The sequence below is a fragment of the Heliomarina baculiformis genome, from assembly GCF_019966545.1.
GTDB lineage: Bacteria > Pseudomonadota > Alphaproteobacteria > Rhodobacterales > Rhodobacteraceae > Heliomarina > Heliomarina baculiformis.
Window position 1 is genome coordinate 56,562 of the sequence record NZ_JAIMIC010000013.1, and the last position, 42,786, is coordinate 99,347.

48 protein-coding genes (1 of these 48 cut by a window edge) are annotated in these 42,786 nt (G+C 60.4%); 20 read left to right on the forward strand and 28 right to left on the reverse strand.

Going from position 1 to position 42,786, the window contains the following annotated elements; translation table 11 throughout:
- Window positions 1-370, forward strand: the final stretch of a protein-coding gene (locus tag MF268_RS22020) for a type II glyceraldehyde-3-phosphate dehydrogenase (protein ID WP_198133620.1). The gene continues 665 nt to the left of window position 1, outside the view; only the last 370 of its 1,035 coding nucleotides appear in the window; its start codon lies beyond the left edge, outside the window; it ends in the stop codon at window positions 368-370.
- A gap of 45 nt (window positions 371-415) precedes the next feature.
- Here the strand turns inward: MF268_RS22020 and MF268_RS22025 are convergent, their stop codons facing one another.
- From MF268_RS22025 to MF268_RS22050, 6 genes are read right to left on the reverse strand one after another with little or no spacing between them, the layout of a single operon-like run.
- Window positions 416-1,186: an SDR family NAD(P)-dependent oxidoreductase gene (locus MF268_RS22025; RefSeq protein WP_088635787.1), complete on the reverse strand. Its 771-nt coding sequence runs from the start codon at window positions 1,184-1,186 to the stop codon at window positions 416-418.
- Between the two features lie 18 nt (window positions 1,187-1,204).
- Window positions 1,205-2,116: a carbamate kinase gene (arcC, locus tag MF268_RS22030; protein WP_088635786.1), complete on the reverse strand. Its 912-nt coding sequence runs from the start codon at window positions 2,114-2,116 to the stop codon at window positions 1,205-1,207.
- A 2-nt stretch (window positions 2,117-2,118) separates the two neighbouring features.
- Window positions 2,119-3,120, reverse strand: a complete 1,002-nt coding sequence (gene argF / locus MF268_RS22035) for an ornithine carbamoyltransferase (RefSeq protein ID WP_008282902.1) — start codon at window positions 3,118-3,120, stop codon at window positions 2,119-2,121.
- 23 nt (window positions 3,121-3,143) lie between these two features.
- Window positions 3,144-4,373: an arginine deiminase gene (locus MF268_RS22040; protein ID WP_088635785.1), complete on the reverse strand. Its 1,230-nt coding sequence runs from the start codon at window positions 4,371-4,373 to the stop codon at window positions 3,144-3,146.
- A gap of 23 nt (window positions 4,374-4,396) precedes the next feature.
- Complete coding sequence (locus MF268_RS22045) at window positions 4,397-5,845, reverse strand: YfcC family protein (RefSeq protein ID WP_037275431.1); 1,449 nt, start codon at window positions 5,843-5,845, stop codon at window positions 4,397-4,399.
- A 16-nt stretch (window positions 5,846-5,861) separates the two neighbouring features.
- The gene (locus MF268_RS22050; protein WP_008282905.1) at window positions 5,862-8,228 is read right to left on the reverse strand and encodes a heavy metal translocating P-type ATPase; all 2,367 of its coding nucleotides are present in this window, start codon (window positions 8,226-8,228) and stop codon (window positions 5,862-5,864) included.
- 358 nt (window positions 8,229-8,586) lie between these two features.
- Here MF268_RS22050 and MF268_RS22055 point away from each other — a divergent pair, with 358 nt between their 5' ends.
- On the forward strand, window positions 8,587-9,273 hold the full coding sequence (locus tag MF268_RS22055; RefSeq protein ID WP_037275433.1) for a DUF6629 family protein: 687 nt from the start codon (window positions 8,587-8,589) through the stop codon (window positions 9,271-9,273).
- A 46-nt stretch (window positions 9,274-9,319) separates the two neighbouring features.
- Here the strand turns inward: MF268_RS22055 and MF268_RS22060 are convergent, their stop codons facing one another.
- From MF268_RS22060 to MF268_RS22080, 5 genes are all read right to left on the reverse strand, one after another.
- Window positions 9,320-9,883, reverse strand: a complete 564-nt coding sequence (locus MF268_RS22060) for an RNA polymerase sigma factor (protein ID WP_088635784.1) — start codon at window positions 9,881-9,883, stop codon at window positions 9,320-9,322.
- A 31-nt stretch (window positions 9,884-9,914) separates the two neighbouring features.
- Window positions 9,915-10,838 (reverse strand): prolipoprotein diacylglyceryl transferase, encoded by a 924-nt coding sequence (gene lgt / locus MF268_RS22065; RefSeq protein ID WP_037275436.1) that lies wholly within the window; start codon window positions 10,836-10,838, stop codon window positions 9,915-9,917.
- Window positions 10,839-10,934: 96 nt separating this feature from the next.
- The gene (locus MF268_RS22070) at window positions 10,935-11,621 is read right to left on the reverse strand and encodes a TVP38/TMEM64 family protein (RefSeq protein ID WP_099911740.1); all 687 of its coding nucleotides are present in this window, start codon (window positions 11,619-11,621) and stop codon (window positions 10,935-10,937) included.
- Window positions 11,622-11,659: 38 nt separating this feature from the next.
- Entirely contained in the window at window positions 11,660-12,046 is a 387-nt protein-coding gene (locus MF268_RS22075) for a DUF302 domain-containing protein (RefSeq protein ID WP_037275483.1), read from the reverse strand.
- 145 nt (window positions 12,047-12,191) lie between these two features.
- Window positions 12,192-12,776: an EF-hand domain-containing protein gene (locus tag MF268_RS22080; protein ID WP_233145758.1), complete on the reverse strand. Its 585-nt coding sequence runs from the start codon at window positions 12,774-12,776 to the stop codon at window positions 12,192-12,194.
- Between the two features lie 171 nt (window positions 12,777-12,947).
- Here MF268_RS22080 and MF268_RS22085 point away from each other — a divergent pair, with 171 nt between their 5' ends.
- From MF268_RS22085 to MF268_RS22115, 7 genes are all read left to right on the forward strand, one after another.
- Complete coding sequence (locus MF268_RS22085) at window positions 12,948-13,670, forward strand: response regulator (protein ID WP_037275440.1); 723 nt, start codon at window positions 12,948-12,950, stop codon at window positions 13,668-13,670.
- Complete coding sequence (locus MF268_RS22090; protein WP_037275442.1) at window positions 13,670-15,079, forward strand: ATP-binding protein; 1,410 nt, start codon at window positions 13,670-13,672, stop codon at window positions 15,077-15,079. Before MF268_RS22085 ends, MF268_RS22090 begins: the two co-directional genes overlap by 1 nt.
- On the forward strand, window positions 15,076-15,396 hold the full coding sequence (locus MF268_RS22095; RefSeq protein WP_075571760.1) for an SHOCT domain-containing protein: 321 nt from the start codon (window positions 15,076-15,078) through the stop codon (window positions 15,394-15,396). Before MF268_RS22090 ends, MF268_RS22095 begins: the two co-directional genes overlap by 4 nt.
- 451 nt (window positions 15,397-15,847) lie before the next feature.
- Window positions 15,848-16,426 (forward strand): L,D-transpeptidase, encoded by a 579-nt coding sequence (locus MF268_RS22100; RefSeq protein WP_238372974.1) that lies wholly within the window; start codon window positions 15,848-15,850, stop codon window positions 16,424-16,426.
- Between the two features lie 32 nt (window positions 16,427-16,458).
- Complete coding sequence (locus MF268_RS22105) at window positions 16,459-16,917, forward strand: c-type cytochrome (protein ID WP_238372975.1); 459 nt, start codon at window positions 16,459-16,461, stop codon at window positions 16,915-16,917.
- A gap of 347 nt (window positions 16,918-17,264) precedes the next feature.
- The gene (locus MF268_RS22110; RefSeq protein WP_273545141.1) at window positions 17,265-18,653 is read left to right on the forward strand and encodes a multicopper oxidase family protein; all 1,389 of its coding nucleotides are present in this window, start codon (window positions 17,265-17,267) and stop codon (window positions 18,651-18,653) included.
- 14 nt (window positions 18,654-18,667) lie between these two features.
- On the forward strand, window positions 18,668-19,129 hold the full coding sequence (locus MF268_RS22115; RefSeq protein WP_238372977.1) for a c-type cytochrome: 462 nt from the start codon (window positions 18,668-18,670) through the stop codon (window positions 19,127-19,129).
- Window positions 19,130-19,332: 203 nt separating this feature from the next.
- Here MF268_RS22115 and MF268_RS22120 read toward each other — a convergent pair whose 3' ends face one another.
- Entirely contained in the window at window positions 19,333-19,539 is a 207-nt protein-coding gene (locus MF268_RS22120) for a heavy-metal-associated domain-containing protein (protein WP_238372978.1), read from the reverse strand.
- A gap of 135 nt (window positions 19,540-19,674) precedes the next feature.
- Between MF268_RS22120 and MF268_RS22125 the strand changes: the two genes are divergently transcribed.
- The 6 genes from MF268_RS22125 (at window position 19,675) to MF268_RS22150 (ending at window position 25,999) form a co-directional block, all read left to right on the forward strand.
- Window positions 19,675-22,194 carry a heavy metal translocating P-type ATPase gene (locus MF268_RS22125; protein ID WP_238372979.1) on the forward strand — a complete coding sequence of 840 codons (2,520 nt, stop codon included), beginning with the start codon at window positions 19,675-19,677 and terminating at the stop codon, window positions 22,192-22,194.
- Window positions 22,195-22,207: 13 nt separating this feature from the next.
- A complete protein-coding gene (cueR, locus tag MF268_RS22130; protein WP_238372980.1) occupies window positions 22,208-22,630 on the forward strand; it encodes a Cu(I)-responsive transcriptional regulator in 423 nt (140 codons plus the stop codon).
- 11 nt (window positions 22,631-22,641) lie between these two features.
- Window positions 22,642-23,058, forward strand: a complete 417-nt coding sequence (locus tag MF268_RS22135; RefSeq protein ID WP_009820196.1) for an ion channel — start codon at window positions 22,642-22,644, stop codon at window positions 23,056-23,058.
- Between the two features lie 99 nt (window positions 23,059-23,157).
- The gene (locus tag MF268_RS22140; protein WP_114276288.1) at window positions 23,158-24,027 is read left to right on the forward strand and encodes a DUF305 domain-containing protein; all 870 of its coding nucleotides are present in this window, start codon (window positions 23,158-23,160) and stop codon (window positions 24,025-24,027) included.
- Between the two features lies 1 nt (window position 24,028).
- Entirely contained in the window at window positions 24,029-24,802 is a 774-nt protein-coding gene (locus MF268_RS22145; RefSeq protein ID WP_337926831.1) for a glutaredoxin, read from the forward strand.
- 87 nt (window positions 24,803-24,889) lie between these two features.
- On the forward strand, window positions 24,890-25,999 hold the full coding sequence (locus MF268_RS22150; protein ID WP_238372981.1) for a permease: 1,110 nt from the start codon (window positions 24,890-24,892) through the stop codon (window positions 25,997-25,999).
- Here the strand turns inward: MF268_RS22150 and MF268_RS22155 are convergent.
- The 13 genes from MF268_RS22155 to MF268_RS22210 form a co-directional block, all read right to left on the reverse strand.
- The gene (locus MF268_RS22155) at window positions 25,996-26,736 is read right to left on the reverse strand and encodes a cytochrome c biogenesis CcdA family protein (protein WP_238372982.1); all 741 of its coding nucleotides are present in this window, start codon (window positions 26,734-26,736) and stop codon (window positions 25,996-25,998) included. The genes MF268_RS22150 and MF268_RS22155 overlap by 4 nt on opposite strands.
- Window positions 26,733-27,224, reverse strand: a complete 492-nt coding sequence (locus tag MF268_RS22160; RefSeq protein WP_238372983.1) for a hypothetical protein — start codon at window positions 27,222-27,224, stop codon at window positions 26,733-26,735. Before MF268_RS22160 ends, MF268_RS22155 begins: the two co-directional genes overlap by 4 nt.
- Window positions 27,221-27,925 (reverse strand): SCO family protein, encoded by a 705-nt coding sequence (locus MF268_RS22165; RefSeq protein WP_238372984.1) that lies wholly within the window; start codon window positions 27,923-27,925, stop codon window positions 27,221-27,223. Before MF268_RS22165 ends, MF268_RS22160 begins: the two co-directional genes overlap by 4 nt.
- Window positions 27,925-28,215, reverse strand: coding sequence for a hypothetical protein (locus tag MF268_RS22170; RefSeq protein WP_037929519.1), 291 nt, complete (start codon window positions 28,213-28,215; stop codon window positions 27,925-27,927). Before MF268_RS22170 ends, MF268_RS22165 begins: the two co-directional genes overlap by 1 nt.
- Before the next feature lie 82 nt (window positions 28,216-28,297).
- Window positions 28,298-28,810, reverse strand: coding sequence for a TlpA family protein disulfide reductase (locus MF268_RS22175; protein WP_037929516.1), 513 nt, complete (start codon window positions 28,808-28,810; stop codon window positions 28,298-28,300).
- Window positions 28,807-29,403, reverse strand: coding sequence for a DsbE family thiol:disulfide interchange protein (locus tag MF268_RS22180; protein WP_037929514.1), 597 nt, complete (start codon window positions 29,401-29,403; stop codon window positions 28,807-28,809). The genes MF268_RS22175 and MF268_RS22180 overlap by 4 nt, the downstream gene beginning before the upstream one ends.
- Entirely contained in the window at window positions 29,400-29,825 is a 426-nt protein-coding gene (locus MF268_RS22185) for a c-type cytochrome (protein WP_238372985.1), read from the reverse strand. The genes MF268_RS22180 and MF268_RS22185 overlap by 4 nt, the downstream gene beginning before the upstream one ends.
- A gap of 149 nt (window positions 29,826-29,974) precedes the next feature.
- Entirely contained in the window at window positions 29,975-30,109 is a 135-nt protein-coding gene (locus MF268_RS25315; protein ID WP_007121580.1) for a hypothetical protein, read from the reverse strand.
- A gap of 66 nt (window positions 30,110-30,175) precedes the next feature.
- Window positions 30,176-30,631 carry a DUF411 domain-containing protein gene (locus MF268_RS22190; protein WP_037929510.1) on the reverse strand — a complete coding sequence of 152 codons (456 nt, stop codon included), beginning with the start codon at window positions 30,629-30,631 and terminating at the stop codon, window positions 30,176-30,178.
- Between the two features lie 40 nt (window positions 30,632-30,671).
- Complete coding sequence (locus MF268_RS22195; protein ID WP_082899302.1) at window positions 30,672-32,111, reverse strand: multicopper oxidase family protein; 1,440 nt, start codon at window positions 32,109-32,111, stop codon at window positions 30,672-30,674.
- A gap of 90 nt (window positions 32,112-32,201) precedes the next feature.
- Complete coding sequence (locus tag MF268_RS22200; protein WP_037929506.1) at window positions 32,202-32,555, reverse strand: hypothetical protein; 354 nt, start codon at window positions 32,553-32,555, stop codon at window positions 32,202-32,204.
- Between the two features lie 211 nt (window positions 32,556-32,766).
- Window positions 32,767-33,390: a hypothetical protein gene (locus tag MF268_RS22205; protein WP_037929504.1), complete on the reverse strand. Its 624-nt coding sequence runs from the start codon at window positions 33,388-33,390 to the stop codon at window positions 32,767-32,769.
- A gap of 17 nt (window positions 33,391-33,407) precedes the next feature.
- On the reverse strand, window positions 33,408-34,136 hold the full coding sequence (locus tag MF268_RS22210) for a HupE/UreJ family protein (RefSeq protein ID WP_238372986.1): 729 nt from the start codon (window positions 34,134-34,136) through the stop codon (window positions 33,408-33,410).
- A 501-nt stretch (window positions 34,137-34,637) separates the two neighbouring features.
- On the opposite strand from MF268_RS22210, the gene MF268_RS22215 reads away from it, so the two are divergent.
- Together MF268_RS22215 and MF268_RS22220 are read left to right on the forward strand one after the other, a co-directional pair.
- The gene (locus MF268_RS22215) at window positions 34,638-34,898 is read left to right on the forward strand and encodes a metal-sensing transcriptional repressor (RefSeq protein ID WP_007120627.1); all 261 of its coding nucleotides are present in this window, start codon (window positions 34,638-34,640) and stop codon (window positions 34,896-34,898) included.
- A gap of 8 nt (window positions 34,899-34,906) precedes the next feature.
- Window positions 34,907-36,220 (forward strand): MFS transporter, encoded by a 1,314-nt coding sequence (locus MF268_RS22220; protein ID WP_238372987.1) that lies wholly within the window; start codon window positions 34,907-34,909, stop codon window positions 36,218-36,220.
- Between the two features lie 173 nt (window positions 36,221-36,393).
- On the opposite strand, the gene MF268_RS22225 is transcribed toward MF268_RS22220, so the two are convergent.
- Window positions 36,394-37,410: a hypothetical protein gene (locus MF268_RS22225; RefSeq protein WP_238372988.1), complete on the reverse strand. Its 1,017-nt coding sequence runs from the start codon at window positions 37,408-37,410 to the stop codon at window positions 36,394-36,396.
- Between the two features lie 423 nt (window positions 37,411-37,833).
- On the opposite strand from MF268_RS22225, the gene MF268_RS22230 reads away from it, so the two are divergent.
- Genes MF268_RS22230 through MF268_RS22240 form a run of 3 tightly spaced genes read left to right on the forward strand, consistent with a single transcriptional unit; the run spans window position 37,834 to window position 41,103 of the window.
- Window positions 37,834-39,189, forward strand: a complete 1,356-nt coding sequence (locus MF268_RS22230) for a Mu transposase C-terminal domain-containing protein (RefSeq protein ID WP_238372989.1) — start codon at window positions 37,834-37,836, stop codon at window positions 39,187-39,189.
- A gap of 1 nt (window position 39,190) precedes the next feature.
- Window positions 39,191-40,072 (forward strand): TniB family NTP-binding protein, encoded by an 882-nt coding sequence (locus MF268_RS22235; RefSeq protein ID WP_054540544.1) that lies wholly within the window; start codon window positions 39,191-39,193, stop codon window positions 40,070-40,072.
- Window positions 40,069-41,103, forward strand: coding sequence for a TniQ family protein (locus tag MF268_RS22240; RefSeq protein WP_238372990.1), 1,035 nt, complete (start codon window positions 40,069-40,071; stop codon window positions 41,101-41,103). Before MF268_RS22235 ends, MF268_RS22240 begins: the two co-directional genes overlap by 4 nt.
- Here MF268_RS22240 and scpB read toward each other — a convergent pair.
- Together scpB and MF268_RS22250 are read right to left on the reverse strand one after the other, a co-directional pair.
- Window positions 41,087-41,686 carry an SMC-Scp complex subunit ScpB gene (gene scpB / locus MF268_RS22245; protein WP_054540543.1) on the reverse strand — a complete coding sequence of 200 codons (600 nt, stop codon included), beginning with the start codon at window positions 41,684-41,686 and terminating at the stop codon, window positions 41,087-41,089. The two genes, MF268_RS22240 and scpB, sit on opposite strands and share 17 nt — an antisense overlap.
- A gap of 2 nt (window positions 41,687-41,688) precedes the next feature.
- Window positions 41,689-42,579: a DUF1403 family protein gene (locus MF268_RS22250; RefSeq protein WP_238372991.1), complete on the reverse strand. Its 891-nt coding sequence runs from the start codon at window positions 42,577-42,579 to the stop codon at window positions 41,689-41,691.
- Window positions 42,580-42,786: the final 207 nt, after the last annotated feature.

Here is a 42,786-nt window from a genome sequence, read left to right on the forward strand (position 1 = left end):
TCTGCATTATTGGTCGGTCAGGATGCCGCGCAAGGCGTCCAAAGACGAGGTACTCGAAGCGTTCCGCGCCTCCTCCCGCATCGCGTTGATCCGGATGGCGGACGGGCTGGGCGCACTTAACGCGGTCAAGGAGATGATGGCCGATTTCGGGCGTCCCAACGACAGCCTCTATGAGGTGGCTCTGTGGGAGGACATGCTCAAGGTCGAGGGCGACGAATTGTACTATGCCTACATGGTCGACAACCAAGCCATCGTGATCCCCGAAACCATCGACGCGATCCGCGCCCTGACGGAAGCCGAGCGAGACGGATCGGCGTCGATTGCGCGTACGAACGCGGCGCTTGGGGTCGGGACATTTACGGCGACCTGACAGCCCCCTAGCAACAGGTTCCAAACCCATAGGGCAGAGACCCGATCAGCCCGCCGACATGCCCCCGTCGATGGGATACTGCGCTCCCGTGATGAAGGCGGACTCGTCGGAGGCGAGGAACAGGACCAGATTGGCGATTTCTATGCTTTCACCATAGCGACCCAGCGGAATCGTGCCGGCAAGCTGTTGCTTCACTTCGTCGCCGTGGCCGGGATTGAACCCTTCCTCCAGCGACCGCATCATCCGCGTGTTGACCGGCGAGGGATGCACCGAGTTGACACGCACGTTGTGGCCTGCGACCTCTATCGCGGCGGCGCGCGTCAAACCGACAACGGCATGTTTCGACGTGATATAGGGCGCGACGTTCGGGCTGCCCTTGAGGCCCGCGATCGACGACATGTTGATCACGCTGCCCGATTGCTGCCCAGTCATCACGGGCAAGACATGCTGCAACCCAAGGAAAGCGCCGCGCACATTAACCGCCATCACGCGGTCAAAATCCTCGATCTTCTGATCGACCAGCGGCGCGACCATGCCTTCGACTTCGGCGTTGTTGAAGAACACGTCGATGCGCCCGAACTTCTCGACGGTCTGCGCGACGTATCTTTTGCAATCTTCGACCGATGAGACGTCGGCGGCGATTGTCAGCAGGTCGTCCGGATTGCCCAGATCCCCCGCAGCATCCGACAGGTCGTCAACGTGGAGGTCCACAAGCGCAACCTTGGCCCCCTCACTCAAGAAAAGCCGGGCGGTTTCCAGACCGATGCCTGCCGCTCCTCCAGTGATCAGGGTGACTTTTTCTGCCAGACGTTTCATCGAATATGCTCCTTGGGTTCAGTTGTTTACGATCATCGTGCCCGCCTTGCCATCTAGCAGGGCAAGCGCATCCTCCAGGCGACCCACGGAGGCGAAACGCGCACGATCGGATACGAAAGTCGCGGCGGCGGCCACCTTCGGCGCCATCGAGCCGTCGGGCAAGTCCAGACGCACTGCGTCCTCCGGCGACACCTGCCTAATAGCCGATTGCGTTTCGGTGCCGAAGTCGCGGAACACGGCCTCGACGTCAGTCAGCAGCAACAGCGCGTCGGCGTTCAGCTTGTGTGCCAGAAGCGCCGTCGCGTGATCCTTGTCGATCACCGCCTCGACCCCGATCAGCGAACCGTCGGCACGCCGGACGACCGGAATGCCACCGCCGCCTGCGCAGATCAGCGTCACGTCCTGCTCGAGCAGCAGTTCCAGCACTTTCAGGTCGGGAATGCCACTCGGCATCGGCGACGGCACCACGCGGCGCCAATGCGCGCCATCCGCAGCAATGCTCCACCCCCGCGCCTGCGCGAGCCGTTCGGCTTCCGCCTTGTCATAGACCGGGCCGATGAACTTGGTGGGTTTGGCGAAGGCCGGGTCTTTGGGATCGACCTCGATCTGGGTCAGCAGGGTCGCGACCGGGCGGTCATGGCCCAGGGCGTTTTCAAGCGCCTGCTCGATCATGTAACCGATCATGCCATCGGTTTCCGCCCCCAGCACATCCAGCGGGAACACTGCATCGGGTTTGTAGGCCGCACCCTGCAATGCAAGCAGGCCGATTTGCGGCCCGTTGCCGTGGGTGACGACCAGCCGGTGTCCGGCCTTGATGATCTGCGCCAGCGCGGTAGCCGCGGTGGCGACGTTCTCGCGCTGCGCCTTGGCGGTCAGCGGCTCGCCACGGCGCAACAATGCATTGCCCCCCAATGCGGCGACAACCAGCACCGCTAGTTGCCCAGCGTGGCGACGAGCACCGCCTTAATCGTGTGCAGCCGGTTCTCGGCCTGATCGAACACGATGGAGGCCGGGCTTTCGAACACCTCTTCGGTGACTTCCATCGCCGTGATGCCGAATTCCTCTTCGATATCGGCGCCGACTTCGGTCTCGGCATTGTGGAAGGCGGGCAGGCAATGCATGAACTTGGCCCTCGGATTGCCGGTTTTGGCCATCACATCGGAATTCACCTGATAGGGCGTCAGCAGCTCGATCCGTTCCGCCCATTTTTCCTTGGGCTCACCCATCGACACCCAGACATCGGTATAGACGAAATCGACGTCTTTCACCGCGGCGTCCACATCCTCGGTGATCGTGATCCGCGCGCCGGTCTGCACGGCGACGTCATCGGCCTCGTCGCGGATCGCCTGGCCCGGCCACAGGCTTTCGGGCGCGCACAGGCGCACATCCATGCCCATCTTCGCCCCGCCGATCAGCAGGCTGTCACCCATGTTGTTGCCCGCATCGCCCATGAAGCAATAGGCGATCTCGCGCAGCGGCTTGTCGGAATGTTCCTGCATGGTCAGGAAATCGGCAAGGATCTGCGTCGGGTGGAATTCGTCCGTCAGCCCGTTATAGACGGGCACGCCAGCGTATTGCGCCAGCGTCTCGACGATAGGGTGACCAAATCCGCGATATTCGATCGCGTCATAGACCCGGCCTAGCACGCGCGCGGTGTCCTTGACGGTTTCCTTCTTGCCCAGATGCGACCCCGAGGGGCCAAGATAGGTCACATGCGCGCCCTGATCGTGGGCCGCCACCTCAAAGCCGACGCGGGTGCGGGTGCTGTCCTTCTCGAAGATCAGGGCGATTTCCTTGCCGGTCAGGCGCGGAACTTCAGTGCCGGCGTATTTCGCCGCCTTCAGGTCGGCGGAGAGTTTCAGCAAGAAGCTGATTTCCTGCGGCGTGAAGTCGCGCAGGGCCAGGAAATGGCGGTTTCTCAGATTGTAGGACATGGGATTTCCTTATCGTCGGTGGTTCAGATTGCGTCGCGGATCGTCGGGCAACTCATGCAGTGGCTGCCGCCCCTGCCCCGGCCGAGTTCGGCACCGGGGATGGCCAGCACCTCGATCCCGGCCTCCTTCAGTGCGGCGTTGGTGTCGTCGTTGCGGTCATAGCCGATGACGACGCCGGGGCGCAGCGCCAGCACGTTGTTGCCATCATTCCACTGTTCGCGCGATTGCTCCGCGGCGTCGGCCCCGCCGGTGGGCACTAGATGCAGTTTCTTGTGGCCCAGAATTTCAGCGGTGATCTCGAATATGTGGCGCGCATCCCGGCGGATATCGAGCGCGGCCTTGCCCTGACCGGGGCGCAGGTCATAGCAGGTGATCGCATCCGCCACCTCCTTGAAAGTGGTCACCACATCGCCCCCGCAATGGGTGAAAACGGTGTCCAGATGCATCGCCGCGCGCGAACTGGGCATCTGGCAGGCGATCACCCGCGTCACGTCGCCACCCTCGAACAGCGCCTCGGCCAGTTGGCCCACCGCCTGCGGGGTCGATCGTTCGCCCATGCCGACCATGACGACACCGTGCCCGATTGGCATGATGTCGCCGCCTTCCAGCGTGGCCGTCCCGAATTCCCGCGTCGGATCGCCGAACCAGACCCGCACTCGATCCGCGAATGTCGGATAAAACCGGTAGACTGCTGCCATCAGCAGCGTTTCGGGCCGCCGTGCCGCGAAATGCATCGGGTTCAGGCTCACGCCGCCATAAACCCAGGCTGAATTGTCGCGGGTAAAGATGAAATTTGGCAGCGGCGGCAGCACGAAACCGTGGGGGCCAAGGTAGCTGCCGAACATGCCGGAGGGCGTGAAAGGCAGATCGTCCACCCGGATGCCGCCGACCAGCAAACGGGCCAGTTCCGTGCCGGGCAGACCCTCCATCCAGGCACGCAAGTCGTCCCGCATCCCCACGCCGACGTCATTGCGGGTGATGCGGTGGTCGAGAACCCAGGCGCGCGCGTCGGAAATGTCCAGCGTCTCGCCCAGCAGCGCCATCGCATCCAACACCTCGACCCCTTCGCCGCGCATGACATCGGCAAAGACGGCGTGATCCTTGATCGCCTGTTTGACCCAGAACACATCGTCGAACAGCAGGTCTTCGCGGTTGTCCGGTGTCAGACGGCGATGCGCCAGGCCGGGTGGCGATACGATCACCTGCCGCAATGTACCGGCTTCGGAATGAACGCCCAATTTTGGTTCAGACATCTGGAATGCCTCCTTCTTTCTAATCAGAGAATGGCGGCCAGGCTGATCCCGGCCGAGATGAAGACGACGAGGATCAGCAGCAGGGGCCAGACGAAGACGACCCAGCGGTCGAACGACACGCGCCCGATGGCCAGACCGCCGATCACAACCGCAGAGGTGGGCGTGATCAGATTCACGAGCCCGCTCGCCGATTGATAGGCCGTCACCACGAGGTCACGGCCGACCCCCGCGAAATCCCCCAACGGGGCAAGGATCGGCATCGACAGGACGGCCAGGCCGGACGACGACGGCACGAGAAAGCTCATCCCGATCTCGATCCAAAGCATCAGGTTGATGAACGCGACTTCCGGCAGGCCGCCGAGGGTATCGGCGGCACTATTCAGGATCGTGTCGGCAATCAGGCCCTGCTCCATGATCACCACGATGCCGCGCGCCAGACCGATCACCAGCGCAACTCCCAGAAGATCCTTCGCTCCGTCGACAAAGGACGACGTTAGCTTCTTCTCCCCCATGCGGGCGACCAGCCCGACGACGATGGCCATGCCGAAGAACAGCGCGCCCATCCGAGCCATCCACCATCCCTGGCTCGAGACACCCCAAATCATTACCGCAAAGGTCGTAAAAAACAGGATCAGGACCAGCTTCTGAGTTCCGCTCAGCTTCGGCTCCTCGAACGTTGCATCCGTCTCGTTCAGAAAAAACTGCCGGTCGCTGTCGCGTTGCGCAGCGACGACGGACCGGGCCGGGTCGGCCTTAACCTTCGAGGCATAGCGCATGACGTAGGCCACGCAGATCGCGAGGCCGCCCAACAGAAGGACCAGCCGCAGCGCAATACCATCCGTGAACGGGATGCCTGCCGCGTTAGACGCGATCACCGTGGCGAAGGGGTTGATTGTCGATCCCAGCGTGCCGATCCCGGCACCGATCAGGATGATCGCCACGCCGGTCACGGAATCGTAGCCCGCCGCGATCACCACCGGGATCAGAAGCGCGTAAAAGGCCAGCGTTTCCTCAGCCATGCCATAGGTCGTGCCGCCCAGGGCAAAGAGCGACATCAGGATCGGGATCATCCAGATCTCGCGCCCCTTCAGCCGCACCATCGCCGTCTGGATGCCGGTGTCGATGGCATTCGTGGCATTCACCACGCCCAGAAAGCCGCCCAAAAGCAGTACGAACAGCGCCACGTCGATGGCATTTGCGGCATAGCTGTCGGGATCATAAAACCCCGCCACCGGTGCCAGCATGACGTCGATGACCCCCTGCGGATTGGGCTCGACCGTTTGATACGTACCCGGCACGGCGATCTCGCGCCCGACCTCTTCGTTCATGGCGCGGTCATATTGGCCCGCAGGGATAATCCAGGTCAGCGCCGCGACAACGATGATCAGGCCGAACAGGATGGAATACGCGGTGGGAAACCGCGCCGCCATGCCCTTCCCGTCCGGTGTCTTGGTCGATGATGTGTCAGACATCTCAAGTCCCCCTTATTCAATGTGATTTCTGCGAGTGTCCGGCGTGAAGCGGCACCTGGCCTGCCTGCGCATCGCCCTGACCGCCGCCGCTGGCGGACCCACTCTTGCCCGCACCAATACCTTCCAGCCGCGTTCGTTTCAGCAGCAGCGCGTTGACCGCCACCAGCGCGGAGCTGCCCGACATGGCAAGTGCTGCCACGGCGGGGCTGATGATCAACGGATAAAACACCCCTGCCGCCATCGGAAAGGCGACCACGTTGTAAGCCACGGCCCAGAACAGGTTCTGGTGCATCTTGCGCAAGGTGGCGCGCGACAACTCGATGGCCCCCACGACATCGTAGGGATCGCTTTTCATCAGCACGACATCGGCGCTTTCCATCGCCACGTCGGTGCCCGCACCGATGGCAAATCCGACATCGGCCTGGGTCAACGCGGGTGCGTCGTTGACACCGTCACCGACCATGCCGACCTTCTTACCCTGGGCCTGAAGCTCTTTGACCTTCTCGGCCTTTTGGCCCGGAAGAACATCTGCCAGCACAATGTCGATGCCCAGCTCGCCCGCGATCCGCCTTGCGGTACCTTCGTTGTCGCCGGTCAGCATCGCCACCTCGACGCCGCGTGCGCGCAGCTTGGCCACGGTGGCCTTGGCGCTCGGACGCGGCGCATCAGCGATGGCGATCAGGCCCAGCATCCGTCCGCCCTGCGCCACATGCACAACCGTGCGGCCCTCGCCCTTCAGGCGCTCGGCCTCCGCCGTCAGGGTGCCGACGTCGATACCCTCCTCGTCCATCAGGCGCCGATTGCCGACCAGCACGGTCTTGCCTGCGACTTCGGCGCGCGCGCCGCGGCCTTCGAGGTTGAGAAACTCGGCCATCTGCGGGACGTCGAGGTCCGCCGCGCGTTCGACAATGGCGAGCGCCAGCGGGTGGTCCGAGCCGCGATCGACGGCCGCCGCAGCCCGCAGCGCGTCATCCTCCGCGCCGCCTTCGGCGGCAACGACCTCGACCACGCGCGGTTCGCCCATGGTCAACGTGCCGGTCTTGTCGAAGACGATCACGTCAAGCTTGGTCGCGTCTTCCAGCGCACCGGCATTCTTGAACAGGATACCGTGCTGCGCCCCTAACCCTGTGCCCACCATCACCGCCATCGGCGTAGCAAGCCCAAGCGCGTCCGGGCAGGCGATGACGAAGACGGTGATCGTCAGCGTCAGCGCGAACAAAAGCGGAGAGCCGATCCACCAGAACCAGACCGCGAAGGTTGCAAGTCCGATCACGACGGCGATCAGCACCAGCCATTGTGAGGCTTTGTCGGCCAGAAGCTGGGCGGGTGCCTTGGAGTTCTGCGCCTCCTGCACCAGCTTGACGATCTGCGCCAGCGCGGTGTCGGCCCCGACCTTGGTGGCGCGGTACCGGAAACTGCCGCTCTTGTTGATGGTGGCGCCGATCACGGTGTCGCCGACGGCCTTGTTGACCGGCATGGATTCGCCTGTCAGCATGGATTCGTCGACCAGCGACGCGCCTTCGACAACCTCGCCATCCACCGGGATCTTGTTGCCGGGCCGGATCAGCACGATCTCGCCCTCAAGTACTTCGGAGGTAGGCACCTCAACGTCTTGCCCATCGCGGATAACGGTCGCCATCGGCGGTGCAAGATCGAGCAGTGCGCGGATTGCAGCGGACGCCCCGGCCCGCGCGCGCATCTCCAGCCAGTGACCCAACAGGATGAACACCAGCAGCACCGCCACCGCCTCGTAGAATTGCACGCCCGGAAAGAAGAAGGTAGACCCGACGCTGAACACATAACCGGTGCCAACCGACAGCACGACCAGGACCGCCATGTTCAGGATGCCGTTGCGCAGGGCGCGCCAGGCGGCGACGAAGAACGGCCAGCTTGGCCAGATAATCGCGGCACTACCCAAGAAGAACAGCCACAGATCCAGTTCCAGCCCGAAGGGCGGCGCGGGTGGCGTGAACAGGCCACCCATCGGCGAATAAGTGAAGATCGGGATGGTGAACAGCAGCGCCACCCAGAAGCGGTTGCGCATGTCGCGGACCATGCTGGCCATGTCCATACCACCGCCGTGGCCCATCTCGTGCGCCATCGCGTCGTGGCCAGCCGGGGCCTCCGCGCCAGACATTTGATGGTCGGCGTGGCAGACATGGTTCGGAACCCGCTCCCCGGCGCAGTGGAATCCGCAGGCCTCAACCGTGTTGCGCAGCTCTTCCTCGCCCACTGCCGTCTCATCGTAGTGGACTGTCACGCTTGCCGATGCCGGGTTCGCTTCGGCGCTGTGCACGCCGCCGAGAGCTGACAAATGGCGTTCGACCGCGAGATGATCGAGTTCCTCGAACAGCCCGCGGACCTCAAGGGTCAATTTTTTCAATGTTGGCTCCTGTCGATTTTCCTTGCGATCGAGAACGACCGTTTAGGTAAATAGACGTTGCCGGTCTCCAAACCTTACAGTTCCATCCGAAAGGCATTGATTTGCATGAAAGCCACTGGCGATTCCTCAACTCGGCAATTCGAATACTTTGCCGACGGGGCGCGCCAAGTCTCCGCAGAGGCCTCGTGCTCAGGGAGGTAATCGCGACTGAGCTGCCCCCGCGACCGTCCCATCGCAATGGGTGGTCAGCGGCGCCGAGAGGACTCCCGTAATGAGCCGGTTGCTTTTCAACGCCCAGTTTGTGCCTTAGGTTTGCACTTTGGGCCGTCCCAAAAAAATATGTCGGAGAAAGAATTCCATGTGCTTGTCCGCGCAAGTCAGCTTTGCCGCCAGCGTTTTTCTTGTTGGCGGCGGCACGGCCATTTCAATTGTGGCGTGGCGGCGAAACAAACGGTATCTTCCGCTTGCCCTGATGCCGCTTTTTGCCGGACTGCAACAGTTTACCGAGGGTTTTGTCTGGGTCGGCATGAACGGAAACGATCCCCTGACGGTCTTATGGGGAGCTATGGGGTTCATTTTTTTCACCTGGTTCATGTGGCCGATCTGGGTGCCATACTCGGTCTACGTTCTGGAACCGGACGACAGCCCTCGGAAGCGGTTGTTCCGCCTCATGGCGTTGATCGGACTGGCCTTCGGTCTATTGCTTTACATCCCGCACGGGCTGAACAGCAGCATGGTCGTGGTCGAGATCAACAACCAGTCGCTGGCCTATGAAAAATCAATGTGGCTTGATTACATGATGCCACGCTGGCTGACCAATACGATCTATGTGACCCTTATCACCCTGCCGCCAGCGCTGTCGCATTACAAACATATGCGCCATTTCGCCCTGACGCTGGTGGCGGTGATCGTGATCGATATCGCCTTTCTCCAGTTTGCCTACATTTCGTTTTTCTGCCTGCTGGCGGGGCTCGCAACGCTGCATCTGGTGTACATCATTTTGACCAACAAATGCGCCCGTGAATGCCCTGAATTGTTCGCCTGATTCCGTCGCCTAGCTTTGCTTGTCGCAGTAGGGGATCGCTTCGGCGCTAGACTGGGCAGTAGCAATCATCGGGATCCTCCAGGCAGCAGGCTCCACAATGGTATTGGATCGCCTCGCGCAGAGCAGCGCGCGCCCTGTGCAGCCGAACGCCAAGGGCATTGCGGTTCAACCCCATATCGGCGGCCACGATTTTCCGATCCTCTTCACCGAAATCGATCCGCCGGATCAATTTGGTATCAACGGTACGAAGCTCGGTAAGCAGCCTGCTCGGACAAGTGCACAGCCGCGCCATCTGCACCGGCGCATCGGCAACCAACTGATGTGGGTCTCGTGCGACAGCTACGGCCAAGCGGCTGCGCCGAGTGGCTTTGCGAAAATGATCGTTCATGGTGGACCGGAGGATCGCGTATAGCCATGCATCCATGCGTTCCACGTCGCGAAGCTGATCCTTGCGAGTCAGCACCCGAATGCAGAACTCTTGGAAAACATCCTCGGCATCCGCGCGGTTGCCGACCCGTTTCGCGAGGAAGCCGAGAAACGCTTTTCGCCCTTCGACCAGTGCGTTCTCGGTCGCTGTTCCACTATATTGTTCTTCCACATTGCTGTTCATTCGAGTTCCTCCTTTTATTGGCTCCACTTAATCACACGACGGTATTTGGCCTCTGGTCGGCCGCGCTTCCGAAGTGACTGAAGGAGTAAAAAATCAGAGCCAGTCCTGTCACGATCATCGGCGCGGAAAGCACTTGACCCATCGTCAGCCCCCATTCGCCGAAATGAAGCGCGTGACCGATCGGATTCTCGGCGGTCACGAACTGCATGTCCGGCTGCCGGAACAGTTCCACGAAGCTTCTGGCAAGGCCGTACCCAGTAAGGAAAACCCCGGTCAGAGCACCGGGGGCCTTCAGCCAGCCGCGCCGCCAGGCGAGATAGAGCAGGAGTGTTCCGAGCAGCAGCCCTTCCAGAAGCGCCTCGTATAGCTGCGAAGGGTGTCGGGCGCAGAGCCCGGTGATGCCGTCACAGACTTGCGCCGCCTCGCCCGGAAAGATTATCGCCCAAGGAACGTCCGTAGGCCGCCCCCAAAGCTCGTTGTTGGTGAAATTCGCCAGCCGTCCCAGAAACAGCCCCGGCGGAGTTGCCAGCGCAAGCAGGTCTGCGGTGCTGAGCAGGGATCTTTTCTGACGAAGACAGAATATCAGCGCCGCAATCCCTACACCCGCAAAACCGCCGTGGAACGACATGCCGCCCTGCCACACCTTGAGGATTTCCAGCGGGTTGGCCAGGTAATAGCCGGGCTGATAAAACAGCACGAAACCCAGGCGCCCACCCACGATCACGCCCAGTATGATCCATGTCAGAAGGTTCTCGATCTGCTCGCGATCAAGTGGCGGACCGGCCGGGGGCCAGAGTGCCGGGCGATTGACTGCGGCCAGACAGATGCGCCATCCGATGAGGATGCCGACGATATACGCCAGCGCGTACCAACGCAGCGCGAATGTGAAACTGCCGATTTCGATCGAGAACAGATCGGTTCCGATGTCCGGAAATGGTATCGCTGCGGTCAACATTGAGGGAGTCCCTGTTCTTTACTTTGGAACCGAAAACCGAAATGCCCCTGGCGCTCAATCCATGGTGCTCGTTTCAGAAGATGGTGTGCGTCACGATCAGTCATGGCGTAATCTACATCTTTGCCAGTCCCTGACGCCGATGAAGACGAGCGGGGTCAGGGTCAGAGCGCCCAGTCCGATTGCAGCCCAGGCAGCACGGGAGGTGTCTCCGCTGACGGCTTCGTTGCCGAAATGCGCGAGTACGAAACTGGCAGGAATAATTCCGGCTAACGTGGCCAGTCCGAAGCGCCAGAAATGCAGTCGGCTGAGCCCCGCTGCATAGCTGACAATATCGAACGAAACGAATGGTAACAGCCGACTGATAAAAACCGTGAATGTTAGCGCGTTCTGAGAGCCAAGCCAGCCAACATCGATCTTGTCGCCAAACCATTGCCGCAATACGTCCCGACCCAAAAACCGGGCGAGAACGAAGGCTGCAAGAGCGCCGAATTCGGCACCGAGAACGATGTAAACTGTTCCGACGGTGTGGCCGTAGGCCGCGCCTGCAGCCAGTGCGATGGGTGCACTTGGGATCGGCGTGGCCACGATCGCTATCGTCATCAGTCCGACGACTAAAATTGGCCCCCAGATACCTGCAGCCATGACCCAAGCAGAGATCCTGTCGCCGTTCAGGCGGGTCAGGGTGTCGGGCAGCGGTCCGAACGCAAGGACCAGCAAGGCCGCCGCGAATGCCAGCGCGATGGCGGTCTTGACGGTTGGTGTGAGCGTATTGTTACGGTTCATCTGCGCCTCATGTCAGGTCAAGGGCATCGAGAGAGACTTCAGGCCGCGTCCAAAGCGGCCCGGAGCAAATCGCGGACTTGATCGGCGACTTCGTGCAACTCGGCGTTCTCTACCGCTTGCATAGAGGCCACAGGGTCAATGGCGCTGATTTCGGTGCCTCCGTCCATCTGGCGCAGAATCACATTGCAGGGCAGCATCGCGCCGATGCGCGGCTCGATTTCGATGGCCTTGTGGGCCATGCCCGGATTGCAGGCACCAAGGATGCGATAGGGCGCCATCTCCACACCCAGCTTCTTTTTCATCGTCGCCTTCACGTCGATCTCGGTCAGTACGCCAAAGCCCTTTTCTGTCAATGCATCGCGGACGCGCATTTCAGCGTCGCCCAAGGCGACATCTTTCAAGACACGATCATAGGTATAGGCCAATTCGATTTTCTCCCTTTCGGATTTTCTGTGGTTGCTGCTCATTGCCTGGACTTGGCAAGTCCGGACGCGGTCTGGTGTTGCGTCCGGATGTTTTCGGATCAGACGTTTGGGGAAGCGGCGCCAGTCAGAGCTGGCGCCGAACCTCTCAATTGTCGTTCATCATGGTGCCGTCGCCCATGCCCTGGCCATTGCCGGGCTGACCCTGCGACTGCGCCATGTTCGACCGCATCATCTGCATCCGTTCCATCATTTCGGCAGGCGCCACCATCTCTTCCGCCGTCACCGCGCCGTCACCGTCGGCATCGAGGTGCTGGAATCGGTCCACCATCATCTCGCGGATCATCGCGCTGTGAAGCGTTTCGAACTCTGCAATCGAGAGGGAGCCGTCGCCATCGCCGTCATATTCGGCAAGCTTGGCCTGCAGCTGCGTGCGCATCTCTTCAGGAGTGACCTTGCCGTCGCCATCAGCGTCCAGCATCTTCGTCATGCCTCCGCCCATCGGGCCCATAACGCCCATCATGCCGCCGCCCATCATGTTGCCATGCATGCGCTGCATCATATCCATCATTCCATCCATGCCCTCCATCATGCCCATCATGCCGGGGGCACCTCCTTGCGCGGCACCGGGTCCGGATTTTCCGCCGTGTCCGTGGTGGGACTCCGCGAACGCGGCACCGCCAAGGACGGTTGCAGTGAGGGTCATTGCAGCGAGTAGAGTATTGCGTTTCATTTAGGTTACCTCGTGTCAGTGTTGCGATACAGAACATATGGCAGATGCCTGTCGCGAAGGAATGCAGGGAGCGCAGGCGTTTTGTATCGGCAGGTCGCAAACGCGGGGCCTGTTACACTTCGTGACAAATCTCTTCGGGAAAGCACCCGGCATTCATCTAAAGGAAGGCTTATGAGCGAACCGCCGCACATTCTTGTCGTCGATGACCACCGCGAAATCCGCGATGCCGTGACGCGCTACCTGGAAAAGAACGGGATGCGCGCAACGTCCGCGCGCGACGCGGTCGACATGGATGCGAAGCTTGCGAACGGCAAGTACGACCTCATCGTCCTCGATGTCATGATGCCGGGGGAAGATGGTCTTTCCGTGTGCCGCCGACTTTCGGCAAGTGGATCCGTTCCGATCCTGATGTTGACCGCGCTCGGGGAGGAAACCGACCGGATTGTTGGCCTTGAAATCGGCGCGGATGACTACCTAGCGAAACCCTTCAACCCGCGTGAACTGGTCGCCCGGATCAAGGCCATCCTGCGCCGTTCGACGAAAGCCGAACCCTATGCAGGTACACTTTCGGGCCGACGTATCGCATTTGCCCATTGGATTCTGGACACGGACAGTCGGGTACTTTCGAACGAGGACGGTGAGCAAATCGATCTGACCAGCGCGGAATTCAAGCTTTTGACCGTCCTGCTGGAACGTCCTCGTTTTGTCCTCAGCCGCGATCAGTTGCTCGATCTGACGGCAGGCCGCGCAGCGTCAGTATTTGACCGGACCATAGACAATCAGATCAGCCGACTGCGCCGGAAGATCGAGCTTGATCCGTCGCGGCCGCGCATCGTCACGACTGTGCGCGGCGGCGGCTATTGCCTGGCTGCCGATGTCCACGAGTTGAGCTGATGCCGCGCCCCTTCGATAATCTTCGTGGGCAGTTGGTCCTGCTGATCGTCGCGGCGCTTGCTGTCGCACAGACGATCAGCCTGTGGCTGTTCGTCGACGAGCGTGGTCTCGCCGTGCGCGCCGCCTTGGGTTTCGAAGCGGCAGGCCGGGCCGCGAACGTCGCGCTCTTGCTCGAAGAGGCGCCGGAGTCCTTGCAGCAGGCGATCCTGAGAGCGGCGAATTCCCCTTTGGTACGTTTCGATCTTTCGGACATTCCCGCTGTCGATCATGAAAGCCATGCAGACGGTGGAGCCGTAGAGGCGCGCGTTCGCGGACTACTAGGTGGCGCGAACGATCGAGAAATCCGCGTGGAATTGCACGAGGTCGAGCAAGGCATTCCGCCGATGCCACATCTCGCGCCGGAGATGGCCGAAATGCATCTCGCGATGATGCGGGGCGAGCTTTCCGCGATCGAAATGCAACTGTCGATCGCCCTGGCGGACGGGCAGTGGCTGAATGTCGGAACAAGGTTCGAGCGGCCGCCGTTGCAGTGGCCATGGGCTTCAATCGTCAGTTTCGGAATCACGGCGGCGATCATTCTAGTCTCGGCCTGCTGGTTTCTTCTGACCCGGCTAACCGGACCGCTTCTGCGCGTTTCGCGCGCAGCCGACAGGCTTGGAAAGGGGGAAGCCGTCGATCCGTTGCCACTGATCGGTCCGAGCGAGGTGCGCGGCCTCACGCAGGCCTTCAATCGGATGCAGGCGAGACTGACGCGTTTCGTCGCGGACAGGACAAGACTTCTTGCGGCATTGGGCCATGATCTGCGCTCTCCGCTGACCGCCATGCGGGTGCGGGCGGAGATGGTGGACGAGGACGAAACGCGTGAAAGTCTTGTCGCCTCAATCGAGGAAATGCAGGAGATGGTCGATGCAACGCTTGCCTTTGCACGGGGCATGGCCAGCTCCGAAGTCTACGAGACGGTGGATCTGAAAACCTACCTGAAGCAGTTGCAGGCCGACATGATCGACGGCTTCACCCTTGATACAGCCAACAGCATAAGCGTTCGCTTGCGTCCCCAATCGGTGCGCCGCGCCCTGCGCAACATCATCGAGAACGCGCAGCGCTATGGCGGGGGGGCGGAGGTCACCTTCGTACATGACGCCGAATACGTCCAGATACGGGTCTCCGACAACGGACCTGGGGTTCCCGAAGCCGAACTCGAGCAAGTGTTCGAGCCGTTTTTCCGGCTCGAAAAATCCCGCTCGCGCGAAACCGGTGGGACCGGTCTTGGCCTGTCGATCGCGCGAACGATTGTGCGGGCCCATGGCGGCGACGTAGCGCTGACGAACCGCACCGAAGGCGGTCTTCTCGTGACCGTCACTTTACCACTCGAAACAGAACCTGATCAGCAAGAAAGGAACACCTCATGATAAAAATGGTATCCGCTGTAACCCCGTCAGCCCTAGTATTGTCCGCCGGAGCCGCGCTCGCCGATCCTGCGGACAGTTGGGGCAACGGTTTCGGTCACATGATGTGGGGAGGTGGATTCGGCATGGCTGGCGGTTTGATGATGCTGTTGTTCTGGGGGGCGATCATCGCATTGATCGTGTTGGCCGTCCGCGGGTTCTCGGCCGGGTCCCGCTCAGGCGGCAAATCCGACGCGGCCGAGATTCTTCGCGAACGCTATGCCAAAGGTGAGATTGACGAAGAGGAGTACGAGCGCCGCAAGGCGAAACTCGAATTGTGACGCCAAGGCTGATGCTTTTGATGCCCACCGAACTATGAATCATTAACTATCGACCTTCCCACCATGGAACGCTGTGTCCACTAAGGGAACGGCCGAATGATTGGGAAATCGGACAGGTTGTTTTCGCCTTCGGCTTCGACACCGCAGTGTTCCAAACCGTGCTGCCCATGAGGGTTGCAATGTTCCATGGATGCATATTGCGCGCCGTTCGTGTTTACAGGCCTCGCATTCAGGTCATTTTGGCACGGCAACAAATCGCGTGATGTCAGTAAGCCGAAGGTAGATATTTGAGGATCACGATCTGGTGACAGCCGGGTTCGCGCGCACTTTTTTGCGATGCTACGAACTGATACAAAATTCACTGTTATGTCAGACGAGCTCGCTTGACCCTCCAGTGCTGGAAGGTGGTTTATGCACACCTGATAGGCAAGAAATCAGGAGCAAGAATGCCATGGTAGAGCAGGCACCCTTTGTAATCCATAGACGTCGTTTCGTACTGGCTGCGGCGGGCGGCGTAATCGCGTTGGCTGCGCCGTCGTTACTCCGGGCGCAGGAAGCGGAAACGACGCGTCGGAACTTATCGTCTTTCCGCACGCACGAGTGGCGGGACCATTTCGAGACTCTGGACAAAGGTATCATCATTTCGGATACGATCACGAAAGTGTTGCAGCATTGGACCGCCGATGGCGAAATGCGAATCTATCCGACATCGGTTCCCCTGACCGATGAGTTGACAAAGCGGGGCTATACCGAGGTTGTCGAAAAAAGGGAGAACCCGAGCTGGGCGCCAACGCCGTCGATGCGTGAGCGCAACCCCGAATGGCCAGTGCTTATTTCAGGCGGAGACCCCGCCAATCCGCTGGGCACCCGTGCGCTCTATCTGTCTTGGCAGTATTACCGGATCCACGGAACGCAGGATACTCGGAAGATCGGGCGCAAGTCGTCGAACGGATGTATTGGCCTCTACAATGAACATATCGAGGAAGTCTTTGACAGAACGGCGGTGGGAACACAGGTCAAATTGATCTGAAGTGGACAGATGGCTGCGAGGGACCGTAGATAATGAACAAGGTACTTCTGGCCGTTGTGGCCTTTCTGTTGGTCGGCGGCTTGGCGATTTATTGGAACACCTCCCCATCTGGTCAACAGGCGGCCGGTCACTCGATGGTGCCACCGGACACAAGCGGCGTGGCCCGAGGGGCACCCATCGTGGAGGTTTCGGTGCCGACGGACCTGTCAGCGAATGCACAGATCGGAAAACGCGCATTCGAGGCGAAATGTGCCGAATGCCATGGCGCCAACGCAGCAGGTCAGAATGGTGTTGCGCCGCCACTTGTGCACAAGATCTATGAGCCTTCACATCATTCGGACATGGCTTTCGTTCTAGCGGCCAAGAACGGTGTCCGGTCGCATCACTGGAATTTCGGGAATATGCCGCCGGTCAAGGGACTGACAGACGCTGACGTCAAGATGATCACGCAATTCGTCCGGGAACTCCAAGAAGCGAATGGCATTTTCTAACAGATTGAAGGGTGAAATTTTTTTTACCGGGAATTTGACCAATCGCCACCGACCGCGACTCTTCCAGAGCTTCTTGCCGTGCGCGGCTGGACCGTCGCGGACCTGAACTATGATTTGCTCGGCAGCTTGACTCGGCAGGGCAACGTGTTCGGTGGAATTCGGCGCGGTCGTGTAAACCGAAACTCGGTTCCTCCCTATTTGCGGCTTGCCTGCGGTGTCGGTCAATCTTCTGGCTATCAGGTTGCTGAAAGCAGCAGAGACGATCACCTTACGGGTGTCGCAGCCGAACTACGATCAATGCGACGGGGCGCGCCAGAGCTCCATACTATTTAAGGCTAGGAGAGAACATGATACGATGGGATTTCCTTTTGCGTAGCGCTTCGGCGGTCGCTGTCCTTCCATTGCCCAGAGCGGGGCGCGCCTTGACGCCTCAATTTGACGAATTCAAAGCTCAGGTGAGCGCGGTCCAGCTCGCGCCGCCGCCTTATCCAAAGACGGAAATATGGGGCTATGACGGCATGATGCCCGGCCCGGAGTTGCGGATCGCGCAGGGTGCCCGCGTTCAGCGAAAGTTACTGAACGCGCTGCCACAGGCAAGCTCGGTCCACTGGCACGGAAGCCGGATCGACAACGCGATGGACGGCGTCGCCAGGCTGACCCAAGCCGCCGTCGAACCGGGCGAGAGTTTCGATTACGACTTCGTTGTACCTGATGCCGGAACCTATTGGTATCACGCCCATGCGAGGTCCTTCGAACAGGTCGCCCGAGGGCTTTACGGCGCGCTGATTGTTGAGGAAGCGGAAGCTCCGGAAGTGGATCGCGAGGAGGTTCTGATCCTGGACGATTGGCTTCTCGATCCCGAAACCGCACAGATCAATCCCGACTTCACCTCTGCGCATTCCCGCAGCCACGCAGGCCGCATGGGAAATTTCGTTGCGACGAACGGACAGTACGGTCTTGCGATCGATGTGCGTCAGAATGAACGGCTTCGACTGCGTCTGATCAATGCGGCCAACGCGCGGATCTTCGTCGTTGATATCGCCGGAATGGAAGGCTGGACCATCGCGTTGGACGGGATGCCACTGGCGCAACCCCAGAGGCTCGGCGAACCCCTCATTCTCGGCCCCGGCCAGCGCGCCGATCTGATCGTCGACGTGACTGCCGACTCCGGTGAAACGGCCCATCTGGTGCGCCTCGACAATGGGGAAGGTATGTCACAAGTTGCCCTTACCGTGACCGGTCGGGCGTCCGCCGTACGCCGGGATGACCCCCCTGCCCTGCCGAGCAATGCGAATATGGATGTTCCGGGCCTAGACAATGCGGTTCCCGTTCGCCTTAACATCGAGGGCGGTGCGATGGGCCGGATGCAATCGGCGGTCTTGAACGGTGAACGGAAATCCTTCCGCGATCTGGTCGACGAAAACGAATACTGGGCCTTAGACGGCACCGTCGGAATGCCCGATGCACCGCTTGCCGGTCTCGCTCTCGGGCAGACCGTCAAGCTTGAGATTAGCAACGACACGTCCTTCCCGCACGCGATGCACTTGCACGGGATGCATTTCCGCGAAATCGGCGAGGATGGCACATTGGGGCCGCTCCGGGATACGATAACGATGTTCCGGGGGGAAACGCGGACCGTTGTCTTTGTCGCCGATAATCCAGGCGACTGGCTGTTTCACTGCCACATGCTCAGCCACGCGGCCGCCGGCATGATGACGTGGATGCGAGTGACGTGATGCGAAGATACCTGATGCTGTCGGTGATTTTTCTGGGCGGTGGCGGAGCCACAGCCTGGCTCATGAGCACGGCCGGTGTGCAGACCGAATCCACGCCGGAAGCCGCCGACATTGCACAGGGTGAAGATCTTTACAGAGAATATTGCGCGGCCTGCCATGGCGCCGATTTGGAAGGACAGCCGGATTGGCGGTCGGCCGGACCAGATGGCGTCCTGCCTGCACCGCCGCATGACGAAACCGGTCATACCTGGCATCATCCCGATGGCGTGCTGTTTGACTACACCAAGCTGGGCGGCAAGGCCGCTCTTGCCCTCCAAGGGGTCGAGTTCGAAAGCGGCATGCCCGGGTTCGGCGACCAGCTGTCGGACGCCGAAATCTGGAACATCATCGCTTACATCCAATCAACGTGGCCGGAGCGTCAGCGCGCTATTCAAGCCGAACGAAGTGCTGACCAGCGACAGCAGGAAGGCAACTGAACCGCGTCCGAGAAAGGCGCTGAATATCTTTGGGTCGAGGAAAAGTTGGACTGGTTGTCGAGCGAAGGTATGGCGCAATCGAGTTACCGCCCATCCACGGACACATCCAATTGGTCGAGTGCGCTTAATCGACTTGGCACGACAGGTCGCTGGGTACGTGATCCGGCAAGTTTTGCACCAGTAATTGCAGTCCCAAGGGTTATTCAGGTCGCGGCTGGCGCCGACACATCGTATCCTGCGTTTTGGATCGCTTCCGCCACCGCCCTGACGCTGAGAAAACTCTCGACCGAAACGGTATGCGTGCTCAAGTCGCACGAAACGGTCGCAGTTGGGTCAATAGACCTAATCGCCTTGTCAATTGTTGCGGTGCAATGCCCGCAACTCATTCCCGGAACTGTGAAGCTGCTCATATACGTCTCCTTCTCTCTTATCTTCAGGTGGGCGCTTCCAGCGGAGGAAGGTCAAGGGAAAAAATATTTTGAAAAGCTTGACCTTCCAGTTGGTGGAAGCCCTAGATATCTTACCCAGAGACGAAGGAGACGCTCATGCCAGTCACACAAGACCTGCGGGTCTCTGTCCAGAACATGTCCTGCGCATCATGTGTCGGTCGGGTCGAGCGCGCGCTCTCGGCGCTGCCCGGGGTCGAAGAGGTCAATGTGAACCTTGCGGCCGAAACTGCGCAGGTCCGAATCGACTCGGAAACCCGGATACCGGAGCTGATCGACGCGCTGGATCGGGCCGGCTATCCCGTCCAGACGCAGACAATTCGCCTGAACGTCTCGTCCATGTCCTGCGCGTCCTGCGTCGGCCGTGTCGATAAGGCGCTGGCGGCAGTGCCCGGCGTACTGGAGGTCAACGTCAATCTCGCCGCCGAGACCGCAACCGTGACTTATGTCGAGGGCGCGATTAAGATCTCCGATCTACTGAAAGCTGCCACAGACGCCGGCTACCCTGCTGAACCGGCGGACAGTGCCTTGCCCGAGGAGCACAGCGCCCGCAAGGCAGGCGAAGCGCGCAATCTGGCCCGTAAGACCGCCTTCGCGGCAACAATGGCGCTGCCGGTTTTCCTGCTCGAGATGGGTGCACACCTGGTGCCGGGGATGCACGAGATGATCGGCCGCACCATCGGTCACCAGACAAGTTGGATGATCCAGTTCGTACTGACGACAGTTGTGCTGTTCTGGCCCGGACGCCACTTTTACGCCAAGGGTTTCCCCGCGCTTCTGAAGGGCGCGCCCGACATGAACAGCCTCGTCGCCGTCGGCACCGGCGCAGCCTATCTCTATTCTCTTACCGCGCTCTTTGCGCCTGCGCTGCTGCCCGTGGCGTCCCGTGCCGTTTATTTCGAGGCAGCGGCAGTCATCGTCGTGCTGATCCTTCTGGGCCGCTGGATGGAGGCGCGCGCCAAGGGCCGCACCGGTGCCGCGATCCAGAAGCTTCTTAGCCTTCAGGCCCGCACCGCGCGGGTTCTGGTGGACGGGGAGCCGCAGGACGTCGCCATCGAACGGATCGGCACCGGCGATATCCTCGTTGTGCGTCCCGGCGAACGCATTGCGGTGGATGGAGAGGTCACGCAAGGCAGCGCCCATGTCGACGAGAGCATGATCACCGGAGAGCCGCTTCCCGTGTCCAAGTCCGGGGGCGATCCGGTCACCGGCGGCACCGTCAACGGCACCGGCAGCTTCCGGTTCCGCGCCACACGTGTCGGCGCCGACACGACGCTCGCGCAAATCATTCGCATGGTGGAGCAGGCGCAGGGCGCCAAGTTGCCGATCCAGGGCCTGGTGGACCGGATCACGCTGTGGTTCGTGCCGGCGGTCATGGCACTGGCCGCGTTGACCGTTCTGGTCTGGCTGCTGTTCGGCCCCTCGCCCGCCCTGTCCTACGCGTTTGTGGCCGGGGTCTCGGTCCTCATCATAGCCTGCCCCTGCGCCATGGGACTGGCCACGCCGACCTCGATCATGGTCGGTACTGGGCGCGCAGCCGAGATGGGCGTGCTTTTCCGCAAGGGCGACGCGCTGCAACAACTGACGTCGGTGGATGTTATCGCGCTCGACAAGACCGGCACCGTCACCCAAGGGCGCCCCGAACTGACCGATATGGTCCTGGCCGACGGGGTCGACCGGGCCGACATCCTGGCACTGGTGGCGGCGGTCGAGACGCAGTCCGAGCATCCCATCGCCGAAGCCATCGTGCGCGCGGCCCAGGCCGAGAACGCGGCACGTCACGACGTCGAGAGCTTCGAATCCATCACGGGCTACGGCGTTCGGGCCAAGGTTGCCGGCCACGAGGTGCTTGTCGGTGCAGATCGCCTGATGGTCCGCGAAGGACTGAGCATCGGGTCGCTGGCCGAGGCGGAGGGCCGCTTGGCCGTGCTGGGCCGCACGGCATTGTTTGCCGCGGTGGATGGCAGGGTTGCAGCGGTCATCGGCGTGTCCGATCCGGTCAAACCCGCCAGCGCGGCCGCCATTGGCGCGCTGCACCGCCTCGGGCTGGAGGTCGCTATGATCACCGGCGACAAGCGCGAGACAGCCGATGCCATCGCACGCGAAACCGGCATCGACCACGTGATCGCCGGCGTTCTGCCCGATGGAAAGGTGGCCGCACTAAACGAGCTTCGCCAAGGGGGCCGACGGATCGCCTTCGTCGGCGACGGCATTAACGACGCCCCCGCGCTGGCACATGCGGATGTCGGTATCGCCATCGGCACGGGAACCGATGTGGCCATCGAATCCGCCGATGTGGTGCTGATGTCGGGCGATCTGCGCGGCGTGGTCAACGCCTTTGAAGTATCAGGCCGCACGATGCGCAACATCCGTCAGAACCTGTTCTGGGCGTTCGGCTACAACGTCGCGCTGATCCCGGTGGCTGCGGGTGTGCTCTACCCCACGTTCGGCTTGTTGCTCTCGCCAGTCCTGGCTGCCGGAGCCATGGCACTGAGTTCGGTCTTCGTGCTGACCAACGCCCTTCGGCTACGCAGGGTCCATCCCATCATGGAAGAAGCCAGAGCGCGCGGTGGTGAAGAGGCCACTTTGCTATCCCCTAACCCTGTCGCCGCTGAATAAGGAGAACCTGATCATGAATATTGGAGATGTCGCCGCCCTTTCTGGCCTCCCAGCCAAGACGATCCGATACTACGAGGATGTCGGGCTTGTGAAGCCTCTTCGCAGCACGAACGGCTATCGCACATTCCGTGAAAGCGATGCGCACAAGCTCGCGTTTCTCGGCCGTTCCCGGGCGCTCGGCTTCAGCATTGAAGACTGCCGCAACCTTATTGCTCTGTACGAGGACGAAAAACGCGCCAGCGCCGAAGTCAAGGATATCGCCGAGCAGCATCTTGAACGGATCGACGACAAGATTGCGGAGCTGAAGGAAATGCGCGCGACGCTAGTACATCTAGTGGACGCCTGTGCCGGGGATCACCGCCCGGATTGCCCAATCCTCGCCGATTTGGCAACGAAACACCGCGGCGAAGAGCAACTCAAGAATACTGCGTTGTAGGGTGCGAGCGTTTGGCTTGGGCGATCCTCTTTGCGATTGTGCTCTTCGGTTTGAGCGGACTTGTGCATGTCCGTGCGATGAGTTTCGTCATGACGGCCACCAAACGCACTCCATTCACACAATCAAGCCGCCTCTTATTTGCCCTCTATACACTCGCGACCGCCCACATAGGTGAAGCCGGGCTCTACGCACTGGGTTTCAGTTTCGGCGAGTTCTTAGGTATTGGCGGTTTCGCTCAAGATAACGTCGATTCATTCATGGATGTTTTCTACTTTTCCGTCGTCAATTACTCCTCTCTGGGGCTTGGCGATATTTATCCCACGGGTCATTTGCGCTTTCTTGCCGGCATCGAGGCCCTGAATGGCTTTCTCCTCATCAGCTGCTCGGCCTCTACAATCTTCCTCGTGGTCACGAGAAAGATGGATTAGGAGCGCCACAAAACCTCACCCGAAAAGAGTTGGAACCCTCCATCGCTGGAAGGTTGTTGATGTTCTGAACGGGGATGGAACAAGCGAAAGGAGCACGTCATGTCATATTGGAGATTTGCCGCCATGATCGCGACCTCGACGGTCGTGATGTTCGGGCTGATGTATCTCAACACCTATCTTCTGACCCATGTTTTCTGGTCCGAAACCCGAGCCTATATGGCGCTGTTGATGGGTGCGACGATGGCGATCATCATGTTGGCGTTCATGCTTTCAATGTATTCGAGCAAGACCGTAAATGCCGCTATCTTCAGCGGTGCCGTCGTCGTGTTCGCCGCCTCGCTCTGGCTCGTACGAAGCCAGGTCACGGTGGGCGATACCAGCTACATGCGCGCGATGATCCCACACCATTCGATCGCGATCATGACATCGAGCCGCGCCGATATCTCGGATCCGCGCGTGCGCAAGCTCGCGGACGAGATCATCTATGCGCAAGATAAGGAAATCGCGGAGATGCGCTATCTGATCAACGATATCGATGCATCCGGCGACACATCCGAGACTGCAAGTGTCGAGAGCCCCCGTATTGTGAGCTTGGATCAAGCCCTGTCAACAGCAAACGTCGCAGTGCTCGACCCCGGCTTCCTGACGAAGGAGGATATCGCGCAGCTTCTGCCGAATGGCGCGGCGTGCACATTCAACTATACAACCGGCAGTCCGGCCTCACTGGCATTGGGTGAGATCGATGGCGCAGCCGTCGGGCTCGTCAAGCTGAGCGGCGATCTCGTCCGGGTCGAACAGAATGCAGCCGGCGAATTGGGCACAGAAGGCCTGTCGATCCGCCTTGGCGTTCCCCAAGACGGTGCTGCGCTCGAAACCGCAGGTACCGAACCGGTCGATGCGACTCTGACGATCGAGCTCGATGCCGGTCTGACCGCCGGATTCCGGGGATTCTACAGTTGCGGGGCATGACATGAAGCACCATTCAAGCACACAAGCGCAGTCGGCGACGCTGTACCGCATGGTCATGCCGGGCCACCTCTGCCCCTACGGTCTGAAGTCCAAAGACTTGCTGGAGAGGCAAGGGTATGAGGTTGAGGACCACCATCTGACCACGCGTGAGGAAACCGACGCGTTCATGGAAGAGCACGGCGTCGAAACCACCCCGCAAACTTGGATCGGGGAAGAGCGGATCGGCGGATATGACGACCTTCGGGTCCATTTCGGCATCGATGCGCCGGAAGACGAACGCTCGGACACGTCCTACCAGCCCGTGATCACGATCTTTGCCGTCGCGTTCCTGATGGCGCTCGGTTTGTCGTGGTACAGCTTCGAGAACATTTTCACCCTGCGCGCCCTGGAATGGTTCATCTCGATCTCGATGTGCTTTCTGGCGGTACAAAAACTTCAGGATGTCGAAAGCTTTTCGACCATGTTCCTGAACTACGACCTGCTGGCGCGTCGGTGGGTGCGATATGGCAAAATCTATCCGTTCGGAGAGGCTTTCGCAGGTATCCTCATGGTCGCCGGGGCGCTGACTTGGCTTTCGGCACCGGTGGCCTTGTTCATCGGCACCGTTGGCGCAGTATCGGTTTTCAAGGCGGTCTATATCGACAAGCGTGAATTGAAATGCGCCTGCGTCGGTGGTGACAGCAATGTTCCGCTTGGCTTTGTCTCGCTCACGGAAAATCTGATGATGATAGTCATGGGGATTTGGATGCCGATCAGAGTCTATCTGATCGGCTGAAAGGCGGATGCCGTTTTCACATCCTTCAGACTCGTTCTCCCGGTAGGAGCGCAGGTCAGGCAGCACTGCGAAAAAAGGTTAGGCTGAATGGACCAGATAATCGAAGCATTCACGACCGGGGCGGGCATGCTCTGGAAGGCGCTCTGGGCGCTGATCTTCGGCTATATCATCTCCGCAGGCATCCAGATCTTCGTGACACGGGATCAGATGGCGCGTGTTCTGGGTGATCGTGGTGCCAGGAAGGCAGGCATTGCCGGGTTCTTTGGTTTCGTGTCGTCGTCCTGTTCCTTCGCGGCGCTTGCCGCGTCGCGTTCGATCCTCGTGAAAGGAGCGCATCCGGTCAATTCCATCGCCTTCCTGATTTCATCGACGAATCTGGTGATCGAGCTTGGAATCGTCCTTCTGGTCCTGCTGGGCTGGAAATTCATGGTGGCGAATTTCATGCTTGGCATCCTGATGACGATCTACGCCTATGCCCTCACCCTGATATGGTTTCCAAGGTCGCTTGTCCAAAGAGCAAAAGAGCATGCGGAGAAGGCCCAGTCCGACGAAGGTATGGACACGGACCGGACCATGAAGGGATCGTTCCGCGACAAGCTGCTGTCCCGCGAAGGATGGAATCGGATCGCCCGCGCTTTCTTCATGGAATGGCAGATGGTTTGGAAGGAGATCCTGTTCGGCTTCACGGTCGCGGGTTTCATTTCCGTCTTTGTGCCGCAGAGCTTCTGGAACGCGATCTTCCTGGTCGCAGATGGCGGTGCGCAGGACGCGCCGGGCTTCCTGATCGTTCTCGAAAACGCGCTGGTGGCACCGGTTGTGGCCTTCTTCACCTTCATCGGGTCGATGGGCAATGTCCCCCTGGCCGCGATGCTCTGGTCGCGTGATGCGTCGTTCGGCGGCGTGATCGCCTTTCTCGGAGCCGATCTAGTTGCTGCCACGGTGATCTGGGTGCACGCAAAGTATTATGGCTGGCAGTATGCGCTCTATCTTTCAGGCTTGCTGTACCTGTGCATGGTCGCTGCGGGAATTACGGTGCATTACCTGTTCGCTCTCGTAGGGATGATCCCGACCGAGCGGCCTTCGCTTCAGGAGATGGTCCGGTTCAGCATCGACTACACGTTCTTCCTCAACCTGATATTTCTCGTCATCGGGGCAATACTGATCTGGCTTCACCTCAGAAATGCCAAGGAGAATTAACCGATTGAGGCCAGGAATGGGAAGGTTCCCAAGAGCCAGTAGGCAAACCGGGACAATTGGCCGGTCATGATGGCAACGCCCATGATGATCATGGCGACGCCCGCGCCCTTGTAGAGCCAGCGACCGGCCTTGCCGATCTGTCTGACCCGCGCGGCGATGGCGTCGGTGAACAGCGCGGCCAGCAGGAACGGCACGCCTAGCCCGGCGGAATAGATCGACAGCAGCCAAATGCCGTCCGACATGCCGCCGGAAGTCGAACTGAGTGTCAGGATCGCGCCAAGGATCGGTCCGATGCACGGCGTCCATCCAAACGCGAAGGCCAAGCCCAGGACGTAGGCTCCGAGCGGGCGACCCCCCGGAATGTCGAGTGTGAAGCGGGTGTCACGCGAGAACGCTTCCAGACGGAAGGCACCCAGCATGACCAGTCCGAACAGGATGATGATCGCCCCGCCCAGATAGTTGAGCTCAGTGCGCCAGGACAGAAGCAGCGACCCGAGCGCGCTGGCCCCGGCACCCAACGCGACAAAGACCGTGGAAAATCCCAAAACGAAACAGGCGCTTAGCCCAAGTGCCCCGGCGCGTACCCGCAGACCGACCGACCGTGTCGTGCGCAAATCCGGCTGGCCCGCAATATAGGAGACATAGCCCGGCACCAGCGGCAGGACGCAGGGCGACAGGAACGAAATGGCTCCCGCCAGAAACGCCGCGACGATGCCGATGCCGGAAATATCCATCATGCGTTACCATGTCCGCTGAAGGGCCGTGATGCCCACCAGAAGGCAATCAGCGGGATTACGATCCATTGCAGTACCGGCGACAACCCTGCATCGAGGACCGGAATGATCGGCATCAGGTCCGAATAGGCCCAAGCCGCGCGGATCACGATGTTGAGCCATTCACTGAACAGCGTATATCCCAAACCGAACAATATTGTCAGGACGGTCACCGATCGTCGTGTCGGCGCCACGAAGGGCCAGCCGCGGCCGGTCAGCATCAAGGCAAGCATCAGCGCGCTCATGGCAATCAGGATGTCGCCACCCGTGCAATGAACCGCGGCGAAGGCGATCTCACCCCAGGTGCCCTCGTTCCAGATCGTGTAGAGCGGCATGTGGGCGAACTCCCAGATCAGATTAGCCGGGATGATCACCGAAAAATACCGACGCAGGGCTGTCAGTGAAATTCCGTCTGTCGAGGACAGCCTGACGCCAGTCGCGGTGACACTCATTGAAACACCCCTGTCACCCGGTCCCACCAACTGCGTTCCCGGCGTCGATGCTGGGCATTGTTGATCAACTCGCTGACATAGAGGATCAGATTCACATTCTTGAAATCCATGCCATGGAACTTTGCGGCAAACCGCCCGCCGATATCCACGACATGGGTGACCGCACCGTGCATCATCATGTCGCTGTCGGCGGTCGTGGTGAACTCGAGCCCATAGTCCCGCGCCACAAGGCGCGTCGCGTCGTCGCTCTGATCGGGCCGTTTGGTCAGAATGACCCAGTTGCTCGGATCGAGCCCATGCCGGTCCGCGTAGTCGCGCAGAACGTCCGGCGTGTCATTCACGGGATCGGTCGTGATCGAGATGAATTGCACCAGATCGCTCATCGGCCCGTCGTTGATCGAAGCCTGGACCGCCGCGATCTTTTCCGCATGGAGCGGGCAGAGATCCGGGCAGTTGGCGTAGATGAAATGCAGGATGACGACCTTGTCGCTGAAATCCGCCAAGCGCACAGGATTGCCCTCCGCATCCTGCAACTCGAAATCCGGGGCCTGTGCTGCGTCGATGGCCTGGAAGTATGGCTCCATCTCGAACATCCGCGCATCCAGATTTTCACCCGGATGATCGGCGGAGGCCGGAAAGGAGATCGTGGCCGCAAATGTCGCCAAGGCGGCGCGCCGGGTCAGATAGACAATCAACTGCATCACCTTTCGGATTGATGGGGCTTGCCACCACCCGCATCGTCGCATTTCCCGCCAGACCCGCCCTTCATGCACAGACCAAGCCCGCACATCGCGGCACAGGGTGCCAGCGAAACCAAGACAGGCGCGAGACCGATCGCGGTGAGCCATCCCCAGTTCAGCGCCATGCCGCCGCCCATAACGGTTGCCGCACCGACGAACAGCAGTCGTCTGCGCGTCAACCACCGAGGCCAATTGCCTGCGCTTTCGATGTCGGCGGCACCCGCATCGTTGGAAGATGATATGTCGGTCATCCGGAAAATCCTTCTGAAGTTTGAGTACTGGTCATTCTGATAACTGGGCGGTCAAGGGCGGGCGGCGCTCTTTCAGGGGCGCTTATTCGATAAAGCCTCGCAAGAAGGAGACCATCTCGGGATCATCCCATTCGGCCGGGCCGACCAGTCTCCCAAGCTCCCGCCCCTGCGCGTCGATCAGGATCGTTGTCGGCAGACCGACGGTGCGCAGCGCGGTCATCGACAGCATGGTCTTGTCGACATACATCTTGAGATTGTTGACACCGATCTCGTCGTAGAACCGCCGCACGACGGGCGACCCGGCCCTGTCGATGGACAGGGCGACGACCTCGAAACGGTCGCCGCCAAGTTCCGCCTGAAGTGCATCCAGCGTCGGCATCTCTTCCCGGCAGGGGACGCACCAGGTTGCCCAAACGTTCACGAGGATCACCTTGCCACGAAAATCCTCCATGTCCCCACGGCTGCCGTCCTCGGTCTCGAAGCGCACATTGATCACCGGCTGCGGCGTGTCGTGCAGTGCGAAGCCTTGCGGCCCGGCAAACGCCGTGCCGACGGACAATGCCCAGACGAGCAGCGCCGTTTTGAGATATTTCATGGCGTTGGCTCCTTGCCAGCTTGGGTTTTCAGATCACGGACGATCGGCAAAAGGGTTTCCTCCAGAATCGCTCGCGTGATGGGGCCGACATGGCGGTAGGCAATGGTGCCGTCGGACGTGATGACATAGGTTTCGGGCACGCCGTAAACGCCCCATTCGATGCCAGCACGTCCGTCGATGTCGGCCCCGATGCGCGCGTAGGGATCGCCCAATTCGTCGAGCCAGGCGCGCGCCTGCTCGGGTGGGTCCTTGTAGTTGATCCCGTAGAGCGGCACCTCACCGGTGGCGCTCAGCTCCATGAACAGCGGGTGTTCGGCCCGACAGGGCACACACCACGAGGCAAAGACGTTCACCAGCGAGACATGGCCGATCAGGTCCTGCGTCGAAAGACCTTCCTCGCGGCGGAGCACCGGAGCAAGCGCAAACTCCGGCACAGGTTTGTCGAGAAGCGCCGATGGCAAGTCGTCGCCGCCCCTGAAAAGCCCCCAGCCGAACAAGACCATGAGGGCAAAAGCTATCAGCGGCACCAGCACAAACCCGGAGATCCTGCGCCGCGGTACGGGGTCGATTTTGCTGACGACCTCTTGCGTCATGGCTGCACCTGCTCATCCGCAAGGGTACGGCTTTCCTGCGAAGCGCGGATCCGATCGGGCCATGTGCTCTTGATGTAATCGATGATCGCCGTGATCTCTTCATCCGTCAGCACCTCCTTGAAACCGGGCATGTCGCTTTCATAGCCATTCCCGACAATCGCCGCCGTTCCGCGCTTCACGATGTCCAAAAGCACGCGGTCCGTATGGTGCCAAGTATGGCCCGAGGCGTCATGCGGCGGGGCAGGCAACCGGCCGTTCGGCAATCTGGAGCGCCAATCGGGCTGCCCCTCCAGGTTTGCGCCATGGCAACTGGCGCAATTCTCCTGATAAAGGCGTTCGCCCGCGAGCGAGTCATCCTGCGCCAAAACGGGCAAGACCGTTGCAGCCAGCAAAAGTGCTGCGAGCCTAATGGTAATTTTCATGTCGCTTGTGCCTTCTTCTGGCTATCCAAATACAACGAGAGTGCGACTATCGATGCCACGACAAGCAGGACGGACGCCCCCAGACCAATCCCCATCGACAACAGGCCGTCGCCGTTGCTGTCGCCCTCATTCCGCATCTTGGCGCATTTCTATTTTCCGCTGTCCGAGCGGATGTATTTGACCAAGGCGATTGCCGCGAGCACCAGCACCGCCACGATGAGTAACCAAACCAGTCCCATCGCGATCATCATGCCGCCACCCATCATTCCACCATCCATCATCATGCACTTCATCCTTTGTTTTCCCTTGAAACCGGTCAGGCACGGGATCGCACCAGACCGCGCAATTGATCATTCGACCGCATAGACGGTCGGGTTCACACCTTCTTCGACGGTGTAAATCTTGAACGGTTCCTGCTTCGCACCCCCCATACCCGGCGATCCCAACGGCATGCCGGGAAGTGTCAGGCCGACAATGTCCGGGCGCTCATCAAGCAACTTGTTGACGACATTGACCGGCACATGACCGCTGACGACGTAGTCTTCCAGAAAGGTCGTATGGCAGCCCTGAAAATCGTCCGGGATACCTGCATCACGGCTGATCTGAGCCAGATCGTGGGTCGGCTTCACCTCGACTGTGAAGCCATTCTCGCGCAGGTAGTCCGCATAGCTCTCGCAGCATCCGCATTGCGGGTTCTTGTAGAGCGTGGCCTCTTGCGCTGCGGCAGGCGCGGCATTCAGGCTCATTGCAAGTATAGCGGCAGCACCTGCGGTGCCAAGATTGGCAAGTCCAATTAGTTTCTTCATCGGTTCTTTCCTTTCGTGGTGATCGTTACGTGAGATTGTTTCAGGTTTTGGTCGTGCCAGGATCGACACGTATGATGCCCATCATGCCGGCCGCCTGGTGCTCCAGGATGTGACAATGGAACATCCAGTCTCCCGGATTGTCCGCCACGAAGGCGATCTCGACCCGTTCCTCGGGCGCCATCAGGACGGTGTCCTGCCATTCGCGGTGCCGTGTCGGTTGCCCGTTCCGTGTGATCACACGGAACGAATGTCCATGAAAATGCATCGGGTGATGCCACGCGGTGCGATTGTCCATCTGCAGCACATGCGACGTGCCCTGCGGCAGGACCAGCAAGGGATCCATCATGTGCCCCGTTGCTGCTTTGCCGTTGATGAACCACATGTTGCCTTCGCGCATCTGCTCCATCATGGACCCCATGCCGCCGCCCATCATCATCTGCCCCATCATGCCGCCGTTGAAGACGATCTGATGCCGCGCAGCCGACGCCATATCCGGTTCGGCCAGCGGGTTGGGCGACAGGTCCATCGACCAATCCGGCACACTGTCCCGCAGCCTGTCAGGCCCGTAGGCGAGATCGACCAGACGGTATTCCAGATCCCTGTAGAAGACATCGGTGACGGTCACGCTCTCTCCGGGCTTGCCGGTCATGTCGATCACCAGATCGACACGCATGGCCGGGCCGACCACCACGGCGTCACTGTCTGGTGCATGAGGTGCCACGGGTTGACCGTCCAGAGCGACCACGACCGGCGCAAGCCCCCCGAAATCCAGCCCGAATATCCGGGCATTGGCTGCGTTGACCAACCTCAGGCGGATGCGTTCTCCGGATCGCACGGCGATGCGGTCCGGTATCTGGCCGTTGATGGTCACGGAATTGCCGATACGCCCGCCGTGCGCGGCGTCGTGCCGACTTCCGAAATCTGTCGCAATCTGTCCGTCGCCGGTCATCCGCCAGTCATCGAGCATCCAGGTCAGATCGCGATCTACGCGGATCGGGTTTGCTTCCTCGACGATCAGCGGCCCGTAAAGCCCGCGTCCGACCTGTTCGGAACTGCGTTGGTGCGGGTGATACCAGAACGTGCCAGCATCCAGTGCATCGAATTCATAGAGAAAATCGCCACCGACGGGGATCGGGTCCTGTGTTAGGAACGGCACACCATCCATCGCATTGGGTGTGCGAATGCCATGCCAGTGGACCGTCGTCCCCTCATTTAGCCCATTCCGGGCCAGAACCCGAATTCGGTCTCCCTGCCGCACCCGGATCTCGGGGCCGGGGAGGGATCCATTGTAGCTCCAGACGTCGGTAGAGCCGTAGGGTGCCGGTCGCAGGGCGGCTTGTCCGGCCGCAGCGCGTAGCAAGAATGGGTCCTCTGTCGGACCTGCCATCGCTACTCGAGCCGGTGACAGAGCGGATATGGCCGTGAAAGCGGCACCGGTGCGCAGCACGTGCCGTCGTGAAATCAGTCTGTTGAGGGTCATCACTTCTGCCTTGATCTGAAGGGGTCGCGCTCAGCCAGCTTCGGCCAAGGCAACGGTCAGGCCCCGCAATAAGCTAGGCCGTTATCAGGTTCAGACAGGCAGCTTGGGAGGGAATGGATCAAGCGAGGGAATCGCGCCAATCGGGATCACAGGTCCCGCGACCGGGATGACAACACCGAAGGCCATCTCAAGCGTCATCGCTGACGTACGAGCTACGATACCGGCCGAACTTCCCGCGCCACATGGGACCGTACACCCACCCTCGCAGGATATCCCGTCAGCAAATCCGATCGGATCGCATCCGCCGCAATGGTCGTCCGCGCTTTCGGCGCCCACCATCTGAACCATTGCTGCCTCAGCCGCATTCGCTGCCGATACATCCGGCGCAACCACGGCACCGAAGCTCAATGCAAGAATCAAAATGAGGCGAAAAACGCGGATCATGCAATTCTTATGCAAGCTTCCAGTAGGGGGAGGTCAAGAAGTATCCTGTAACATAGGCGTGACATTGCCACGTGGGTACTCACTGATTGGCCAACGGATGCCCGAGGTTGGTTTCAGGGGAAAATCTGAGGCGAGACTGCGGACTCATCCAAGGTCTGTTTCGGAGCCAGGCAGCCACCCGCATCTTTTCATGCGGATGGCTGCCCTTGTGTCAACTTGCGTCTTTGAATTCGGTGTATTGGCCGCGCACCTGGACAGTCACGGTTGCGGGCTGGCTGTCCCGATTCCGCCAGAACCATCCGTGTTCGCCGTCAAATGCCGCGATGATCTCGCCCTCGTCGCCGGTCGAACCGCGGCCCTTTTCATAGGTCACCGACTGACCGCCGCCGTGGCCGTGCATGTCGAAATTCACCCGACCGCCATCGACCAGCATTCGGTATTCCACTGTCTGGCCCTCTTCCATGACCAGCTTCCACTCGGCGCTGTCGCCGGGTGCCAGCGTAAAGGTGGTTTCGTCGCGCCAGACTTCGGCCTCCTGTGCATGTGCCGTGCCGACAAAGAGTCCAAAGATATCGTTCATAAGGCTCGACTGCTCTTCGGCTTCGATCTCCAACAGCCTGTCGGCTTCGGCCTCCTCCGCAAGCTGGGCTTTGATCTCCCCCATCTCGCTCAGCCCGAGAACCCCGCCGATCCCGGTCGGGTCGATGTTGTATTCGGCAGGCAGCACGACGGTCACAAGGATCGCAACGGCGCTGGCCGCCGCAATGGCAGTGGAACGGATAAGCTGCGCGGAGCTGGGAAGCTCATCAAGGCTCGGTTTTTTTGCGTTAAACATTTTGGTCTCCTAACTTCTCAGGTGGCTACGAAGTAGCCGGTGATTTGCAGGCCCATGAGGATGAATCCCATGGACATCATGACGACGTTGGCGGTGTAGGCTTGGCGGAAGAAGTTTGGGGATTTCCGCCAGAATCCCATGACGATGAGGATCACGGCAAGCGCCATGATCTGGCCAAGCTCGACGCCCACGTTGAACGCCAGAAGATTGGCCAGCAGCCCGTCCGAAGCGATTTCATACTCTAGGATTTTCGTGGCCAGGCCCGTGCCGTGGAAAAAGCCGAAGATCAACGTTGCGGCCTTAGTGTTCGGCTGGAACCCGAACCAGCGCTGATACGCCCCGAGATTGTCGAGCGCCTTGTAGACGACCGAAAGGCCGATGATCGCGTCGATGATGTAGGCGTTGATGCCCCAGCCGAACCAGACACCGGCCAGCATAGTGGACGAGTGCCCGAGGGCGAAGAAGCTGACGTAGACGCCGACATCCTTCATCTTGTAGAGGAAGAAGACGACGCCGAGCAGGAACAGGATGTGGTCGTATCCCGTCACCATGTGTTTGGCGCCGAGATACATGAAGGGAATGATGTTGATCCCCCAGATTTCTTGGATGTAGCCCGCGTCACCTTCGGTGACATTGTGGGCAAACGCGTGGCTTGCACTCAGAACGAGTGCCGACAGCGTTATTAAGGACAGGATCACGATCCGGCGTATGCCGGGATCGGTCCAGCCCCGGTGGACTATATTCATGGATTTGACTCCGCATATGTGTTGATGATCGAATGCAGCGCGCTGTTGGCACGCAGTCGGTCAGACGCGCGGAGGTCGTTCGATTTGGTATGTCTGTAAGGTGTTCGACGTGGCCGACCTCAAAGGCCATGCGGCTCTGTAAATATCGAGCGGGTGCGGCGATCGGTCGGGGCCAGGCACAACCGCCTGACTGTGATCGTGATCGACGCTGTCATGGTTGTGTCCATGCATGGCCCAGGCAAGGTCTTCTTCCAGTCCATGCGAATGACCGTGCTCAGCAATCATTTCTGCGTGCTCTTGGAGGACGCTGAAGACTGAGGACGCGTGCGAGGTTGCGGGCACCACAGACCAGAGAAGTACGGCTAAACATAAGAGTGTCGCAAACGCGGCGTTTACAACTGTCCTCAAGGTTTCCATAGGTTCTGCCCGTCTGCCCGTCTCTAGCGTGGTGCGTCGTGGCACCATCTTGTTCTATCCTCCCGGGGGGGATAGAACTACTTTATGACAAAACATCCAGTCCATGCAACCCATCCCGCCCTTGTCGCCCGGCTGAAACGCGCTGACGGCCATTTGCGCGCCGTGATCGAAATGATCGAGGCGGGCAAACCCTGTCTGGAGATTGCTCAGCAGATGCAAGCGGTCGAAAAGGCCGTGACGAACGCCAAGCGTGCGCTGATCCATGATCACATGGACCATTGTATTGACGTTGAAAGTTCTGAAACTGATCGCGCAGAGTTGCGGGCGATCGCCCGATATCTCTGAGGCCGACCATGCTCGATATTCTCTCCGACCGCACTTATCGGCACCTCTTTCTGGCGCAAGTCGTAGCCCTTCTGGGTACCGGACTCGCCACAGTCGCACTCGGCCTGCTCGCCTTTGATCTTTCGGGCGACGGGGCGGCGCTGGTCCTCGGCACAGTCTTCACCATCAAGATGGTTGCTTATGTGGGCATCGCGCCCATTGCAGGGGCTTTCGCAGACCGCGTGCCGCGCCGCGCGCTTCTGGTGATGCTCGATCTGGTGCGTGCCGGTGTCGCCCTCGCACTGCCCTTCGTGACCGAGGTCTGGCAGGTCTACGTCCTGATCTTCCTTCTTCAATCGGCTTCCGCCGCCTTCACGCCGACCTTTCAGGCCACGATCCCGGACGTTCTGCCCGAAGAGGCGCGCTATACCCGCGCGCTGTCGCTGTCGCGGCTGGCCTACGATCTGGAAAACATCGTCAGCCCGACGCTGGCGGCCCTTCTGCTCGCGGTGATGTCCTACAATTCACTTTTCCTCGGAACGGTCCTCGGTTTCGCCGCATCGGCCCTTCTGGTTGCTTCGATCGTGCTGCCGAGTCCCCGCCCATCCGAGCCGCGCGGTGTCTATGACCGCACAACGCGCGGCATCCGCATCTATCTGGCCACGCCGCGCTTGCGCGGGCTCTTGGCATTGAACCTCGCGGCGGCAGGTGCGATGGTGCTGGTCAATACCGTCATTCTTGTGCGCGGCTCGCTCGGCCTTTCGGAAAGTGCTCTGGCCTGGACGATGTTCGCCTTCGGCGCAGGGTCGATGATCGCCGCGCTGGTCCTGCCGCGTGTTCTCGATGTGTTGCCGGACCGGCCCGTTATGTTCGGCGGAGCCGCGCTGATGGTGGCTACTCTGGTCGGTCTGGCGTTGACGGTCCTTGGAGCAGGCCTTGGCTGGTCCATCCTTCTGACAGCCTGGCTGCTAGTGGGGTTGGGGTATTCCACCGTTCTCACCCCCTCGGGCCGGTTGCTGCGCCGTTCCGCCCACGCCGGGGACCGCCCGGCACTCTTCGCGGCGCAATTCGCGCTGTCCCACGCCTGCTGGCTTGTGACCTATCCGCTGTCGGGATGGCTGCTGACAGTCTATGGTGTCGTTCCCGCACTGATCGGACTGGCCCTCATCGCCGCCTTCGGAATGCTCGCAGCGCTGAAACTCTGGCCGTCCGGCGATCCCGTTGAGCTTGAGCACACCCACGATAATTTGCCACTCGACCATCCCCACCTAAGGGGACATCGCAGGCACAGCCATGCCTTGATCATTGACGAGAGCCATCCTCGCTGGGCCACGCATTTATAAGCCGCAGCAAGAGACGAAGACTGGACACGGGCGGTTCGTTTTCATCCATGCGGACATTCGTGCTTCGAGCAAAATTCATCAAAGTGGGCTCGATGCGCGAATTGTCTGCAAGTTTGGCGGACAGAAGCGTTGACTCTAACATAAACTGTCGGCCCCCCGACAAAGAGCACGGCTTAAGTTGCGACCCTCCACATCCGATACCGCCCCTGCCCCGTCATCTCGTGGATCAGACCACGCGCTTCCATCCAAGCAAGGTTGCGCTGGATGGCAGCCCGGCTGGCGCCGATCAGGGCCTCGGCCATCGGAGCGGACACGAGCGGCCATTCGGTAAGTACCGCGCACAAGGCCGGGGGCGTGCGGCCGGAAAGCGGGCTCATCTCGGCTTCCGCCCTCGCCGACCATGCCTCGATATCATCGAGGTGACGCATTGCGGTCAGGCATGCGGTCTCCATCCCGTCAAGCCAACGAGACAGACGGTCAGCGGGTGGGCCACCGGAGCGCAATCCTCCTGCCCCGCCCATGGCCAAAGGCGCGAAGAGCGCCCCCTTGCCCTCACTGGCCACGATCCGTGCGGCTGTGACCGCCGCTTCCATCCGGTCGCCGTGCTGCCCGAGGCCCGCGAGACTCCAGAGATGGAAGCCCATGCAAGCGCGCGTGACTGGGTGAAGATCGGCGGCTTGCGCCATAAGATCGAGCCAACCGCCCGCGCGTTCCGCGAACGGTTCGGCTTCAACGCCGAGGTTCTCGGGGTCGCGGCGGTCGAGGAAGGCGGACAGGTCCACTTCCGGTCCAAGGCCGCCTGTAAGACGCCGCACTGCCCATCCGACACGCGCGAGCGCCGCGGTGTCGTCCTGCACGCCGGACAAGCGCATGGATTTCCAGAGCGCCAGCCGATCCGGGCCAATTCGGTCGCCTACAAACCAGCTGAGGTCTGCCGCCTCCATCAGCGCGAGCCTGTGCCGCCAACCTTTCGGGCCACGGCGCAGCCGGTCGTCCAGCGCGCCGATCCGGCCAGCCACACGGGCGAGACGCGCGGCATTGCCCGCCTCTGCCTTCCGCCAATCGTCGAGGACTGCGGTTTCACGAAGCTCTGCCCTAGGTCCGGGCGGCAGATAATCTGGCTCCTCGTCCATCGGACCGGGCAGGAACCACAGGTCGTCCTCAGTGTCGCAATTGCTTTGCCGTTTCATCAAAAAGTTCTTACAGGATTCCAGTAGGATGAAGCGTAATCCGACGTGGTATTTTACGTTTCGATTTCAATTTTTAGCTCGCGTTTCAACAAGCGAGAACATGGGGCAGAAGATGGGGTTTAGAAACCGTGGAGCGGCGGGTTCATGACGCTGCGCGAAAACGAAGCGTCTGACGAGGCTTGGGCCAAGGCAACGCGTATCGCGCGAGAGCTGGATCGCATTTTGGACGGGCAAGAGCCTATGCGCACCGCAGTTTCTCGGGCCGCATCCGAATTGCGTCTCTCGACGCGCCAAGTCTACAACCACCTGCGCCGATATCGTACCGAACATCGGGTGTCTTCGCTGTTGCCAAAGACAGGTGGAGCTAGGCGCGCGAGGATCAGCCCGGCTGTTGAGGAAATCATTTCGGCAACCCTTCGGGAGATGTGGCTTCAGCCCGAGCAACCGGACCTTGCGCCGATTGTCGATGAAATCCGCACCCGTTGTGACAGCGAGGGTCTTGATCCGCCTGCCTATGTCACCGTTTCCAAGCGTATCCCACGACTGTTCACGCCCGAGGAGATTGCACGACGGCGACATTCAGGAGGAAAAAACCTACGGCGCCTGAAACCCCGCCCAGGTTATATCCGGGCCAACCACGCACTCGATGTCGTCCAGATAGACCATACCCCCGCCGACATCCAGTTTGTGGAAGTCATCGATGGTCAGGGCATCTATGTTGGACGCCCCTATTTCACCATCGCAGCTGATGTTGCAACAAGCGCGATTATCGGCTTCTGCCTGACCCTTGAGCAGCCCTCACGCTTGTCGGTCGCCCTCTGTCTGGCGCAGGCGATGTGCCGCAAGGAGGACTGGCTGGCAGCGCGCGACATCAATCATTCCTGGCCGATGTTTGGCCGCCCGAAGATGGTCGTCGTGGATTCCGCCATGGAATTCAGAAGCACCAGTTTCATCCTGGGTTGTGCCGAGTACGGGATTGCAATTCAAAGCCGGAACAAGGGGACCGTCCATCGTGGCGGGGTTGTCGAACGACTTCTAGGCAAGGTGAATACGGTGCTGCGCTCCCTGCCTGGCAAGACCGGGCGTTCCATCGCGGATCGGGGTGAGTATCTGTCCGAAGACCGTGCGAGGCTCAACTTTGCAGACCTCGAACGCTGTATCGCGCTGGCGATTATCGATCACAATCTTAGCCAGAATGAACGCAAGCTGACAGTCCCGACCAATGAATGGGAACGAAAATGCCGTCAGCCGGACGGCCCGGAAGACAACCCTTTCGACGTTCTGCTCAGCTTTCTCCCGAACAAGACACGCAGGATTTCACCTCAAGGTGTCAGCCTGTTTGCCAACGACTATTTCGATCCATGGTTGGGCCCGTTGGTCGCCCGCCGTGATCGATTGGGTGCTCTCGATGTTCGTTATGATCCTCGGGACATTAGTCACATCTACATCAAGGATCCCGATACAGGAGCCTGGCGCCCTGTGGAGCGGCGGGATGGACTGCTTGAGGCGGTCACCGTCTGGCAGCACAGGGCCGAGAGAAGCCGAGCGCGCGAAACCGGCCGACGCCCGATCGAGGAGAAGACCGCGATCCGCCGCGAAATCGCGGCGACGGTAGATGCCTCGGCATCGAAGAAGCAAAGGCTGAAGGAAGTCGCACGGGCCAGGCATGCGGCTCATGCGCCGAAACCCTACCAGAGCCTCACTTCTTCCCCGACACCAATCCGCGAAACACCTGACCCTGAGCGCCCGCGCCGCGTCTTTCCGGTTGAGGATTGGTGAAATGACGGATCACCTCCTGGACTCCGCCGCATCACTTCTCGATGCCGGTGACGCGTGCCGCATCGCCCATATCCGGACGGCCCGTTGGATCAGCCATCCTGTTGCAAGTCGCGCCCATAACGCCATGCGTCTGCTACTCGATCGGCCAGTAACTTTGCGCCCCAGAGGGCTCTTGCTGACGGGCCCTTATCACAATGGCAAGACGATGATCGCCGAACGCTTCGCGATTGAACATTTGCGTCAGTCAGAACGTCAAAGGATCTGGGTGATCCAGACCCGAGAAGGTGCCGGACTGTCTCACTTCTATGCCAGCATTCTTGCCGGGTTGCGCGCGCCTCAGGCCTCTGGTTGGCGAAGCCTGTCGCGCGCGGGCGAGCAGGTGGATCATTTGCTGGACAGCTTGAAACCCCGCCTGCTCATCTTCGATGAGTTTCACAGCGCCCTTCGAGGGCGCCGACAGGACGTGAAATCTATCTTTTCGTTCCTGCGCCGCATCGCAAGTGTCCACGATATCTCGCCCGTACTGGTCGGCGAGGTTGCGGTCTATGACGCGGTACACGACACCGAGGAGATGGGATCGCGGTTCGATACGATCCCTGTTCCCAGATGGGCGTATGACGAGGATTTCGCGACGCTCCTCGATAGTCTTGAAACCTGCATGCCTCTCGCCCGCGCCTCGGACCTGTCGCGACCGTCACTGGCTGAGATCATCCATGAATTGTCAGAGGGCTTGATCGGAGAGGTCGTCGATATCGTGAGCAACGCGGCTATCACGGCGATAAGGAACGGCGAGGAACACATTTCTGAAGCGACCATCGCCTCGCTTGGTTACACGCCCCTGTCGAAACGCCGAAATGCTCCTTTGCGCCGCGAAATGATGTGACCCAGTCTGCGTCCGAGATCACAGTCACACCTGCGCGCGACTACGGCAATGAGGTGGGGCATGGCTGGCCCGTCGTTGTTGAACCGGCACCCGGAGAGCTGCTGTCGAGCTGGCTGCATCGGCTGGCCATGGCCAATGGAATTCCACCTCAATATTTTGGGCGGGTTCTGGATGTCGCAGGTGGAGATTGGTCTGCGAAGCTTGACCGTGACCTTCCCGGGCGAATCCTCAATTTGCTGGTCGAGCGAACGCGGTTGCCTACCGAGGATATTGATGGCTTGGCTTTGAACCGCGACCCGCTGACCCGGTTGCGCATGCGGCAGACCACAGGATCAGGAGATGCCCGCGCATCGACCGCCCGGGTCAATCGGCTGCAATATTGCCCGGCATGCCTGAAAGAGGATCGCGCACCGTTCTTCCGGCGCGGCTGGACTTTGGCGACGCGCGTTTCCTGCTTTCGGCATGGATGCAGCTTGCGCGACCAATGCCCTGCCTGCGGCGGCGGCATTGCGCCTTCACGACAAAACCGGCTTCTGCGGCAACAATTCTGCGTCTGGTGTGATGCTGATCTCCGAAAACCCACCCTGCCCGCCGAGTATGATGTGCAGCGTCTCGAACGGCTCATCGACGATTTGCTTCGAATGCATGTTGCGGGACATGGACGGCATGGAAAGACATCCCTGCCCGCCATGCTTGGGGCGGCTTGTTTCACGTTCAATGGCCAGCCGACGTCAATTTCGCGCTTGCCGCACCGGGTCCGCTACGTATTGTTCCGCCAGTTGGCCGATGGAATGACGCACCTCCAAAAACGTTCCGTGCATCCTGCAATTGATCTCTGGACCCGCATTGCACGGGCTGCGCCCAAGCATTCCGACTTGGTGGCGTTATTGAGTGCAGAGATCACGTCACAGATCACACCGGGAACAAAGACGCGCTCCAGACATCCTGATTTGGCGGACTTACAACAGGTCATCGTTCGCCTTCATTCAAACCGCCGCACATCATTGGCAACGGCTATGCCTGCGAATTGATGACCCCTGCATCCTCCATCTGCTCCCGATCGGGCAGGTCCTGCAGCGACTCCAGATCGAACGCGACCAGGAACTGCTCCGTCGTCACATAGGTATAGGGTGCCCCGCGCCGCGGCGACCGTGGCCCGGTGACGATCAATCCACGCGCATGCAATCTTCCGATCAGATCTCGGCTGATCTCTTTGCCGAAGATGTCTTTCAGGCCGTCCCGTGTGATCGGCTGGTGGTAGGCGATGGCGGCCAGGACAGCGACATCGTATTCGCGCAGATCGAGATCCTGATCGCCGACATCTGCGGCCGTCCTGATCACCGCCGCATAGGCCGGTCTCGTCCGCAGCATCCAGCCGCCGGCCACCTGCGCCACTTCGAAGGATCGTCCTTCGAGATCGGCGACCAGGTCTTCGACCAACAGATCGACCGAAGCCCCCTGCCCCACCACGCGCGCGAGGTCCTCGCGCGGCACCGGCGATGCGCTGGCGAAGAGAACGGCTTCAATCCGCCGCATCCATTCGCGCCAGCGCAATTCGGTTGGCAGATCGTCCAATTCCCGGTCGAGGTCGGTTTCGGCGTGATCTTTGACCATGCCTAGATCCCGTAAAGGCGGAAGGTGTCACGCCCGGTGAGCTCTCGGGCGACCCCTAACGCCACCAGCCGGTCGCAAAAGCGGCGCGCTGCCCGGTCGGACCGCAGTGAGGTAAGCGCGGTAGGGGCAATGGCATCCCGTGCCAGAAAATGGGCCACTGCCTTGTCAGAACCCCTGGCTCGCAGTTTCGGTGCGGCCTCTTTGAGCCGTGCAGCGCGTCGTTTCAGATCGATGGCCTGGTGCGTTGTCTCAACTGCTGCCTTCCCAATTGCCTGATGACAGGTCAACCGCAACTCCTCGCCGGTTTTTCGAAGATCACCGCGCTTGAGGCCGAGTGCCAGAAGCGGCAGGACATGGCTCCACCCGAGCGCCTGCGCCAAAGTTGCATCCGCAAGAAGCAGTGCGGCGGCGAAGTCGCGGGGTCGATCTCCAAGAACGGCCTCCAGGACGGTGGCCGCTTGAGTCACCGGAGCCGCCTTCACCACTTCGAGCCAGGTTGCGATCTGTTCCGGTTCCAAAGTCGGCAGCGCCCGGTTCAATGCCTTGGCCGCCACCGGCCGTTCCACCGCGCGCCGCCAAGAAAGATAACTCTCGCCCGCTGGCCCCGGGCTGTCACCCGGCTGCAGAAACGCCAACGCATCCCGCAAGTCTGCCACCCTTTCCGGCCGCCCCGAATGTACCACACAAGCCTCCGCCGCGCGCAGCGCCAAACTTTCCCGCAACAAGGCTTGGGGGACGTCATCGCGCCCGATCACCAGATGCAGATGCGCGAGCGCCGCGCCCGACAAAAACGCCACATCTTCATGGGTTTCGGGGCGTGCGGAAGTGACCCAGGGCGGCATCCGAGGTAAGATATCAGGGTCGTCAATGAAGGTCGCTCGAGCATATGCCATGCCACAACACTATCCGATGGCGGCGCTTTGTTCTACCACATACTGTGCTAACCGCCCCGCTTTGCCGTATCCAGTTTTGTCCAATAAGTTTGCCTTATCGGACATTGAAGAATATGCTCAGCGGCATGTCGGTGTCGTTTTAGTTTCATGGGTGGATTCGGCCGAAATCGCCTCTCTCGTCGAGGAAATTTCCATTTAATCGGTGGA

Coding starts and splice junctions, on each gene's coding strand:
- MF268_RS22025 (WP_088635787.1), bottom strand. CDS start 1,186: ATGAAACGTCTGGCAGAAAAAGTCACCCTGATCACTGGAGGAGCGGCA.
- argF (WP_008282902.1), bottom strand. CDS start 3,120: ATGTCCTACAATCTGAGAAACCGCCATTTCCTGGCCCTGCGCGACTTC.
- MF268_RS22040 (WP_088635785.1), bottom strand. CDS start 4,373: ATGTCTGAACCAAAATTGGGCGTTCATTCCGAAGCCGGTACATTGCGG.
- MF268_RS22045 (WP_037275431.1), bottom strand. CDS start 5,845: ATGTCTGACACATCATCGACCAAGACACCGGACGGGAAGGGCATGGCG.
- MF268_RS22055 (WP_037275433.1), top strand. CDS start 8,587: ATGTGCTTGTCCGCGCAAGTCAGCTTTGCCGCCAGCGTTTTTCTTGTT.
- MF268_RS22060 (WP_088635784.1), bottom strand. CDS start 9,883: ATGAACAGCAATGTGGAAGAACAATATAGTGGAACAGCGACCGAGAAC.
- lgt (WP_037275436.1), bottom strand. CDS start 10,838: ATGTTGACCGCAGCGATACCATTTCCGGACATCGGAACCGATCTGTTC.
- MF268_RS22070 (WP_099911740.1), bottom strand. CDS start 11,621: ATGAACCGTAACAATACGCTCACACCAACCGTCAAGACCGCCATCGCG.
- MF268_RS22080 (WP_233145758.1), bottom strand. CDS start 12,776: ATGAAACGCAATACTCTACTCGCTGCAATGACCCTCACTGCAACCGTC.
- MF268_RS22085 (WP_037275440.1), top strand. CDS start 12,948: ATGAGCGAACCGCCGCACATTCTTGTCGTCGATGACCACCGCGAAATC.
- MF268_RS22090 (WP_037275442.1), top strand. CDS start 13,670: ATGCCGCGCCCCTTCGATAATCTTCGTGGGCAGTTGGTCCTGCTGATC.
- MF268_RS22095 (WP_075571760.1), top strand. CDS start 15,076: ATGATAAAAATGGTATCCGCTGTAACCCCGTCAGCCCTAGTATTGTCC.
- MF268_RS22100 (WP_238372974.1), top strand. CDS start 15,848: ATGGTAGAGCAGGCACCCTTTGTAATCCATAGACGTCGTTTCGTACTG.
- MF268_RS22105 (WP_238372975.1), top strand. CDS start 16,459: ATGAACAAGGTACTTCTGGCCGTTGTGGCCTTTCTGTTGGTCGGCGGC.
- MF268_RS22110 (WP_273545141.1), top strand. CDS start 17,265: ATGATACGATGGGATTTCCTTTTGCGTAGCGCTTCGGCGGTCGCTGTC.
- MF268_RS22115 (WP_238372977.1), top strand. CDS start 18,668: ATGCTGTCGGTGATTTTTCTGGGCGGTGGCGGAGCCACAGCCTGGCTC.
- MF268_RS22120 (WP_238372978.1), bottom strand. CDS start 19,539: ATGAGCAGCTTCACAGTTCCGGGAATGAGTTGCGGGCATTGCACCGCA.
- MF268_RS22125 (WP_238372979.1), top strand. CDS start 19,675: ATGCCAGTCACACAAGACCTGCGGGTCTCTGTCCAGAACATGTCCTGC.
- cueR (WP_238372980.1), top strand. CDS start 22,208: ATGAATATTGGAGATGTCGCCGCCCTTTCTGGCCTCCCAGCCAAGACG.
- MF268_RS22140 (WP_114276288.1), top strand. CDS start 23,158: ATGTCATATTGGAGATTTGCCGCCATGATCGCGACCTCGACGGTCGTG.
- MF268_RS22145 (WP_337926831.1), top strand. CDS start 24,029: ATGAAGCACCATTCAAGCACACAAGCGCAGTCGGCGACGCTGTACCGC.
- MF268_RS22150 (WP_238372981.1), top strand. CDS start 24,890: ATGGACCAGATAATCGAAGCATTCACGACCGGGGCGGGCATGCTCTGG.
- MF268_RS22155 (WP_238372982.1), bottom strand. CDS start 26,736: ATGATGGATATTTCCGGCATCGGCATCGTCGCGGCGTTTCTGGCGGGA.
- MF268_RS22160 (WP_238372983.1), bottom strand. CDS start 27,224: ATGAGTGTCACCGCGACTGGCGTCAGGCTGTCCTCGACAGACGGAATT.
- MF268_RS22165 (WP_238372984.1), bottom strand. CDS start 27,925: ATGCAGTTGATTGTCTATCTGACCCGGCGCGCCGCCTTGGCGACATTT.
- MF268_RS22170 (WP_037929519.1), bottom strand. CDS start 28,215: ATGACCGACATATCATCTTCCAACGATGCGGGTGCCGCCGACATCGAA.
- MF268_RS22175 (WP_037929516.1), bottom strand. CDS start 28,810: ATGAAATATCTCAAAACGGCGCTGCTCGTCTGGGCATTGTCCGTCGGC.
- MF268_RS22180 (WP_037929514.1), bottom strand. CDS start 29,403: ATGACGCAAGAGGTCGTCAGCAAAATCGACCCCGTACCGCGGCGCAGG.
- MF268_RS22185 (WP_238372985.1), bottom strand. CDS start 29,825: ATGAAAATTACCATTAGGCTCGCAGCACTTTTGCTGGCTGCAACGGTC.
- MF268_RS25315 (WP_007121580.1), bottom strand. CDS start 30,109: ATGATGATGGATGGTGGAATGATGGGTGGCGGCATGATGATCGCGATG.
- MF268_RS22190 (WP_037929510.1), bottom strand. CDS start 30,631: ATGAAGAAACTAATTGGACTTGCCAATCTTGGCACCGCAGGTGCTGCC.
- MF268_RS22195 (WP_082899302.1), bottom strand. CDS start 32,111: ATGACCCTCAACAGACTGATTTCACGACGGCACGTGCTGCGCACCGGT.
- MF268_RS22200 (WP_037929506.1), bottom strand. CDS start 32,555: ATGATCCGCGTTTTTCGCCTCATTTTGATTCTTGCATTGAGCTTCGGT.
- MF268_RS22205 (WP_037929504.1), bottom strand. CDS start 33,390: ATGTTTAACGCAAAAAAACCGAGCCTTGATGAGCTTCCCAGCTCCGCG.
- MF268_RS22210 (WP_238372986.1), bottom strand. CDS start 34,136: ATGAATATAGTCCACCGGGGCTGGACCGATCCCGGCATACGCCGGATC.
- MF268_RS22215 (WP_007120627.1), top strand. CDS start 34,638: ATGACAAAACATCCAGTCCATGCAACCCATCCCGCCCTTGTCGCCCGG.
- MF268_RS22220 (WP_238372987.1), top strand. CDS start 34,907: ATGCTCGATATTCTCTCCGACCGCACTTATCGGCACCTCTTTCTGGCG.
- MF268_RS22225 (WP_238372988.1), bottom strand. CDS start 37,410: ATGAAACGGCAAAGCAATTGCGACACTGAGGACGACCTGTGGTTCCTG.
- MF268_RS22230 (WP_238372989.1), top strand. CDS start 37,834: ATGTGGCTTCAGCCCGAGCAACCGGACCTTGCGCCGATTGTCGATGAA.
- MF268_RS22235 (WP_054540544.1), top strand. CDS start 39,191: ATGACGGATCACCTCCTGGACTCCGCCGCATCACTTCTCGATGCCGGT.
- scpB (WP_054540543.1), bottom strand. CDS start 41,686: ATGGTCAAAGATCACGCCGAAACCGACCTCGACCGGGAATTGGACGAT.
- MF268_RS22250 (WP_238372991.1), bottom strand. CDS start 42,579: ATGGCATATGCTCGAGCGACCTTCATTGACGACCCTGATATCTTACCT.